This window comes from Mycobacterium sp. PSTR-4-N (genome assembly GCF_022348085.1).
Lineage (GTDB): Bacteria > Actinomycetota > Actinomycetes > Mycobacteriales > Mycobacteriaceae > Mycobacterium.
The window spans coordinates 112,658-156,947 of record NZ_JAKRFN010000012.1; the positions used below are offsets into that span (position 1 = coordinate 112,658).

General features: G+C 67.1%; 50 protein-coding genes (1 of these 50 only partly in view). 29 read left to right on the forward strand and 21 right to left on the reverse strand.

The window, feature by feature from the left end:
• A protein-coding gene (locus MHN84_RS17285; RefSeq protein ID WP_241205734.1) for an ATP-binding protein crosses the window boundary here: on the reverse strand, nucleotides 1-171 show its beginning. Its footprint begins 1,392 nt before the window's first position; the window shows 171 of its 1,563 coding nt (coding positions 1-171); it begins with the start codon at nucleotides 169-171; its stop codon lies off the left edge, out of view.
• 138 nt (nucleotides 172-309) lie between these two features.
• On the opposite strand from MHN84_RS17285, the gene MHN84_RS17290 reads away from it, so the two are divergent.
• The 4 genes from MHN84_RS17290 to MHN84_RS17305 all read left to right on the forward strand — a co-directional run bounded on the left by MHN84_RS17290 (nucleotide 310) and on the right by MHN84_RS17305 (nucleotide 5,572).
• Complete coding sequence (locus MHN84_RS17290) at nucleotides 310-1,236, forward strand: tyrosine-type recombinase/integrase (protein WP_241205735.1); 927 nt, start codon at nucleotides 310-312, stop codon at nucleotides 1,234-1,236.
• Nucleotides 1,237-1,967: 731 nt separating this feature from the next.
• Entirely contained in the window at nucleotides 1,968-2,312 is a 345-nt protein-coding gene (locus MHN84_RS17295; protein ID WP_241205736.1) for a hypothetical protein, read from the forward strand.
• A gap of 1,067 nt (nucleotides 2,313-3,379) precedes the next feature.
• The gene (locus MHN84_RS17300) at nucleotides 3,380-3,946 is read left to right on the forward strand and encodes a hypothetical protein (RefSeq protein ID WP_241205737.1); all 567 of its coding nucleotides are present in this window, start codon (nucleotides 3,380-3,382) and stop codon (nucleotides 3,944-3,946) included.
• Between the two features lie 309 nt (nucleotides 3,947-4,255).
• Nucleotides 4,256-5,572, forward strand: a complete 1,317-nt coding sequence (locus MHN84_RS17305; protein ID WP_241205738.1) for a phage major capsid protein — start codon at nucleotides 4,256-4,258, stop codon at nucleotides 5,570-5,572.
• Nucleotides 5,573-5,629: 57 nt separating this feature from the next.
• Here the strand turns inward: MHN84_RS17305 and MHN84_RS17310 are convergent, their stop codons facing one another.
• From MHN84_RS17310 to MHN84_RS17325, 4 genes are all read right to left on the reverse strand, one after another.
• The gene (locus tag MHN84_RS17310; RefSeq protein WP_308192957.1) at nucleotides 5,630-6,565 is read right to left on the reverse strand and encodes a DUF429 domain-containing protein; all 936 of its coding nucleotides are present in this window, start codon (nucleotides 6,563-6,565) and stop codon (nucleotides 5,630-5,632) included.
• Between the two features lie 219 nt (nucleotides 6,566-6,784).
• The gene (locus MHN84_RS17315; RefSeq protein ID WP_241205739.1) at nucleotides 6,785-6,931 is read right to left on the reverse strand and encodes a hypothetical protein; all 147 of its coding nucleotides are present in this window, start codon (nucleotides 6,929-6,931) and stop codon (nucleotides 6,785-6,787) included.
• Between the two features lie 425 nt (nucleotides 6,932-7,356).
• A complete protein-coding gene (locus MHN84_RS17320; RefSeq protein WP_241205740.1) occupies nucleotides 7,357-7,503 on the reverse strand; it encodes a hypothetical protein in 147 nt (48 codons plus the stop codon).
• Complete coding sequence (locus MHN84_RS17325) at nucleotides 7,503-7,844, reverse strand: hypothetical protein (protein WP_241205741.1); 342 nt, start codon at nucleotides 7,842-7,844, stop codon at nucleotides 7,503-7,505. The genes MHN84_RS17320 and MHN84_RS17325 overlap by 1 nt, the downstream gene beginning before the upstream one ends.
• Nucleotides 7,845-8,222: 378 nt before the next feature.
• Here MHN84_RS17325 and MHN84_RS17330 point away from each other — a divergent pair, with 378 nt between their 5' ends.
• Nucleotides 8,223-8,573, forward strand: a complete 351-nt coding sequence (locus tag MHN84_RS17330; protein WP_241205742.1) for a hypothetical protein — start codon at nucleotides 8,223-8,225, stop codon at nucleotides 8,571-8,573.
• Here MHN84_RS17330 and MHN84_RS17335 read toward each other — a convergent pair.
• Together MHN84_RS17335 and MHN84_RS17340 are read right to left on the reverse strand one after the other, a co-directional pair.
• Nucleotides 8,555-8,845 (reverse strand): hypothetical protein, encoded by a 291-nt coding sequence (locus MHN84_RS17335; protein WP_241205743.1) that lies wholly within the window; start codon nucleotides 8,843-8,845, stop codon nucleotides 8,555-8,557. The two genes, MHN84_RS17330 and MHN84_RS17335, sit on opposite strands and share 19 nt — an antisense overlap.
• Complete coding sequence (locus MHN84_RS17340; RefSeq protein WP_241205744.1) at nucleotides 8,838-9,494, reverse strand: hypothetical protein; 657 nt, start codon at nucleotides 9,492-9,494, stop codon at nucleotides 8,838-8,840. Before MHN84_RS17340 ends, MHN84_RS17335 begins: the two co-directional genes overlap by 8 nt.
• A gap of 212 nt (nucleotides 9,495-9,706) precedes the next feature.
• Between MHN84_RS17340 and MHN84_RS17345 the strand changes: the two genes are divergently transcribed.
• The 3 genes from MHN84_RS17345 (at nucleotide 9,707) to MHN84_RS17355 (ending at nucleotide 12,461) form a co-directional block, all read left to right on the forward strand.
• Nucleotides 9,707-10,396 (forward strand): hypothetical protein, encoded by a 690-nt coding sequence (locus MHN84_RS17345; RefSeq protein ID WP_241205745.1) that lies wholly within the window; start codon nucleotides 9,707-9,709, stop codon nucleotides 10,394-10,396.
• Complete coding sequence (locus tag MHN84_RS17350; protein WP_241205746.1) at nucleotides 10,393-10,896, forward strand: hypothetical protein; 504 nt, start codon at nucleotides 10,393-10,395, stop codon at nucleotides 10,894-10,896. The genes MHN84_RS17345 and MHN84_RS17350 overlap by 4 nt, the downstream gene beginning before the upstream one ends.
• A gap of 182 nt (nucleotides 10,897-11,078) precedes the next feature.
• The gene (locus tag MHN84_RS17355) at nucleotides 11,079-12,461 is read left to right on the forward strand and encodes a cation:dicarboxylate symporter family transporter (protein ID WP_241205747.1); all 1,383 of its coding nucleotides are present in this window, start codon (nucleotides 11,079-11,081) and stop codon (nucleotides 12,459-12,461) included.
• 133 nt (nucleotides 12,462-12,594) lie between these two features.
• On the opposite strand, the gene MHN84_RS17360 is transcribed toward MHN84_RS17355, so the two are convergent.
• Nucleotides 12,595-13,782, reverse strand: coding sequence for a lipid-transfer protein (locus MHN84_RS17360; RefSeq protein WP_241205748.1), 1,188 nt, complete (start codon nucleotides 13,780-13,782; stop codon nucleotides 12,595-12,597).
• Nucleotides 13,783-13,883: 101 nt separating this feature from the next.
• On the opposite strand from MHN84_RS17360, the gene MHN84_RS17365 reads away from it, so the two are divergent.
• The 3 genes from MHN84_RS17365 to MHN84_RS17375 are packed head-to-tail and all read left to right on the forward strand — an operon-like array spanning nucleotide 13,884 to nucleotide 16,649.
• The gene (locus MHN84_RS17365) at nucleotides 13,884-14,930 is read left to right on the forward strand and encodes a dihydrodipicolinate reductase (protein WP_241205749.1); all 1,047 of its coding nucleotides are present in this window, start codon (nucleotides 13,884-13,886) and stop codon (nucleotides 14,928-14,930) included.
• Nucleotides 14,931-15,782 (forward strand): class II glutamine amidotransferase, encoded by an 852-nt coding sequence (locus tag MHN84_RS17370; protein ID WP_241205750.1) that lies wholly within the window; start codon nucleotides 14,931-14,933, stop codon nucleotides 15,780-15,782.
• 9 nt (nucleotides 15,783-15,791) lie between these two features.
• Nucleotides 15,792-16,649, forward strand: a complete 858-nt coding sequence (locus MHN84_RS17375) for a patatin-like phospholipase family protein (protein WP_241205751.1) — start codon at nucleotides 15,792-15,794, stop codon at nucleotides 16,647-16,649.
• Here the strand turns inward: MHN84_RS17375 and MHN84_RS17380 are convergent.
• Nucleotides 16,638-17,609, reverse strand: a complete 972-nt coding sequence (locus tag MHN84_RS17380; protein ID WP_241205752.1) for a patatin-like phospholipase family protein — start codon at nucleotides 17,607-17,609, stop codon at nucleotides 16,638-16,640. The genes MHN84_RS17375 and MHN84_RS17380 overlap by 12 nt on opposite strands.
• A gap of 51 nt (nucleotides 17,610-17,660) precedes the next feature.
• On the opposite strand from MHN84_RS17380, the gene MHN84_RS17385 reads away from it, so the two are divergent.
• On the forward strand, nucleotides 17,661-18,026 hold the full coding sequence (locus MHN84_RS17385) for a VOC family protein (protein WP_241205753.1): 366 nt from the start codon (nucleotides 17,661-17,663) through the stop codon (nucleotides 18,024-18,026).
• A gap of 4 nt (nucleotides 18,027-18,030) precedes the next feature.
• Here the strand turns inward: MHN84_RS17385 and MHN84_RS17390 are convergent, their stop codons facing one another.
• Nucleotides 18,031-18,474: a lipoprotein LpqV gene (locus MHN84_RS17390; RefSeq protein WP_241205754.1), complete on the reverse strand. Its 444-nt coding sequence runs from the start codon at nucleotides 18,472-18,474 to the stop codon at nucleotides 18,031-18,033.
• Nucleotides 18,475-18,650: 176 nt separating this feature from the next.
• Between MHN84_RS17390 and MHN84_RS17395 the strand changes: the two genes are divergently transcribed.
• Together MHN84_RS17395 and MHN84_RS17400 are read left to right on the forward strand one after the other, a co-directional pair.
• Entirely contained in the window at nucleotides 18,651-19,169 is a 519-nt protein-coding gene (locus MHN84_RS17395; RefSeq protein WP_241205755.1) for a cysteine dioxygenase family protein, read from the forward strand.
• Nucleotides 19,170-19,171: 2 nt separating this feature from the next.
• Nucleotides 19,172-19,543, forward strand: coding sequence for a rhodanese-like domain-containing protein (locus tag MHN84_RS17400; RefSeq protein ID WP_241205756.1), 372 nt, complete (start codon nucleotides 19,172-19,174; stop codon nucleotides 19,541-19,543).
• Here the strand turns inward: MHN84_RS17400 and MHN84_RS17405 are convergent, their stop codons facing one another.
• Genes MHN84_RS17405 through MHN84_RS17415 form a run of 3 tightly spaced genes read right to left on the reverse strand, consistent with a single transcriptional unit; the run spans nucleotide 19,544 to nucleotide 23,077 of the window.
• A complete protein-coding gene (locus MHN84_RS17405) occupies nucleotides 19,544-21,235 on the reverse strand; it encodes an alpha/beta-hydrolase family protein (RefSeq protein ID WP_241205757.1) in 1,692 nt (563 codons plus the stop codon).
• Nucleotides 21,236-21,257: 22 nt separating this feature from the next.
• Nucleotides 21,258-22,034: an enoyl-CoA hydratase gene (locus MHN84_RS17410; protein ID WP_241205758.1), complete on the reverse strand. Its 777-nt coding sequence runs from the start codon at nucleotides 22,032-22,034 to the stop codon at nucleotides 21,258-21,260.
• Nucleotides 22,031-23,077: an enoyl-CoA hydratase/isomerase family protein gene (locus tag MHN84_RS17415; protein ID WP_241205759.1), complete on the reverse strand. Its 1,047-nt coding sequence runs from the start codon at nucleotides 23,075-23,077 to the stop codon at nucleotides 22,031-22,033. Before MHN84_RS17415 ends, MHN84_RS17410 begins: the two co-directional genes overlap by 4 nt.
• A 160-nt stretch (nucleotides 23,078-23,237) precedes the next feature.
• Here MHN84_RS17415 and MHN84_RS17420 point away from each other — a divergent pair, with 160 nt between their 5' ends.
• Complete coding sequence (locus tag MHN84_RS17420; RefSeq protein ID WP_241205760.1) at nucleotides 23,238-24,092, forward strand: Bax inhibitor-1/YccA family protein; 855 nt, start codon at nucleotides 23,238-23,240, stop codon at nucleotides 24,090-24,092.
• Between the two features lie 171 nt (nucleotides 24,093-24,263).
• Complete coding sequence (locus MHN84_RS17425; protein ID WP_241205761.1) at nucleotides 24,264-25,136, forward strand: hypothetical protein; 873 nt, start codon at nucleotides 24,264-24,266, stop codon at nucleotides 25,134-25,136.
• Between the two features lie 32 nt (nucleotides 25,137-25,168).
• Here MHN84_RS17425 and MHN84_RS17430 read toward each other — a convergent pair whose 3' ends face one another.
• On the reverse strand, nucleotides 25,169-26,386 hold the full coding sequence (locus tag MHN84_RS17430) for an acetyl-CoA C-acetyltransferase (protein ID WP_241205762.1): 1,218 nt from the start codon (nucleotides 26,384-26,386) through the stop codon (nucleotides 25,169-25,171).
• Between the two features lie 38 nt (nucleotides 26,387-26,424).
• Nucleotides 26,425-27,399 (reverse strand): SGNH/GDSL hydrolase family protein, encoded by a 975-nt coding sequence (locus MHN84_RS17435; RefSeq protein WP_241205763.1) that lies wholly within the window; start codon nucleotides 27,397-27,399, stop codon nucleotides 26,425-26,427.
• A 194-nt stretch (nucleotides 27,400-27,593) separates the two neighbouring features.
• Between MHN84_RS17435 and MHN84_RS17440 the strand changes: the two genes are divergently transcribed.
• Both MHN84_RS17440 and MHN84_RS17445 read left to right on the forward strand, forming a co-directional pair.
• Nucleotides 27,594-28,664: an alpha/beta hydrolase fold domain-containing protein gene (locus MHN84_RS17440; RefSeq protein WP_241205764.1), complete on the forward strand. Its 1,071-nt coding sequence runs from the start codon at nucleotides 27,594-27,596 to the stop codon at nucleotides 28,662-28,664.
• A gap of 29 nt (nucleotides 28,665-28,693) precedes the next feature.
• Nucleotides 28,694-30,088, forward strand: a complete 1,395-nt coding sequence (locus MHN84_RS17445) for a cystathionine beta-synthase (protein ID WP_241205765.1) — start codon at nucleotides 28,694-28,696, stop codon at nucleotides 30,086-30,088.
• Nucleotides 30,089-30,330: 242 nt separating this feature from the next.
• On the opposite strand, the gene MHN84_RS29720 is transcribed toward MHN84_RS17445, so the two are convergent.
• Entirely contained in the window at nucleotides 30,331-30,462 is a 132-nt protein-coding gene (locus tag MHN84_RS29720; protein ID WP_255730555.1) for a hypothetical protein, read from the reverse strand.
• A 36-nt stretch (nucleotides 30,463-30,498) separates the two neighbouring features.
• Between MHN84_RS29720 and MHN84_RS17450 the strand changes: the two genes are divergently transcribed.
• Nucleotides 30,499-31,194 carry an RDD family protein gene (locus MHN84_RS17450; protein WP_241205766.1) on the forward strand — a complete coding sequence of 232 codons (696 nt, stop codon included), beginning with the start codon at nucleotides 30,499-30,501 and terminating at the stop codon, nucleotides 31,192-31,194.
• A 109-nt stretch (nucleotides 31,195-31,303) separates the two neighbouring features.
• Nucleotides 31,304-32,497, forward strand: a complete 1,194-nt coding sequence (locus MHN84_RS17455) for a cystathionine gamma-synthase (RefSeq protein ID WP_241205767.1) — start codon at nucleotides 31,304-31,306, stop codon at nucleotides 32,495-32,497.
• Here MHN84_RS17455 and MHN84_RS17460 read toward each other — a convergent pair.
• From MHN84_RS17460 to MHN84_RS17470, 3 genes are all read right to left on the reverse strand, one after another.
• Entirely contained in the window at nucleotides 32,473-33,144 is a 672-nt protein-coding gene (locus MHN84_RS17460; protein ID WP_241205768.1) for a GPP34 family phosphoprotein, read from the reverse strand. The two genes, MHN84_RS17455 and MHN84_RS17460, sit on opposite strands and share 25 nt — an antisense overlap.
• Nucleotides 33,145-33,149: 5 nt before the next feature.
• Nucleotides 33,150-33,644 carry a transcription elongation factor GreA gene (gene greA / locus MHN84_RS17465; protein ID WP_241205769.1) on the reverse strand — a complete coding sequence of 165 codons (495 nt, stop codon included), beginning with the start codon at nucleotides 33,642-33,644 and terminating at the stop codon, nucleotides 33,150-33,152.
• A gap of 271 nt (nucleotides 33,645-33,915) precedes the next feature.
• A complete protein-coding gene (locus MHN84_RS17470) occupies nucleotides 33,916-34,350 on the reverse strand; it encodes a DUF4307 domain-containing protein (protein WP_241205770.1) in 435 nt (144 codons plus the stop codon).
• A 104-nt stretch (nucleotides 34,351-34,454) separates the two neighbouring features.
• On the opposite strand from MHN84_RS17470, the gene mca reads away from it, so the two are divergent.
• Genes mca through MHN84_RS17490 form a run of 4 tightly spaced genes read left to right on the forward strand, consistent with a single transcriptional unit; the run spans nucleotide 34,455 to nucleotide 38,011 of the window.
• Nucleotides 34,455-35,327, forward strand: coding sequence for a mycothiol conjugate amidase Mca (gene mca, locus MHN84_RS17475; protein ID WP_241205771.1), 873 nt, complete (start codon nucleotides 34,455-34,457; stop codon nucleotides 35,325-35,327).
• Between the two features lie 5 nt (nucleotides 35,328-35,332).
• Nucleotides 35,333-35,635 (forward strand): hypothetical protein, encoded by a 303-nt coding sequence (locus tag MHN84_RS17480; protein ID WP_241205772.1) that lies wholly within the window; start codon nucleotides 35,333-35,335, stop codon nucleotides 35,633-35,635.
• Nucleotides 35,562-37,628 carry a thioredoxin domain-containing protein gene (locus MHN84_RS17485; protein ID WP_241205773.1) on the forward strand — a complete coding sequence of 689 codons (2,067 nt, stop codon included), beginning with the start codon at nucleotides 35,562-35,564 and terminating at the stop codon, nucleotides 37,626-37,628. The genes MHN84_RS17480 and MHN84_RS17485 overlap by 74 nt, the downstream gene beginning before the upstream one ends.
• A gap of 11 nt (nucleotides 37,629-37,639) precedes the next feature.
• A complete protein-coding gene (locus MHN84_RS17490) occupies nucleotides 37,640-38,011 on the forward strand; it encodes a nuclear transport factor 2 family protein (protein ID WP_241205774.1) in 372 nt (123 codons plus the stop codon).
• 7 nt (nucleotides 38,012-38,018) lie between these two features.
• Here the strand turns inward: MHN84_RS17490 and MHN84_RS17495 are convergent, their stop codons facing one another.
• The gene (locus MHN84_RS17495; protein WP_241205775.1) at nucleotides 38,019-38,756 is read right to left on the reverse strand and encodes a hemolysin III family protein; all 738 of its coding nucleotides are present in this window, start codon (nucleotides 38,754-38,756) and stop codon (nucleotides 38,019-38,021) included.
• 55 nt (nucleotides 38,757-38,811) lie between these two features.
• Here MHN84_RS17495 and MHN84_RS17500 point away from each other — a divergent pair, with 55 nt between their 5' ends.
• From MHN84_RS17500 to MHN84_RS17515, 4 genes are all read left to right on the forward strand, one after another.
• On the forward strand, nucleotides 38,812-39,603 hold the full coding sequence (locus MHN84_RS17500) for a (2Z,6E)-farnesyl diphosphate synthase (RefSeq protein WP_241205776.1): 792 nt from the start codon (nucleotides 38,812-38,814) through the stop codon (nucleotides 39,601-39,603).
• A gap of 9 nt (nucleotides 39,604-39,612) precedes the next feature.
• Nucleotides 39,613-40,962 carry a hypothetical protein gene (locus tag MHN84_RS17505; protein ID WP_241205777.1) on the forward strand — a complete coding sequence of 450 codons (1,350 nt, stop codon included), beginning with the start codon at nucleotides 39,613-39,615 and terminating at the stop codon, nucleotides 40,960-40,962.
• A 69-nt stretch (nucleotides 40,963-41,031) separates the two neighbouring features.
• Nucleotides 41,032-41,445, forward strand: a complete 414-nt coding sequence (locus MHN84_RS17510; RefSeq protein ID WP_241205778.1) for a hypothetical protein — start codon at nucleotides 41,032-41,034, stop codon at nucleotides 41,443-41,445.
• 90 nt (nucleotides 41,446-41,535) lie between these two features.
• A complete protein-coding gene (locus tag MHN84_RS17515; RefSeq protein WP_241205779.1) occupies nucleotides 41,536-41,952 on the forward strand; it encodes a hypothetical protein in 417 nt (138 codons plus the stop codon).
• Here the strand turns inward: MHN84_RS17515 and coaA are convergent.
• Nucleotides 41,949-42,887 carry a type I pantothenate kinase gene (gene coaA, locus MHN84_RS17520; protein WP_241205780.1) on the reverse strand — a complete coding sequence of 313 codons (939 nt, stop codon included), beginning with the start codon at nucleotides 42,885-42,887 and terminating at the stop codon, nucleotides 41,949-41,951. The two genes, MHN84_RS17515 and coaA, sit on opposite strands and share 4 nt — an antisense overlap.
• Before the next feature lie 30 nt (nucleotides 42,888-42,917).
• Between coaA and MHN84_RS17525 the strand changes: the two genes are divergently transcribed.
• The gene (locus tag MHN84_RS17525; protein WP_241205781.1) at nucleotides 42,918-44,126 is read left to right on the forward strand and encodes a DUF885 domain-containing protein; all 1,209 of its coding nucleotides are present in this window, start codon (nucleotides 42,918-42,920) and stop codon (nucleotides 44,124-44,126) included.
• The last annotated feature ends 164 nt before the right edge of the window (nucleotides 44,127-44,290 follow it).

The window sequence follows — 44,290 nt, forward strand, 5'->3', positions numbered from 1 at the left end:
CGAGGTGGCGATCCCGACGACCTGGTCGCGGGCCGCGGCGTCGCCGTCCTGCCGGGCGTCGATCAGCGCGAGGACGCTGCCCGCAGCGACGATCAGCGCGATCACCAGGATCTGCAGCGCGATCGCCTGGCCGGCCAGCGAGCGCGGCCAGGCCGCCCGGATCCGTCGCATCGTCGCGCACACCCTTCTGAACGAAATGAACTAAAACGTAAAGCGGACGTTAGCAGCTTAAATGGCGGTTTACCAGGAGATTCAAACCCGCTGCGCGTCAGCACATTTGGGTACATGGCTTGCAGGTAACATTGTGGCATGGCCGCCATTAGCCGCATATCTTCGCGCATACCTCCAATAGACCATTCAGTTCTGGTGCCTAGTTGGGAATTGACTCTCCGCGCCGAAAGAAAGGCGAACGCAACAATTGAGCAATACACGACCGCGGTGCGCTTGTATTTCCGTTGGTGCGCGACCAATGCTGAGCCGCTGGCGGTGGATAGAACGCTGGTGAAGCGTTTTATAGCTGACTTGATGGAGGCGGGTAAGGCACCCAGTACTGCCGGTCTTCGGCTGCAGGCCCTCCGGCAGTTCAGCCGGTGGCTCACCGAAGAGGGGGAGCAGGCGGAGGACCCGCTGCTGGGTCTAAAACCGCCAAAGGTGGATGTGGCAGTTGTCCAGTCGCTGACCGAGGATGAACTGCGTGCCCTGTTAAAGGCATGCGCTGGCCGAACTTTTCGGGACCGCCGAGATGAGGCCGCGGTGCGTCTGCTGGCAGAGACCGGCATGCGGTCCGGCGAGCTGCTGGGTCTGACCGTTGACGATGTGGACTTGGTGAAGGGGCTCGTCTTGATCCGGCATGCCAAGAATCACCACGGGCGCATGGTGTCAGTCGGGCCGCAGACCGCTGCAGCGGTAGACCGGTATTTACGCGTCCGGCGGCAACACCGATTGGCCAACACTTCGACGCTGTGGCTGGGTGACAATTCGCGAGGAACGATTTCGTATCACGGCCTTCGTGACGCGATTCTTCGCCGCGCTGAAACGGCTGGTTTGCGCCATTTCCACCTGCACAAATTGCGGCACACCTTCGCGTCAAGGTGGCTGGACAGCGGGGGCTCGGAGGGCGGTCTCATGGCGACAGCGGGATGGCGACGCCGGGAAATGCTCGACCGGTACGTTGCGGCGACGGCGGCGGAGCGGGCGGCTGACGAAGCCCGGCGCTTGAACCTGGGCGACCTCTAATAAGTAGAGCGCTACGCAATAGTGTTGCAGCACAACGCAACACACCGAACAAAATCATGGCACAACCGCGTGACCCGTGGTTTCCTATGTAGGCAAAGAGAACCGCAGCCAGTTCGGGTGCCATCACCCATACGGCCACGGCCGACCCGGCCCCGCAGCGTGGGAGTCCTCGGGACGGAAGACCGCACGGCACGGTAACGCTTCCGATAAGCGTTGCCCGCTTGGCGTTCTCCCGAACGAGGACAGGGAATTGCGAGACAACGACCAAGAAAACCTGCAGCGCGCCTACGGACGGCAGGGCGGCTTCGCGTCCTGGGCGCGAACATCAGACCGTGCGGACCGTCTAGCCCGCACATGGGCAGCTGGACCAACCGGGATGCTCTTCCACGCTCGCACCATATTCGGCCCAGATGTCGACCTAGACAGGCTGGACGGCGAGCAATGGAAACAGGTCGAAGCCGAACGGCGACGCTGGTACGCGCAGCTCAGCGCGCGGTCGCTGAAGGCCCGTAACCGCAGGAAGGCGCAGCGACTTCGTGAGGAGGCCGACCGGCTAGAAGCCGTCGCCAACGAGCCGGACGGTGCCGCGTGACCTACAAACGAAACCGCCGCCCCGGACGTGGGACGGCGGTGACACGGCGAATGCAACCGTCTGTGTTCCTTTTTGGCCGCGCTGCTATCACAGTACCGGCGACCACCGACACCACCGTCGACCGACACGGCGGCAGCTGATGACCTATTGGAACATCGGTGACGAGGAGTGGCGTGACCCCCGAGTCGTTGCCGCAGGCGGCGCATTCGCGATGTATGTCGCTGCTGGTTCATGGTGCATGGGCGAGGTACGGAACCGCGAATTGCCCGAAGTGTGGTTCGTTCCCGATTTTTGGGTCGGGACGTGGCCCGACGGCGAGAAGCCGTCAGTGGGTCGAAAGATGGCAAAAACTCTTTGTACAGTTGGTCTTTGGGAACGTGTTCCTGGCGGCTACCGCTACGCATGGATTCGCGACTGCAACACTCCCGATGCAGTGCGCAAGCTGCGGGATCGTTGGAAAAGGTCGAAGGACGGCGAGTCATGATCCGCGCGCAATTCCTATGCGGAACTGAGCGCGGAATCCGCGTAGGAACTGGCGTGGTAATCCGCTGGCGCTGTATGGGTTACCCATTAACCCATCTCCCATTACCCATGTCTCCCCGCGACGAGCTGACGCCGTCGCACCCAACATGTACCTGCCGCGATTCTCAGCCCACCCTTGCGTTCCTAAAAAGAATTGCGCCGTACGAAGTTCGCTGTCGCGAACTCCGCACGGTCCGAACAGAAACCGTGGTTCCTTGCACGGCCCGCCTACGCAGAGCGGCCAGTTGGTGGGGGACGTCACCAGGAACAGTCCGATGAGCGGGTTTGTTCCGCCCCGTGGTCGTGGTCGGTGTACGTGTGGATGGCACGTCAAGTCGATGGGCCACGCGCCGTCGTGTGCGCGTGCGACATGTCGCCGATGCGGGCGGTTCCCCCGTTGGCCCGGTGACCGCTGGTGCTGCTGGTGTCGTCGTGAACTTGACCGACAGAAGGAAGAATCGAAATGACCGAGTTGGTTTTGGAATTGGCCGCACTGCGGGTCCGTCTAATCGGAGAACGCGACCACGCGCATGACCGAGCGCTGGCGCTTCTAGACCAGGCGAGGGCAGATGGGCGCGACTGTCTCAAACGAGACGCCGACGATGAGTTTCAGCGCTGGACCGCTTTTATGGGCCGTTGCGGCATAGCGGTGCGGGGCCTCGATTTGCTAGTCGGGGCGCTCGATGAACTGGCTGGCGCAGACGGGCAGGCGGACGGGTGAAGCGGTCGCGGCGTGCTTGTCGGTATTGCGGTGTACACGCGGACCAGCGACACCTCCACGGATGTCCGCGCAATCCAAGATGTTCGCGGTGCGGGGAGAAGGCGGCGGTGCCGGGAGGGCTGTGCCCGGTCTGCGAGGCGCGGGTCGCCGCCGTCGAGGAACAGTTGCGCCGTCTGCGCGGCGACCCGTGAACCGCCGAGGCAAGGCGGGTCTCATCTGTCGCAGGGTGCTCAACACACCGCTAATCACCATCTTCCAGTCGAGGGGCGAGGCGGTTGAAGCGCTTCCCGCCAGGTGTGGCCGAGGGTGTGAACACAGCCACGCGCTCGTCGTCAGGGACGGGCGAGGTCGGCTGCGGGTTGCCAGCCACGCGCTCGTCGTCAGGGACGGGCGAGGTCGGCTGCGGGTTGCCGCAGCCGCTTCCGTTGCTACGGGCCGTCCTGGCGGCGCGGGCGCGCGTGAACCGGTGGCGGGTGGTGTGGTGGTGGCTGCCGCGCCGCAGGTGGCCGTACAAGCGGACACAGGCCGAATGTGCCGGTGGCAACACCCAACCCGACTGCAGAAGTGCCAACCCTGCCGCCGACTGTGTGGCCGGGAACATCGAAGGAGAAATGGTGGATAGAACACCCATTCATCGCCGCGCTGACGAGATGCTGCTCAATGCATTGCAAGCATTGCGGACCGCAGAGTTGGAGGCGCAGTTCCAACGTCCACCTGGCGACAGCACGGGGCTGCCGACGTGGCGTCAGGCCAGCCCTGGTGTGCCAGTGGCGGTGCGGCAAGCCGAGCTAGACGTGCTCAGCGATGAGGCACGGATACAGGACACGCAGGCGCTGGCGTACCGCCATGACGACGGCGACGCCTCACACTCGTAGTGGCCCGCCGCCCCGAGAGAAACAGCTTGTGTCGAGCCCTGGTAACGGCGGCGGGCCACCCTCAGGGGTAGGGGCCGGCATTGCCGTGGCCGTGAAACCAATTCATCCGCAACAGCTTCCACCAGACACACGGACAGCGCATTCATCATCTTGTCGGTGCATGCCCGTAGACTGCTTTGCAGCGGATCAACTTCGGCTGGTGGAGACCCCCGGAGGACATGGCCCGGAGCGGCCCGGTCGCGCAACTACATAAAACGCCAGCCCCCATCGAGGCGGCGTATTCAGCGACCACTCCGAAAGTTATCTTCCATGAGCCTTCGTGCAGAACTCGAAACCAAACGCGCCGAACAACTTCGCCGCATTGACACCCTGAAAGCCGAACGCGACACGGCGAAGCAAGCAGTCCGGCGCATCCGCGACCAGTGGACCAATCGGGGCTTTTCCGCCGCCGAATACCGAGAATTGCCGAACCATCGCGCCGCCGCCGACCGGGTCGACGCAATCACCGCCGAGATCGACGAGGTGAAGGCCGACCTCGCGGGCTTGAATGAACACATCGAGGACGTTCAATCCGATGACGCTAGACGCGGTGACGACAACCCGGTGCTGCAACGCGTCCGGGGTGAGGCCCCCGCTACGCCGCTAGACGGTGCCGGACCTGTCAACGCGCGCCGCGCGAATATGGTCGCACCCCTGGCGTTCGAGCAGGAGCAGCTGGAAGAACTTCACCGGGCCGCGATGTCTCGCCAGAGCCGCCGCGTCGAAGCGCGCGCCTTCTCCTCAGTCGACACCCTGCTTCCAAACCAATTGTGGCCAGAAGTAATCGGCCCGGTTCACGACAACCGCGTGTTGTCCAGGCTGCCGGTCTTTCCGACCGAGCTACCCGTCGTGCAATACATCCGGCATGTCAGCACTACCGGTGCGCCGACCATTGTTGCCGAGGGTGCGGTGAAGCCTGAGCTCGTCCTGGTCGGTGACCGCGTACTGGCCACGGCCCAGAAAATCGCTGCGCACGCCGCTGTGAGTCAGGAAATCATTCAGGACTGGAGCACGTGGTTCGACTACGTCCAAAACGAAGTGATGCAACAGGTCATCGACAAAGAGAACGATGAGCTGCTGAACGGCAACGGCACGACCGGCCATCTCACCGGCCTACTCAACACGTCAGGCATCTTGACCCACACCGTGGGCGGCACGGGCACAACACCGAACGGTGAAACAGCGCTGGACGCTATCGAGGTCAGCATCGCGAAGTTGCGCGTGGGCGCAGCGAAGGCGACCGCCGACCTTCTGATTCTGCACCCGGCGACGTGGTCCGCGATTCGCCGGACGAAAGATGGCCAGCAGCGCTATTTGACGCAGCCGGACCCCACAGTCGGTGAGACGAACACAGCGTGGGGTGTGCCGGTCTTGGTGACCACCCAGATAGCTGCAGGCGCAGGTGCATTGCTAGACACCACGAAGTTCGGGCGCGTACATGTCCGAGAAGCGCTGAATTTGCAGGTCGGGCTGACGCAGGACGATTTCATCAGGAACCTCGTCCGCGTCATCGCTGAGGAACGGCTCACGCTGGCTGTGGAGCGTCCCGCTGCAATCCTGGCCATCTCAGGGCTGCCGGCCTCATGACCGTCCAAGTAGAAGGGCGATCCTGACTGACTCGATAGACCGACGTGGAGGTCCGCCTCAAGTGAAGCGCTGCTCAGCAACTTCCGCGTCGATCCCGACCGCTGCCCCGACCTGCTCCCAAGACCCTCCAGCCTGTCGGAAGCGGTCTACAGACTGCTGAAGAGCGGTTTCAGCGGTCTTGAGTTTCGTGGCGGCGATTCGCATTGAATTGAGCAGTCCGGCAGCGTCGGTCGCGGTGGTGGACCGGGGTGACGGTTGCAAATCTGCTGGCTTGGTAGGTGTGAGGATGTAGCCAGTGTGGATGTCTCCGTAGACGGTGACGTCTTCTGGGCGCGCGGTGGCGTAGAGCGCAACGTAGGCGCACACCACAGCATCAACGGGGTCTTCCGCCCGGCGGAGCTCTGCCTTTGTAGTGGCGTTCTCGACTTGTAGGTGGAGACGGCTCCATTCGGCATTCTCTACTAGCAGCATGCCTACATCGGCGTTCACGCGTGACTCGAGAAGTTCAATGAGGCGCATCAACTCGGATTGAAGACTGTCGAAGCTACGGTTCTTTTTGTGCTTGTATTTCAGGGTTCGATCGAGTCGAAACAGGGCGACCGTGGCAGGGTGCGGGTAGACCTCTAGAGCGCGCCGCAGGGACTTCGAGTGTGGGTCGATGTCCAAGCCGAGCGCTTCAGCGATACGGGTTCCGCGCGGAACGCCCCGGAACTCTTCACGTTCCATATTCGCTGGTAGAGCGCCCGCGTCAAAGGCGTAGAAATCTTTGTTGAGTTCTTTTTCGCAAGGACGATTTCCGACAGCGTTCTTGACGATGAGTGGTGCGTCGATGGCAACCAGGCAGGGTCCGTCAACCCATCTGGCGAGTTGCGCGAGAATTGATGGGTCGCCGCCCGCTGAACCGAGGTGGACCAACCTGCCCTCGCTATCGAGTACAGCTACTCCGGTCGTGTTGTTTTCGCCCCACGCCAAGTCCAGGCCTATGAAGTGCACCCATCCACGATGCATAACAGAACCGCGATCTACCAGCCTGAATCAGCGATTGCTGGCAAACCGCGACTTTTCGCGACATGCGGTAGCGGACTGCGTGTAGGTCAGCCCGGAACGGCCCCGCCTCCAGCCACCCTGGAGGCAAGGCCCCCCGACGGGGCCGAAGCCGAGCCGGGGACGGACTTGCTTCTCCCGTCCCCGGCCCGGTAGTGCTAGTCAACGTCATCGGCGCGCCAGCTCGACGGTGCGTAGCTGCGCAGTGTGCCGCCCCAGGTGGAGCAGCTTCGCCACCCGCGCCAGCCTCGCCAGCGCAGCCATCCCAGGAACGAGCGGCAGCAACGACACCGCAATCACGACAGCATCGAACACATGACTCCTGCGTTGGCGACGATGGCAGCGGTCACCGCCCGGTCCATGTGGGGAAGGCCCCCTGTGCGGGGGCCTTCCTTCTCACTCATCGTCGTCATCCTGGGGCTTGACCCATCTCGGGTCAGGCGGCGGCATCCGGCGAGCCTTCTCGCATTCATTCCTCGCAAACCAGTCATGCGGGTTGGCCTCCGCACGTCGACACCACGCCTCGCCCCACGACCACTGGGGGTGCAGAGGCTTGCCTTGCGCGGCGAGTTCGGTCCACCACTCGACCCGCAGGTCCGCTGCAGCGGAATACAGTTCATCCAAATCCATTGCGAGTGCTTGATTCGCGCAGGGAACCGTTCGCAGGCAACGCCACGGATGCGCCGAGTTGGGGCATGCGCCGCGCGGCGTCGGACAGTCCGGGAACGGCTCCGGGGTCGTCACTGCTCCTCCTCGGGATCGTCGTCGAAGTCCACGACCTCAACCCAGCCGTCGAAGCTGCTCTCCCCGCGCTGCAACAACTGCTCCTTGAAGTTCTGTTCGTTCATCCGGCGGCGATGCCGCGCATACCGGCTCTCGCGGCGCATCACTGCACTTCCTCGGCGGCAACGACGACGGCGTCGTGGGCGGTCTCGTACCAGTCGCCCAGCGTGGCGTCCTTCGCGTTGACGCGGTCGGCGAACTTCTGCGCCGCCTCCTCGGTGGTGAAGAATTTGACGACAACACCTTCCTGGTACGCCTTCTTGCCGTCTCGCTGAACATCAACCGCGAACTTCGTACCGGCGGGTGCCTTGCGCGTGGTCGGTTGGCCACTGCGCCCGGTGGCGGTGAACAACTTGGGCGCGGCCTTCTCCTCGGTGGCGTTGTCCACCTCGGGGGTGGCGTCGACCTGCCCGCTGCGGCGAGTCTTGGTGGTGGTCGCGGACATTTGAGCCTCCTTGGGTGATTGCTGGTGTTGCAGCGTGACCAGCTTGTGGGTTCTGTGCGTGTTTGCTGCTGCCATGCCAGGTATAACACCGCGAGGTGGGAATTAATGCCGACCATCACCGTCACTTCCAGCCCAAAACCCCTGTGCCGCAACCACAAAGACCCCGCCACCCGGTAGGGGTAGTTCAAACCACAAGAACTACGCCACCCCACACCAGGTGGTGATGAATCGCTACCCCCGTCACTACACGCCGAATTTCGTCCTTTCCGCTGTTCTCGACTGGAATCCCGGACAATTACGTGTAGTTACGTTCTATTCCTGGGAGTTGTTGTGCCGCGCGCTGATACCGCTGTTCGCATGTCACGAGACGCGTGGGTCATGCGACTGTTCCTGTCCGGCCACTCGTACCGCGACATCGGGCTCCACCCCAAGGTGAAGTTGAGTGCAAAGGGTGTGGGGAATGTGGTTCACCGCTATCTGGCTGAGGCGAACCCGAACCACAACACCCTCGGCCAGCAAGCCAGCGTCGTCTACCTAGAACGACTAGAGCAGATGTTGCGGGCGGTGTGGCCGCAAGCCGTACGAGGTGACCTCAAGGCGGTGTCGGCGGCGCTGCGCATCCTGGCGCAGGAGGCCCGGTTCCACAGCCTTGATGCCAGCGCGCCTGGCGTCAGCGTGCTGGCCGACGCAGGGCCGTTAGACGTCTACCGTCAGCGCGGCGGCTCGTGAGTAGCCATGTAAGTTATCCACGCTTCGAGTCGGTGCACCATTCGCCAATCCTCTTCGACCGCCTCCTGAGCTGCCTCGGCGGTATCGGCCATTCCCGCTCGTGAGCCGAGAGCTACGCCGGGCAGCCCTACGGACCAGTTGCCGAGACGCTCGAACTTCCACGCACCGCGATATGGGAAGACTCGGTAGTCGTACTCACCCGCGCCGATACGGTGCGCGGCGAGCAGACCGTCCCTGGTGTCGGGGTCCTCGAACCAAGCAAGGTCATTCACGGTCGTCTCCTTCATCGCTCGATAGGTAACTGTCCAGTGCGACGACAGTCATCAGCTTGTCGCCACCGGCCAGTTGGCGGTCTCGGGCAGCCTGTTGAAGCCTCTGCGTCTCTGCCTGTTTGCGTTTCTCCGCCCTAATGATTGCTTCCTCAGAGGCCGTCAATTCGGCAATTGCAGCATTGAGGTCACTGCGGGCCTGCGCCCCTTGCCCTGCCTCGACGATTTTGTTCGCGTGTGCTGCTGTCATTCTGGCTCGACGAGCGGAGCGTAGGGCGAAAGCGAACGGTCGGGACGCCTTATCGTCCGACTTCGTCTCATTTGCGACAGGCGGCAGAGCGCGGTGCACTGTGTCCTTCGAGTGGCCGGTCACCTTCGCGATGTCCCGCAGTGACATCTCGCCGTCGTCCCGCATGGCTTTGAAGACGCGTGTGCGTCCCTCGGGGGTAAGCCGGAGGGGCAGTTCCCCGAATTCAGCGAAGAGGTAGTCGCAGCATTTAGCGTGATTGAGTGCGAGCCAGACGCGGCCCTTGACCGCTTGAATCAAAAGCTCTTCTAGCCGCTCAGCACCTAGAAGTGCGGTGGTCCGTATCTCCTCGGTAAGCCGCTTTGCTGACGCTTCTGTTGCGTCATCGGATTGGGGCGTGGTCATGGCAGCACTCATCTCTCGTTGGTCGAGTCGATGAGCGGATGGTTCGAACCGCTCTTGTTCTAATGCCATGACCGCTGCGGCGAGCCGCATGCCGGGAACCGGATCCCACATTACCTACGGCCACGGCAATCGGCCATAATCGCTGGTTCCGATGCGAGTATCTATCAATGGGGGACTCGCTTCGCCGACATTGGCAGCCAATCGCAGGGGTTATGGGGCTGCTCGCGCTTATCTACTTCGCTGGCTTCGGTTTCGGCCAAGGTTGGGGGTCTGACCAGTGGGGGCCGTTCTCTGAGTGGCTAGCTGGCGCGCTAACACTTGGCGCGGTCGTCGTGGCGCTCCGCGAGTCGGCGCGGGGTCAGCGTGCACGGAGAATTGACCATGAACTCGCGCGGCGGCGCGAGTGTCTCCACGCACTGGGCGACCTGTGGGGGGCGCTCACCCAATTCGGCCTGGACTTTGTCATGTTCAAGACGTTCTTCGACGACCTACCGGCGCGGTTCAATGCGAATCTACCCAGGCAAGACGTTCGACAACCCCCTGAATTCAGTAAGCCGCTTGCGGACGAAATCTCGAACCAGTTCGCCGACTTCTGGAACAAGTGGGTGAAGACTGTCGAGCCGCCGTTGTTCGTCGCACGCGCACTTCTGCATGACACGCCGCTAGACGAAGCGGTGAACGCAATAAGTAAAGACGTGCGTAACTTGAACAACACCATCATGCCCGCGCTGATGACTTCGGTAGCCGAAGAGGGGCGGCGTCCTGATACGAAACCATTGGACGCCGCCTGGAAGCAGTTGATGACTCGACGTCAGGTGCACCTCGATTTAGCGCAAGAGCATTTCAGTCTCACGCTCGCCAAAGTCGAGCGGGCGGCGTTGCGCCAACGGCGGCAATCGTGAGTCTCACACAACCAATCGCGACGTTGATCGCATCGGGATTCACGCTTGCCGGGGCGGGAATTGCCTTCTGGGCAGTTAATCGACAAATTAAAGCAGCTGCGCAACAGCAAGAGAAAAATCGACAGGCAGAGTGGGCGCGTACACGGCGCAGCGAAATGTTGGACGTCTTGATGGAGGCGGCGAGGATTGCACGCCACACTTCTGGCATCGCGACGAACTTCGAACTCCGCGTCGAAGAACCCCAGATGTTCGCTAATGACGCCCAACCGCTGCAGCAACAGCTCGACGAGCTGAAGAACGACTTCTACGCGCTGGAGGCGGGTCTTCTCGTGGCCAAACTCGACCTTCTTGGGCTAGAAGGTGTGTCCAGCGCGCTGAACGCTCTCGAGGAGGAAGCGTCAGACGTGGTCCTCCGAATTGAGGCAAAGGACTGGACCGTCTACGAGAAAGAGGAAGCAGTCCTTGCTGCGATCAAGAACGCGCTGAGGCAACCCGGCTGAGCGCCGAACTGCACCACCCCCCACGTAAACATATTGCGGCCTACATGGCTGCGCCCCTACCTGCGAAGTCCCAGGTGGGGTACATGGCTGCCTTGTACTAAATGAACTAAAACGTGACCTGGCTCACGCGCTGACTGACCATCTTTTCAGACCACATCGTCACCCGAGTTCGGAGGAAGCACATGACCACCACCGTCGACCGGCCCCCCACACCGGACGCGCCGAAGCGGCGCGACCGCACCCACTGGCTCTACATCGCGGTCATCGTCGCGGTGATCGCCGGTGTCGGCGTCGGGATCGTCACCCCCGAGGTGGGCAAGAGCCTCGGCGTGCTCGGCACGATGTTCGTCGCGCTGATCAAGATGATGATCGCGCCGGTCATCTTCTGCACGATCGTGCTGGGCATCGGATCGGTGCGCAGGGCCGCGACCGTCGGCAAGGTCGGCGGGCTCGCATTCGTGTACTTCCTGGCGATGTCGACGTTCGCGTTGGCGATCGGTCTGGTCGTCGGCAACCTGCTGCACCCCGGCGCCGGCCTGAACGTCAGCTCGACCACGGCGGCCAAGGGCGCCGAACTCGCCGACAAGGCGCACGAGGCCGGCGGACTGATGGACTTCGTGCAGGGCATCATCCCCACGTCGATGTTCTCGGCGCTCACCGAAGGCAGCGTGCTGCAGGCGCTGTTCATCGCGCTGCTCGTCGGATTCGCGCTGCAGGCGCTGGGCAGCACGGGTGAGCCCATCCTGCGTGGTGTCGAGCATCTGCAGAAGCTGGTGTTCAAGGTCCTGAGCATGATCCTGTGGCTGGCACCGATCGGTGCGTTCGGCGCGATCGCCAACGTCGTCGGCCAGACCGGCTGGTCCGCGGTGGGGCAGCTGCTGACCCTGATGCTGGGCTTCTACATCACCTGCGCGATCTTCGTCTTCGGCATCCTCGGCTCCCTGCTGCGCGTGGTCTCCGGGATCTCGATCTTCAAGCTGGTGCGCTACCTCGCCCGCGAGTACCTGCTGATCGTGTCGACCTCATCGTCGGAGTCGGCCCTGCCCCGCCTCATCGCCAAGATGGAGCACATCGGCGTGGACCGCTCGACCGTCGGCGTGGTCGTGCCCACCGGCTACTCGTTCAATCTCGACGGCACAGCGATCTACCTGACCATGGCGTCGCTGTTCATCGCCGGGGCGCTGGGCGACCCGCTGTCGATCCCCGAGCAGATCGGCCTGCTGGTGTTCATGATCGTCGCCTCCAAGGGTGCGGCCGGTGTGACCGGCGCGGGGCTCGCGACGCTGGCCGGCGGCCTGCAGGCCCACCGCCCCGACCTGCTGGACGGCGTCGGCCTGATCGTCGGCATCGACCGGTTCATGTCCGAGGCGCGTGCGCTGACGAACTTCTCGGGCAACGCAGTGGCCACGCTGCTGGTCGGGTCGTGGACCCACACGATCGACAGGGCCAAGGTCGACGACGTGCTCGCCGGGCGCGATCCGTTCGACGAGCTGACAATGGTCGACGACGGACACGGCTCACGCGTTCAGGAGCCGCAACAGGAGAAGGTCCCTGCCGCGGTGTAGGACGCGAGAGGAAAGACCCGGTCGGTGCTTCCCGGCCGGGTCTTTTCGTTGCGCTCTTTGCGCGAGAAGACGCGAACTCGAGCATGTCGCGCGGCGTGTCACTCGAGTTCGCGTCTGGTCGCCGGAAGCAACCTCAGCGGTCGGCGCGCTGATACGCCGTCACGACCGCCGCGCCGCCCAACCCGATGTTGTGCTGCAACGCCGCGGTCACGCCATCGACCTGTCGCTTGTCGGCGTCACCGCGCAGTTGCCACGTCAACTCGCTGCACTGAGCCAGCCCGGTGGCGCCCAAGGGGTGGCCCTTGGAGATCAGACCGCCCGACGGGTTGACCACCCAGCGCCCGCCGTAGGTGGTGTCCTCGTCGTCGATCAGCTTCGGCGCCTCTCCCGGTCCGCACAGGCCCAGGGCTTCGTAGAGCAGCAGCTCGTTGGCCGAGAAACAGTCGTGCAGCTCGATCACCTGGAAGTCCTGCGGGCCGAGCCCGGACTGGTCGTACACCTTCTGCGCAGCCTGCACGTTCATGTCGTAGCCGATGATGTTGGCCGCGCTGCCGTCGAAGGTGGAGGCGAAGTCGGTGGTCATCGACTGCCCGACGATCTCCACCGCCCGGCCCGACAGGCCGTGGCGATCCACGAACTCCTCACTGGCCAGCACGACGGCCGCCGACCCGTCCGAGGTCGGTGAGCACTGCAGCTTGGTCAGCGGATCGGAGATCATCTTCGCGGCCAGGATGTCGTCCAGGCTGTACTCGTCCTGGAACTGCGCATACGGATTGTTCACCGAGTGCTTGTGGTTCTTGAAGCCGATCTTGGCGAAGTGCTCGGCGGTGGTCCCGTACTTCTGCATGTGTTCGCGACCCGCAGCCCCGAACATCCACGGCGCCACCGGGAACTGCATCGCGTCGATGTCGTTGAGCGCGAGGATGTGACGCTTCATCGGCGACTCCCGATCGTCGGCGCCGCCGCCGAGTGAGCCCGGCTGCATCTTCTCGAAGCCCAGCGCCAGCACGCAGTCGGCCAGTCCGCCGCGGATCGCCTGAGCGCCCAGGTACAGCGCTGTCGACCCGGTCGAGCAGTTGTTGTTGACGTTGACGATCGGGATGCCCGTCATCCCCAGTTCGTAGAGCGCCCGCTGGCCCGACGTCGAGTCGCCCGAGCAGTATCCGACGTAGCCCTGCTCGACCTCGGAGTAGTCGATGCCGGCGTCCTCGAGCGCCTTGGTGCCCGACTCGCGCGCCATGTCCGGGTAGTCCCAGCCCTCTCTACGGCCGGGCTTTTCGAACTTCGTCATCCCCACCCCGACCACGAACACTCGCTTCATGAGCTGATCCCTTCGCCATTCGCGACCGGCCTGCCGGGCGCTGGTGTACATCTGAGTAGAACACGTTCCAGTTCTATGTCGGCATAGTTGGAGGAGGCGGGATGGCGCTGCGCGTCGTGCAATGGGCGACCGGCGGGGTCGGCGTCGCCGCGATCAAAGGCGTACTCGAGCACCCCGAGCTGGAACTGGCCGGCTGCTGGGTTCACTCGACCGCCAAGGCCGGGCGCGACGTCGGCGACCTCATCGGCGCGGCCCCGCTGGGCGTCACGGCCACCGACAGCATCGACGAGATCCTCGCGCTCGACGCCGACGCCGTCATCTACGCCCCGCTGATAGCCAACCCCGACGAGGTGATCGCGCTGCTGCGCTCGGGCAAGAACGTCGTCACCCCGGTCGGCTGGCTGTATCCCAGCGAGCGCAGCGGCGCCTCGGTGCGCGAGGCCGCGCTGGCCGGGAACGCGACCCTGCACGGCACCGGCATCGCACCCGGCGGCATCAGCGAGAAGTTCCCGCTGATGCTCTCGGCGATGTCGACCGGCGTGACCTTCGTGCGTGCCGAGGAATTCTCCGATCTGCGCACCTACGACGCCCCCGATGTGTTGCGCCACGTGATGGGTTTCGGGGAGACCCCGGACAAAGCGCTCACCGGACCCATGCAGAAGATGCTCGACGCCGGCTTCATCCAAGCCGTACGAATGTGTGTGGACCAGTTGGGCTTTCACGCCGATCCGCGGGTGCGCGCCACGCAGGAGATCGCCGTGGCGACCGCGACCATCGACTCGCCGATGGGGCCGATCGAACCCGGGCAGGTGGCAGGGCGCAAATTCCACTGGGAAGCCCTGGTCGACGGGGAACCCGTGGTTCGCGTGACGGTGAACTGGCTGATGGGGGAGGAGCACCTCGACCCCGCCTGGTCCTTCGGGCCGGCCGGGCAGCGCTACGAGATGGAAGTGCGCGGCAACCCCGACTTCACCGTGTCGGTGACGGGGTTCCAGTCCGAGGTCGGCGGGCAGGGCCCTGAATACGGGGTCGTCGGCACCGCCGCGCACTGTGTCAACTCGGTGCCCGCGGTCTGCGCCGCGCCACCCGGTATCGCGACCTACCTGGACCTGCCGCTGATCAGCGGTAAGGCCGCACCGCACCTGTAGATGTGCCGCCTGTTCGGAATGCACGCCGGCGCGCCCGCTCCGGTGACCTTCTGGCTGCTCGACGCCCCCGACAGCCTGGCCGAGCAGAGCCGCCGCAACCCCGACGGCACCGGACTGGGTTACTACGACGCCGCCGGCCAACCGGTGGTGGACAAACAACCCCTGGCCGCATGGCGGGACGCGGCCTTCGCCCGGGAGGCCCGGGACATCGTCGCGACGACGGTGCTGGCCCACGTGCGCTACGCCTCCACCGGGGAGCCCGGCCCCACCAACACCCATCCCTTCGTCCAGGACGGACGCTTGTTCGCCCACAACGGCGTCGTCACCGGTCTCGACGCGCTGGATGCCCGACTCGCCGAACTCGGAACCGCTGACCTCGTTGTGGGACAGACGGATTCGGAACGCGTGTTCGCACTCATCACCGGAGTGGTCAGGGCCCGCCACGGAGACGTCACCGCAGGAATCATCGACGCCGTGCGCTGGCTCGGCGCTCACGTGGGCGTGTACGCGATCAACATCCTGCTGTGCACCGCGACAGAGATGTGGGCGCTGCGCTATCCGGACACCCATGACCTGTACGTGCTCGACCGTCGCACACCCGCCGACCATTCCCGCTTCGAGATGCGGAGCAGCAGGATCAACGCCCGCACCGTCGGCGGACCGTCGGTGGTGTTCGCCACCGAACGGATGGACGACGATCCCGCCTGGCGACCTCTCGGCGACGGTGAACTGCTGCACATCGGACCCGGGTTGGCGCTCACGTCGCTCACCGATGTGCTCGAGCCGCCGTCGAACCTCTTGAGCGTCTCCGATCTGAACCCCGTGGCGGCGGCGAGTCAGACCGTCCGGTAGAACAGGAGGGTGACGATGCGCCGTGCCCTCGTGCTCGCCGGCGGCGGACTGGCCGGAATAGCTTGGGAGACAGGCATTCTGCTCGGTATCGGCGAGGAGGCGCCCGCCGCCGCGGCGGCGCTACTCGCCTCCGACGTGCTGCTGGGGACGTCGGCGGGGTCGACGGTCGCCGCGCAGCTGTCCAGCGACATGTCGCTCCAGGAGTTGTTCGCCCGGCAGCTGTCGGATACCTCGCACGAGATCCATCCGGGAGTCTCCGTCGACGGCATCACCGCACTGTTCCTGGACGCCGTGATGACCCCGGGCGCCACCAAGGAGCAGAAGCTGCAGAAGATCGGCGCCGTCGCCGCGGCCACCGAGACCGTCGACGAAGCGGTGCGCCGCGACGTGATCGCCCACCGGCTGCCGTCGCACAACTGGCCCTCGCGCGACCTGCGGATCACCGGAATCGACATCGCCACAGGCGAACTCGAGGTCTTCGACCGCGCCTCGGGGGTGGAGCTGGTCGACGCGGTCGCGGCCAGCTGCGCCGTTCCCGGCGCGTGGCCGACGGTCAGCATCGCCGGACGGCGCTACATGGACGGCGGCGTCGGCAGCTCGGTGAACATGTCCGCCGTCAACGACTGTGACACCGCCGTCGTCCTCGTCCCGTCCGCGCCCGATGCGCCGTCGCCGTGGGGGACCGGCACGGCCCAGGAGATCGCCGACTTCGCCGGCAGCACGGTGGCCGTCTTCGCTGACGCCGACGCACTGGAGGCGTTCGGCCCCAACCCGCTCGACCCGGCCTGCCGGGCTCCCTCGGCGCAGGCCGGCCGCGCCCAGGGCCGTCGTGAGGCGGCCCGCATCGCTGCGTTCCTAGGCGTCTGACGCCGGTACGGCGGCTTCGAGCGTGTCGAGTGCGGCACTGGCCAGCTCCTGGCCGATGTCGATCACCTCGTTGGCGCGGTGGAAGTCCAGGCTTCGGCACACCGTGCGCGGCACCTCGATCAACAGGTCCGGCGGATAGGCCGCCAGGGTGTGCCGGGCCAGCGCCGCCTGCGCGATGTCGATGACACGGTTCATCACCTCGAAGCCGCCCAGCCGTGGCACGACGGGCCCGGCCGGAGCGTCCACGGGCTCGTCGTCGCCCACGACGAACCGGCCCAGCACCGCGCGCCCCGTCGGTGTGTCCAACAGCGAGCGCGCGGCCTTGGAGTCGAGCAGCGACGACGAACTGCGCCACATCCGGTTGAGCCAGTCCCCGGTGGCCTGCCTGGGTTCCCGGTCGTGGCGGTGCGCTTCGGGATCGTCACCGGACAGACTCACCGCGATCGTCACATCGGCGGCGACGGCGGCGATCGGAGCCATCGGCAGCGGATCGAGGATGCCGCCGTCGGCCAGCAGCCGCCCGTCGAGCACGTGCGGCGTGATGACACCGGGAATCGCGATCGAGGCGCGGATCGCGTCGTCGACCGGACCGCGCTGCATCCACACCGACTTGCCGGTGATCAGATCGGTGGCCACCGAGGTGTAGGGGATCGGCAGGGTCTCGATCGTCACCTCGCCGAGGATCTCCCGGACCGCGTCGAGGATCTTCTCGGCCCGCAGCACGCCGGCCGACGTGATCGACGGATCGAGCAGGCGCAACACCGCACGCTGGGTCAGCGACCCGGCCCAGGTCGTGTACTGGTCGAGCCGGCCTGCCGCCTCCAGCCCGCCCACCAGGGCACCCATCGACGACCCCGCGATGCCGACGATCTGGTGACCGCGCTCATGGAGTTCGTTGATGACGCCGATGTGGGCGTACCCGCGGGCGCCTCCGCTGCCCAACGCCAATGCGACCCGCATCCGCCCATTCTCGCTTGCATGAGCCGGCCGCGACGGGCAACCCTGTCCCTCATGATCGGAACACTGCGTTCAGTCGTCGTCGATTGCCCCGACCCGCTCCACCTGGCGCGTTTCTGGGCCGAGGTTCTCGGCGGCGACATCACCCAAGAGGACCCGGACTGGGTGGTGGTCACCGGCCCCGACGGCCGCCGGCTGGCATTCCAGCTGTCGCCCGAACATCAGCCGCCGCAGTTCCCGGACCCCCGAGCCTCCCAGCAGATCCACTTCGACGTCATGATCGCAGAAGATCAGGTCGAGGCCGCCCAGACGGAAATCGTCGGGCTGGGTGCGACATGGGTGCAGAACGCCGACGAAGACCAGTTCCGGGTGTATCGCGACCCCGCCGGTCACACCTTCTGCCTGGTCTGGAACGACTGAATCGCTAGCCGCACAGCGCGTCCGCCGCGGATTCGACCGCGACGATCACGGCGGACTGCTGGCCCGCCGACAGCTGCGCCCAGCTCTTGTCGAACTCGCCCGACCCCACCGTCGGAGCGTTCTGCAGCATCTTCAGATACGGCTCGATCTGCGCCTTCGGGTCACCGCCGTGGGTGTCCATGTAGGTGCGTGCCGCACGGCAGTTCTGGAAATAGTCGTCCTCGGTGGATTCCGCGGGTGCGCCCACCTTGGTCGTCACCCCACCCGGTGACACCGAGACGGCATCGGGGGCCAGCGATTCGGTGGTCGTCGGGGTCGCACTCGCCTGGGTCGACGGAGACGAGGTTTCGGTCGTGGGCTCGGACTGGGTGGGCGACGACGAGCAGCCTGTCAGCGCCAGCAGCCCCGTCGCTGCGAGCAGAGCGACCCGGACGGCGAAGGGGACCATCCCGCCAATGTAGCCGTGACGTGCGCAGTCTCAGATTCACGGTGAGATTAACGTCCGGCCCTGGCGCAGCGCACGGTCTCGTGCCACAGTGGGAGCGTGCGCAACGGAATGTCTCGGGAGTGTTGTCGGGCCTGACGCCCGACCCCCCATTCGTCCGTTCCCTCTGGAGTCTTCCCATGCTTCTCGCGCCTACCCGCCTGCGTCCAGCCGATTTGCTGCACGCCACCGACCGCTACGCTGCCGACGTCCTCGGCGGCCGTTTCGACGACGTCCTGCCAGTCGGCGGACCGCCCACGACCGAGCGCTGGTACACCCGGCTGCACGGAGACGACGAGCTCGACGTCTGGCTGATCAGCTGGGTGCCCGACCACGCCACCGAGCTGCACGATCACGGTGGCTCCCTCGGAGCGCTCACGGTGCTGTCCGGTGCGCTGCGCGAAACACGTTGGGACGGGCGGCAACTGCGACATCGCCGGCTCGAGGCCGGTGACCAGGCGGCGTTCCCGCTCGGCTGGGTGCACGATGTGGTGTGGGCGCGCGAGAGTGTCAGCCTTGCCACGCCGAGCATCACCCCGACGTTGAGCGTGCACGCGTACTCGCCGCCGCTCACTGCGATGTCCTACTACGACGTGTCCGAACGGAACACCCTGCGCCGCAAGCGGACCGAACTGACCCATCAGCCGGAAGGTGAATGATCATGGGCAGCCGCATCGACGTCGTGCTGGAGAACGCCCGCACGAAAATCAACCGCCTGACCGCCGACGACCTGCCCGCCGCGCTGCGACGCGGAGCCATCCTGGTCGACATCCGGCCTGCCGCCCAGCGGGCCGTCGAGGGCGAGGTGCCCACCGCGCTGATCATCGAGCGCAACGTGCTCGAGTGGCGGCTGGACCCCACCAGCGACGCCCGGATTCCGCAGGCCGTCGACGACGACGTCGAATGGGTGGTGCTGTGCTCGGAGGGCTACACCTCCAGCCTGGCCGCGGCGGCCCTGCAGGACATCGGTCTGCACCGCGCCACCGACGTGATCGGCGGCTACCACGCACTCAAGGGCGTGCTGGTCTACTGACTAGCTGTTCTCGTCGCTGCGCAGCAGCGGTCGCAACTTCTGCGTCTTCGCCGCAGACCAGCCGGGCGGCAACAGGATCGACGCCCACGCGTCGGCGACGTTGCGCACGTACACGTGCCCGTGCCCGTCGGGGACGTCGACCGCCACCGCCATGTCGGCCGACACCTGCAGGAACGTCACGACCGGAATCCACTCCATGTCGGGGGAGACGTCGTACCCGCGCGGCTCCCGAAGCCAATCCGGTTTGGCGAACAGCAGATCCGGGTTCCACCACGCGATCGGGTCCGAGGCGTGCTGTAGATAGACGACGCGCGGCTGCCCCCACGGGTCGTGCGGCCGTTGGAGATCGCGCGGCTCCGCGACGAAGCGCACGTTCTCACCCTTGTCGTAGATCGGAAGCCATTGCGGGGAGCCGGGATCGCGATTGGTGGTCAGGTCGGTCCAGATCGTGTTGTTGAACGTCGGACCGCTGAACAGTGCGCCGTCGGTGCGGGCGATCAGATTGTTCAACGCCAGGAACGGCGCCTCCCCGCCGAAGGAGCCGAGGCTCTCGCCGAATACCACGAGCTTGGGTCGCTGCGCCTCGGGCCTCGCGCGGACCAGCTCGTCGACAGCCTCGAACAGCGCCTGCCCCGCCTGTCGTGCGTTCTCCTTGTCGACGAGGAACGACAACCAGCTCGGCAGGAAGGAATACTGCATCGACACGATCGCGGAGTCGCCGTTGTACATGTACTCCAGGGCAGTGGCCTCGGCCTCGTTGATCCAGCCCGTGCCCGTCGTCGTGGCCACCGCCACCACCGCCCGGTCGAGGCCGCCGGTGCGCTGCAATTCGCGCGCGGCTAGCGCGGCCGTGGCCTTGATGCCGTCCGCCGAGTTCAAGCCGGCATAGGCGCGGATCGGTTCGACCGCCGGCCGGGCGTTGAACGCGCTCAGCTCGTCCACCGACGGCCCGCCACCGACGAACATCCGGCCTTGGTGGCCGAGCGACTCCCAGCTGACCAGCGACCCGGGACCGCCCGAGCGCAGCGGCGTCTCGGGAGCCGGGTTGTCGGGGTCGGTCTCGTCGTTGACCGCGGCGAACGTGCTGTTGATCGTGCTCATCGCGAACCGCACGACGATGCCGTTGAGCAGCGCGATCGTCAGCGCCAGCAGCAACGTCACCACGATGACGGCCGAAACCCGGGGCGGCGCAACACGATCGAGCTGGCGCACCAGAAAACGCACCAGCCGGCGGATCAGCTGCCCGATCTCGACGAACGCGAACAGCGTGACCACCGAGATGGCGGCGGCCAGAGGGTAGTCCCCGAACGTCAGCCGCGGCACGCCCATCAGATCGCGGACGTTGTCCTGCCATTCGTGGAACCAGATGATCGCCAGGACCATGCCGATCGCACCCACCGCGACGAGAATCAACCAGGCGCGGCGCGGTGCCGGCGGGCTGGAATCCTTGGACCGCATGTAGCGCACGAGCCACACAGAGAACACGCCGATCGCATATCCGAAGGCGCCGGCGCCCCCGCTGACCAGGCCCTGGAACAGCGGGCCGCGAGGCAGCAGCGACGGCGTCAGCGACAACCACAGGAACACGAGGCCGACCGCCGTTCCGGTGAACGTGTAGTGGCGCACCCACCACGCTTTCCGGGCTGCCCGGGCGGGCGGCTCGGCCGTCGGCGGCGCGGCGGTGGCGGTCACGAAGGCATGTTAGCGACGACTGTCAGCGGTGGGAGAAGTTCGGCGAACGCTTCTCGGTGAATGCGGCCATGCCCTCGGTCTGGTCGTCGGTGGCGAACGCCGAGTGGAACAGTCGGCGTTCGTAGAGCAGACCCTCGGCCAACGTGGACTCGAAGGCCCGGTTCACCGCCTCCTTGGCCATCCGCGCGGCGGAGCGCGACATACCGGCGATCGTCGCAGCGGTGGCGGCGGCTTCCTCGAGCAGGGCATCGGCCGGGACCACGCGCGACACGAGTCCGGCGCGTTCGGCTTCCTCGACGTCCATGGTGCGCCCGGTCAGGATCAGATCCATCGCCTTGGCCTTCCCGATGGCACGGGTCAACCGCTGCGAACCACCCATGCCCGGCAGAACGCCCAGTTTGATCTCGGGCTGGCCGAACTTCGCGGTGTCCGCGGCGATGAGGACGTCGCACATCATCGCCAGTTCGCAGCCGCCGCCGAGCGCGTATCCGGCGACGGCGGCGATCGTCGGCGTGCGCGTGGCCGCGAACTTGCCCCACGCGGCGAAGAAGTCCGACGAAAACACCTCGGCGAACGTCAGATTCGCCATCTCTTTGATGTCCGCACCGGCGGCGAACGCCTTCTCGTTGCCGGTGAGCACGATCGCGCCGATGCCGGGATCTGCGTCCAATTCGGCTGCGGCAGCGGTCACGTCGTTCATCACCTGACTGTTGAGCGCGTTCAGCGCCTTCGGCCGGTTCAGCGTGATCGTGGCGACGCGGCCCTCACGGGTGACGAGGATGGTCTCGTAGTCGGTCATGGCTGCTCCTGGAAGGTCAGGTCGGGATCTGCGGGCTGGAAGTAGGCGTCGACGTCGGCGGCGGTGACGGCCGCCAGCGTCGGTGGGCTCCACTGGGGGTTGCGGTCCTTGTCGATGATCTGCGCTCTGATTCCCTCGACGAGATCTGCCGACCGCAGCGCTGCGCAGGACGTCCGGAACTCCAGGCGCAGAACGTCTTCCAGGGTCGCCAGTGGTTGCGCGCGGCGCACGGCCTCGAGGGCCACCGACACCGCGATGGGCGAGCGGGAGCTGATCAGCTCGGCGGCCTCGGTGGCTGCGGGGTGTCCTTCCGTGCGCAGGGCGTCGACGATGTCGGCGACCGACCGGCCCGCATAGCAGCGATCGATCCACTCCCGCTGCGCCATCAGCTCACTGGGTGGCGGTTCCTGGGCGAAGGCGCTCACCGCGTGGTCCACGCCGTCGGTCTCGATCGCCTGGACGAACTGCGCGAGATCCGCGTGCGGGACGTAGTGGTCGGCGAAACCCATCGCGATCGCGTCGGCCCCGCCGAACGGGGCGCCGGTCAGCGCGGCGTGCAGGCCGAGCAAGCCGGGCGCGTGGGCGAGGATCCGGGTGCCTCCGACGTCGGGCACGAAGCCGATGCCTACCTCCGGCATGGCCATCTTCGTGGTCTCGGTGACCACGCGGACGTCGCCGTGCGCGCTGATGCCCACGCCGCCGCCCATCGTGATGCCGTTCATCAGCGCGACATACGGTTTCGGGTAGCGACCGATGTAGGCATTGAGCAGGTATTCGTCGTGCCAGAACTGGCGGGCCTCGGCGCCGCCGGCCTTCGCGCTGTGGTAGATCGCGACGATGTCGCCGCCCGCGCACAGACCGCGGTCGCCGGCGCCGGCGACGACGACAGCGCGGACGTCGTCGTCGTGTTCCCATGCCGTCAGGGCGGCTGCGATCTCGGTGACCATCGGGTGGGTCAGCGAGTTGATCGCCTTGGGGCGGTTGAGGGTGAGGTGCCCCACGTGCCTGTGCACAGTTACTAGGAGATCCTCGTTTTCGTCCACGCCAGCAATCTAGATCATCGCCCCTGTTCGGGGAGCGCCGGGTAAGGTTCCTGTGAGAAGGCTGGGAACAGATCCGATCGTCGGGAACCGTCCCGACGTGTCGATCGTTGAACCGATGTTCGGCAGAGGCCGAATAACGACATCAGGAAAGGAACCGACGGTGCGCGAAAGCAGCAACCCGGTATTTCGCACGCTGCCCAAGGGGCAGCAGGGCGGATACGCGCAATTCGGTACCGGAGCCACCGGCTACGGTGCGCAAGCAGTACACGCCGATCCCTATGCCGCCTATCCCGATCAGCGTCAGACGGGTGTTTCCCGTCCGCTGACCATCGACGACGTCGTCACCAAGACCGGCATGACGCTGGCAGTGCTGTCGGCGGTCGCGGTGGTGTCGTACTTCCTGGTGGCCCAGAACGTCGCGCTGGCGATGCCGTTCACCCTGGTCGGCGCACTCGGCGGCCTCGTCCTCGTGCTGATCGCGACCTTCGGTCGCAAGCAAGACAATCCCGCCATCGTGCTGACGTATGCGGCGCTGGAGGGCCTGTTCCTCGGTGCGTTCTCGTTCGTCGTCGCCAACCTGATGGTCTCCGGCGTCAGCGCCGGCGCCCTGATCAGCCAGGCGGTGCTCGGCACCCTCGGCGTGTTCGCCGGAATGCTGGTCGTCTACAAGACCGGCGCCATCCGCGTGACGCCGAAGTTCACCCGCTTCATCGTGGCCGGCCTCTTCGGTGTGCTGGCACTGATGCTCGGCAACTTCGTGCTCGCGCTGTTCGGTGTGGGCGGCGGCGAGGGCCTCGGCCTGCGCAGCGGTGGCCCGATCGCGATCATCTTCTCGCTCATCTGCATCGGTCTGGCGGCGTTCAGCTTCCTGATCGACTTCGACGCGGCTGACCAGATGATCCGCGCCGGCGCACCGGAGAAGGCGGCCTGGGGTATCGCGCTGGGCCTGACCGTGACGCTGGTGTGGCTCTACATCGAGATCCTGCGCCTGCTCAGCTACTTCAACAGCGACTAGTACCTGCCCGAGAAAGGGCGCTCACCGTCGGGTGGGCGCCCTTTTTCTGTGCTGTGGGAGGTGCGTGCCTCCGTGCGCCGAGACTGCTCACAGATCGCGCTTGATCCACAGATCGCGATCTCCGCGCAGTCTCAGCGTTGATTGCGCGACCGAACGTGTGACGGTGTCGCTATGTCGTCACCGAGCTGGCCATTTCTGGGGAGCGAAGCGATCGCCGATGGTCGCGTCAAGAAGCATCACCTGCGCTCGACCTATCGAGCCTTGTTTCCCGATGTGTACGTCCCGATCGATGCGGAGGCCAGTCTTGAGCACCGGGCCAGAGCAGCGTGGCTGTGGTCGCATCGCGAAGGAGTGATCGCGGGATTGACCGCGGCTGGCCTGCACGGCGCGAAGTGGATCGATGCCACGCTCCCGATCGAACTCGTCTGGTCGAACGCGCGACGCCCGCCGGGCCTGCGCACGATGGACGCCCGTCTGCTTCCCGACGAGTTCACTGTCCACCACGGTATGCGACTGACGACGATCGCGAGGACCGCGTACGACCTCGCGCGTCGCGGCCGGCTCGGCGACGCGGTCGCGCGGGTGGACGCTCTGGGGCATGCGACCGGCCTTCGTGCTGACGAGGTCCTCGCTCGCGCTCGCCAGCACCGTGGCGCCCGAGGTTTGCGGCAACTGGAAAAGGTGATGGACCTCTACGACGCGGGATCGGCGTCACCGAAGGAGACGTGGTTGCGCCTCCTGATCATCAGCGCCGGGTATCCGCGGCCGCACACGCAGATCCCGGTCCGCAGCCCGGACGGCCGACGAAAGTACTACCTCGACATGGGTTGGCCCGACGTGACGATCGCCGTCGAGTACGACGGTGAACAACATCGCGTCGACGACTCCCAATACGCCAGGGACATCCGCCGTTCCGAGGACTTGCGCGAGCTCGACTGGCTGGTCATCCGCGTCATCAAGAGCGACCGGGAATTCGACATTCGGGCCCGGATCGCCCGCGCATGGGCCGCGAGACTGCGGGGAGATCGCAATATCAGCTGTTGACGCGATCTCCCCGCAGTCTCGACGCGAAGAAATTAGGAGAGGCGCTCCACGACCATCGCCATGCCCTGCCCGCCGCCCACACACATCGTCTCGATGCCGAAGGTCTTGTCATGGGTGGCGAGGTTGTTCAGCAGCGTGGCCGTGATTCGTGCACCCGTCATGCCGAACGGATGCCCGAGCGCGATCGCGCCACCGGAGACGTTGAGCTTGTCCTCGTCCATGCCGAGCTCGCGGGCCGAACCCAGCACCTGCACCGCGAACGCCTCGTTGATCTCGTACAGGTCGATGTCGGAGATCGACATCTTCGCGTTGCCCAGCGCCTTGCGCACGGCCTCGATCGGACCCAGGCCCATGATCTCCGGCGACAGCCCCGACACCCCGGTCGACACGATGCGCGCCAGCGGCGTCAGCCCCAGCTCCTTGGCCTTCGTGTCGCTCATGATCACCACCGCGGCCGCGCCGTCGTTCAGCGGGCACGCATTACCCGCGGTGATCGTGCCGTTGGGGCGGAACACCGGCTTGAGCTGGCTCACGGCCTCATAGGTGGTGCCGGCGCGGGGGCCGTCGTCGGTGGTGACGACGGTGCCGTCGGGCAGCGTGACGGGCGAGATCTCGCGCTCGAAGAAGCCACTCTTGATGGCTTCTTCGGCGCGGTTCTGCGACCGCACGCCCCAGTGGTCCTGGTCCTCGCGGCTGATTTCGGTGTGCAGCACGACGTTCTCCGCCGTCTGGCCCATCGCGATGTACACGTCGGGCAGCAAGCCGTCCTCGCGCGGATCGTGCCATTCGGTGGCGCCGGCGGCGGCTTGATCGGTGCGGGCCATCGCGTCGGCGTACAGCTCGTTCTTCGAGTCCGGCCAGCCGTCGGAGGTGCCCTTGAGGAAGCGCGACACCGTCTCCACGCCGGCGGAGATGAACGCGTCACCCTCGCCGGCCTTGATCGCGTGGAACGCCATCCGCGTGGTCTGCAACGACGACGAGCAGTACCGGTTGACCGTGGTGCCCGGCAGGAAGTCGTAACCCAGCTGCACCGCCACGGCGCGGCCGATGTTGAAACCCGCTTCACCGCCGGGCTGGCCGCAGCCCATCATCAGGTCGTCGATGTCGCGGGGGTCCAGTGCCGGCACCTTGTCGAGCACCGCCTTGACCATCTGCGCGGCGAGGTCGTCCGGCCGCATGGACACCAGCGAGCCCTTGTTGGCCCGACCGATGGGGGAGCGGGCGGTGGCGACGATGACGGCTTCGGGCATGACGACTCCTCGGTAGACAGCGAGAACTATCTGTGAACCTAGCCCGCAGCCACGACGATGGGCGCGGGCACCCCGGTGGAGCGGCGCCACAGCCGGCCCAAATTGCCGATCCGCGACAGCAGCGATCCCTCACCCGAACGCGATTCCAGTGCGGCTTCGGCCGGTTCGGTGCCCACGAACTCACCGAGCGCGGCACACAGCGCAGGCAGTAACTGCTGGGCGGCCAACGCGTAACCGGCCGCCGACGGATGGAACATGTCCGGCGAGAACAGCTCATCCGGCGCCTTATAGAAGTGCGGTGCCAGCAGATCGGAGAACGGCACGGGCACGCCGCCGGCGGAGCGCACCTCACCGGCCTGCGCCCGCGCCAGCCGCAGACCGCGGCTGCGCGCCACCCAGCGCAGAGGTTGCGGAATCGCCTTGACCACCCCGAAGTCCGGGCAGGTGCCGACGACGACGACCGCGCCGCTGCTGCGCAGACGCTGCACGGCGCGGCCGAGCCGCCGCGCCGAGGGCCCCACTCCGTTGGGCGCGGTGATGTCGTTGGCGCCGATCATGATCACCGCCGCGTCCGGTGGCGGACCGGCGACGAACATCGCGTCGATCTGGCCCGAGAGCCCCTTGGAGGTGGCGCCGACGATCGCCTTGGTGCTGAGCCGAATGCGCTTGCCCGACTCCTTGGCCAGGCCGCGGGCCAGCAGCACGCCGGGCACCTCGTCGGCGGTCCGGCAGCCGTAGCCGGTGGCCGTCGAGTCGCCGAAGATCATCAGGTGCAGGTCGAAGGGCACGCCGCGGTACCAGCGCGTGACGGGTCCCCCTTCGGGCAGGTAGACGCCGTCGGCGCGCGGCGGGATGTCCCACGATTTCGGGATGACGCGGCGGGCCTGGTCGGCCTGACCGGTCAGCAGATTGCGGGCCCCGACGTAGAACGACCCGGTGGATGCGAGCGTCGCGACTGCCGCCAGCGCGACGGTCGACCGGCGGACGTGAGGAGCACGGTGGCTGGAGCCCACGGATGCGAGTTTAGGTGGGCCTTCGCCGGATAACCGAGTGGCATACGGAATCCGCGGTCACAGTGCGGTATCAACTCCGGTATCAATCGCGTTTAAACGATTGTGATAATGGTTACAAGTGCCAAGCTAAGTAACGAGGTTGTCTGAGTATCTTGGCTTATCCCGGTACTACAACGGCGTAGGAAGTGGTGGCGATGACGGCACCGAGCAAGGTCCCCAGTACTGCCCACCTGGGTGTCAGGCCAGGTCGGGGCCACAAACCGCGCCGTTTCCCGGTCAGTGACGGGGCACCGGTAGAGGTCGTCGAGGACGGCCCGAGTATCGCCGGGCGTCTCATGGGCCTGGCTGCGATGGCCACGATCAAGCCGTTCCTGTCCGTTGGCAGCTACGCCCCCAAGCTGCCGTGGCCCTGGGGTCTGGTGGACTTCGCGGCCCGCGTCATCCGCCCGGTTCCCGGAACCGTGCGCGCGACGATCGCGCTGCCTCACTGCACGGCCCAGCTGGTGCGCGCCGCAGGCGTCCTGCCCGCCGACGGCAAGCGCAGCGTCATCCTCTACATGCACGGCGGTGCCTTCCTCACCTGCGGCGTGCACACCCATGGCCGCCTGGTGACCGCGCTGTCCCGGTACGCCGATGCGCCGGTCCTCGTGGTCAATTACCGGATGATCCCGAAGCACTCGGTGGGCACCGCTCTCGACGACTGCTTCGACGCCTACCGCTGGCTGCGGGAGACCGGTTACGAGCCGGATCAGATCGTGCTCGCCGGGGACTCCGCCGGCGGCTACCTGGCACTCTCCCTGGCCGAGCGGCTGCAGATCGAAGGCGCCGAGGGCTACGGCTCCGAGACGCCCGCGGCCATCGTCACGATGTCGCCGCTGTTCGAGATCGACAACGAGGGACGCGCCGAACATCCCAACATCCGCAGCGATGCGATGTTCCCGCCCAAGGCATTTCATGCGCTGATCGAGTTGATCGAGAAGGCCGGTGAGAAGCGGATCGTCAACGGCGAACCCGAGGCGATCTTCGAACCTCTCGACCACATCGAACCCGGCCTTCCGCGCACGTTGATCCACGTCTCCGGCTCCGAGGTCCTGCTCAGCGACGCCCGGAAGGCAGCGCGTCTGCTCGCCGCCTCGGGCGTGCCCGTGGAGGTGCGCATCTGGCCCGGTCAGATGCACGTCTTCCAGCTCGGTGCGCCCGCGGTGCCCGAGGCGAGCCGGTCGATCAAGCAGATCGGCGAGTACATCCGTGAGGCCACCTGGTAGTCGCCTGACGGGCCTGAGACGATGGACGCATGCGCATCGCCCGGCACGTCAGTGAGCTCATCGGCAACACCCCTCTGGTGCAGCTGAACTCGGTGGTGCCGCCGGGTTCGGGCACGGTGGCGGCGAAGATCGAGTACCTCAATCCGGGCGGCAGTTCCAAGGACCGCATCGCGGTCAAGATGATCGACGCCGCCGAGGCCAGTGGGCAGCTCAAGCCGGGCGGCACCATCGTGGAGCCGACGTCGGGTAACACCGGCGTTGGCTTGGCGTTGGTGGCCCAGCAGCGCGGCTACAAATGCATCTTCGTCTGCCCCGACAAGGTCAGCGAGGACAAGCAGAACGTGCTGCGGGCCTACGGCGCCGAGGTCGTGGTGTGCCCGACCGCTGTCGCGCCCGACGATCCCGACAGCTACTACAGCGTCTCCAACCGTCTGGTGACCGAGATCGAGGGCGCATGGAAGCCCGACCAGTACTCCAATCCGATGGGACCCGAGAGCCACTACGAGTCGACCGGCCCGGAGATCTGGGCCGACACCGACGGAAAGATCACCCACTTCGTGGCCGGCGTGGGCACCGGCGGCACGATCACCGGCGCGGGTCGCTACCTCAAAGAGGTCTCCGAGGGTCGGGTCAAGGTCGTCGGCGTCGATCCGGAAGGCTCGGTGTACTCGGGCGGCACCGGGCGGCCGTACCTGGTCGAGGGTGTCGGCGAGGACTTCTGGCCGTCGGCCTACGACCCGGCGGTGCCCGACGAGATCATCGCCGTGTCCGACGCCGACTCGTTCGACATGACGCGACGACTGGCGCGCGAGGAGGCGTTGCTGGTCGGCGGGTCCTGCGGGATGGCCGCCCATGCGGCCATCCAGGTGGCCGAACGCGAAGGTCCCGACGCCCTCGTGGTGGTCCTGCTGCCCGACGGCGGCCGCGGCTACCTGTCGAAGATCTTCGACGACGGCTGGATGTCCTCCTACGGTTTCCTGCGCAGCAGGCTCGACGGCACCGTCGCCGAATCCACCGTCGGTGACGTGCTGCGCGGCAAGTCGGGCGCGCTGCCCGACCTGGTGCACACCCATCCCGCCGAGACCGTCCGCGACGCCATCGGGATCCTGCGGGAGTACGGCGTGTCCCAGATGCCGGTGGTCGGCGCCGAGCCCCCGGTGATGGCGGGCGAGGTGGCCGGCAGCGTCTCCGAACGCGAACTGCTGTCGGCGGTGTTCGAGGGGCGCGCCAAGCTCGCCGATGCCGTCAGCCAGCACATGAGCCCCGCGCTACCGCTGATCGGTGCCGGCGAACTGGTGAGCACCGCGGCCAAGACGCTGCGCGAATGCGATGCGGTGATGGTGGTCGAAGAGGGCAAGCCGGTCGGTGTGCTGACCCGGCACGACCTCTTGGGCTACCTGTCCGACTCGAGCTCGCGCCGCTGATCGCACACCAGGTAAAACCGCTGCTCCCAGCCGTCTCTCAGGTATGGTGATCTCGCTTGCTACCAGCTAAGAAACAGACTGGAAGGCATTATGAGCGATCAACCGCCGGGGTCGCGGCTGTCCCCGCCGAGGGTCGGCGATCTGTCCGCGCCGCCGAGTGCGGGATCGATTGCGGCGCTCCGGAAGTCGCCCCCGCTCGGCACCCCTGAGACGACCGGCGTCGGGGTTCGACCCGAGCTCGCTCAGTTCCGGGCCGGCGAGCCGCCCGGCGCCCGTCGGCCGAACGAGCAGTCCGGCTGCGGGATTCGGCATGCCGGTGAGTCGAGAAGCGCCAGACCCTCGTCGGCAACACCCACGAACCTGTACTCAACCATGTCGCACCACCCAATCGACCCGAGGAGGAAATCTCGATGACCGACAACCCCGGCGGTTACCCGCCCCCTGGTGGATATCCGCCCCCTGGCGGCCAGCCCGACCCCCAGGGTGGCTACCCACCGCCGCCACCGCCCGGCGGCTATCCTCCGCCGCCGCAGGGCAATTACCCGCCCGGCGGGTTCCCGCCGCAGCAGCAGGCCACGTACCCGCAGGCGGCGCCCGCGCTGCCCAAGGAGGCCTACACGTCATGGCTGACGCGTGTTGCCGCGTGGTTCATCGACTACATCCCGGTGTTCATCATCGCGGGCCTCGGGCAGGGCATCGCGATCCTCACCGGTGACAACAACTGCGAGGACATCAACGGTGGGTTCGCCTGCACCTCAGAGCCTTCCGCGCTCGGGACGACGGTGAGCATCCTGGCCTCGGTGCTGTCGATCGCCTTCGTGGTGTGGAACTACGGGTACCGGCAGGGCACGACGGGCTCGAGCATCGGCAAGTCGGTGATGAAGTTCAAGGTGGTCAGCGAAAAGACTTTCCAGCCAATCGGTTTCGGGTTGTCTGTGGTCCGTCAGATCGCACACATCGTGGACGCGATCATCTGCTACATCGGCTACCTGTTCCCGCTGTGGGACGCCAAACGGCAAACCCTCGCCGACAAGATCATGACCACCGTCTGTGTCCCGCTGACGCCGCAGGGTCAGCACGGGCAGCAGCCGACGCACCACTACTGAGCACGCAGATCGGCGTCGGCGCCGGCGTGTGTACGCCGGCGCCGGCGCCGATCATGTCCTCCAGGTGCCGGGTCGACGACGCGGCGGTGCGCAGCGCTACCGTGGCAGCATGAGCGAGCAGCGCAGCGCATCCGAGCACTTCCGGGCTTTGGGACCGGCCACCAAGGCCATTCACGCCGGCTTCCGGCCCGACCCCGCGACCGGGGTGGTCAACACGCCCATCTACGCCAGCTCGACGTTCGCCCAGGACGGGGTCGGCGGTCTGCGCGGCGGGTACGAGTACGCGCGGACCGGCAACCCCACCCGCGCGGCCCTGGAGTCCGCGCTGGCCGCGGTCGAGTCCGCGACATTTGCGCGCGCGTTCAGTTCCGGCATGGCCGCGACCGACTGCGCGCTGCGCGCCGTTCTGCGGCCGGGGGATCACCTCGTGATCCCCGACGACGCCTACGGCGGCACCTTCCGGCTGATCGACAAGGTGTTCACGCAGTGGGGGATCAGCTACACCGCGGTGGCCCTCGGTGACCTCGACGCCGTGCGGGCTGCCCTGACCGATCGCACCAAGCTGATCTGGGTGGAGACGCCGACCAATCCGCTGCTGTCGATCGCCGACATCGCCGGCATCGCGTCGCTGGCCGCTGAGCGTGACGCGAAGGTGTTGGTGGACAACACCTTCGCCTCGCCGGCACTGCAGCAGCCGATGCTGCTCGGCGCCGACATCGTGTTGCACTCGACGACCAAGTACATCGGCGGGCATTCCGACGTCGTCGGCGGCGCGCTGGTCACCGACGACGAGGCCCTCGACGAGGCGTTCGCGTTCCTACAGAACGGTGCCGGCGCCGTGCCGGGCCCGTTCGACGCGTACCTGACCATCCGCGGCCTCAAGACCCTGCCGCTGCGCATGCAGCGGCACAGCGAGAACGCCGCCGCCATCGCCGAATTCCTCGCCGAGCATCCCGCCGTGTCGACCGTGCTCTACCCGGGACTGCCCGACCACGCCCACCACGACGTCGCAGCGCGGCAGATGAGCGGGTTCGGCGGCATGGTGTCGGTGCGCCTGAAGGGCGGACCGCAGGCCGCGCGTGACTTCTGCGCGCGTACCGACATCTTCATCCTGGCCGAGTCGCTCGGCGGGGTGGAGTCGCTGATCGAGTACCCGGGAGCGATGACGCATGCCTCGACCGCGGGATCTCAGCTCGAAGTGCCCGACGATCTGGTGCGCCTGTCGGTCGGCATCGAGGACATGGCCGACCTGCTCGGCGACGTCGAGCAGGCGCTTGCTCAGGTCAGCTCCGCCAGCGCCTGACGCACGGCCGACGCGGTGACGGCCAGGTTGACCTCGGCCAGCCCCGTCGGCGATTCGTCCAGCCAACTGCCGCCGGCGATCTCGCCGGCGCGCGCGTGCACCCAGCGCCACCCGCGGTCGTTGAGACTGAGAAGCGCCCCGAGTCCGTCGGCGGCGTGCAGCACCGTGATGATCGCTGCGGTCGCCGCGGTCGGCGGTCTGCGCTCGAACAGCGCAGCCAGCAGCGCGTCGCGCGCAGGCCCGACCCGACGGCGATCGGTCGGCGGCGTGTGCGTACGACGTCTCAGGGCGCCGGAGCGCACCGTGACACGCCGGATCTGGCCCGTTCGTTCGAGGTGCTCGACCAGCTCGCGTTCCACCGACCGGCTCAGCACGTTGATCGCCTGGCCGGGACGCCGCGGGGCTTTGCGCAGATAGTCCAGCGCAGACACCGTCAGCGGATCGACCGGGCCGGTCGCGTCGAGCGCGACCAGGCGCCCCGGCGCCACCGGCTCACCGTCGACGGCGGGCCGCACCCGGCAGCTGTACGCCATGTCGAGCAGGGTGGCCGCCGCGAGCGCGTGACCACGACGAGTGTCGTCCAGACCGGGTTCGCCGGATGCGTTGTCGACCAGCAGCAGAAACAGCTCTTCAGCGATCTGCGCCACGCCGGTCAGCCGTGGTAGGGCTCCGCGGAGACGAGTGTGACCTTCACCGTGTTGCCGTTGGGCACCGTGTAGGTCCGCGTCTCGCCCACCTTGGCGTCGAGCAGAGCGCCGCCCAGCGGTGAGTTCGGCGAGTACACCTCGAGCTTGCCGTCGGTGACGCCCTCCTGACGGGTGGCGATCAGGAACGTCTCGGTGTCGCTCTCGTCGTCGTCGTAGTAGACCTTGACCACCGAACCGGGCAGCGCGACACCGGATTGCTTCGGTGCCTCGCCCACCTTGGCGCTGTTGAGGAGCTCCTGCAGCTGGCGGATCCGGGCCTCCTGCTGGCCCTGCTCCTCGCGAGCGGCGTGGTAGCCGCCGTTCTCTCGCAGGTCGCCCTCTTCGCGGCGGTCGTTGATCTCGGCCGCGATGACGGGGCGGTTGGCGATCAGCTGGTCGAGTTCGGCCTTCAGTCGGTCGAACGCCTCTTCGGTCAGCCAGGTGACCTGGGTGTCAGTCATGTCGGCGCGCTCCTGTCGTCGTCGCTTTCAGCGCTTCTCGCGTGAAAAGTTCTCAGGCACGGTGCCGGGGCGGTGCTGAGGTCGCAAGCGTTTATCAGCGTGTATTGCCGCATCCACCGTCGTCGTAACGGCGCTCAAATGCAGCAATACACGGCCCCAGCAGGAACCGTGTACTCGACGAGCATAGCACCGGGCGGCAATCCGCTTTTCACGTTTTCGCAGTCCGCGGTTGGTTGCGCAGTGCCCGACGAACGCCTCGACAGGCGCCGGCCTACCCGCTGACCAGGTACGGCGGCACGTCGGTGCCGCACCCGTAGACGTCGCCGACCACCGCCGGCCGAGACGTCGTCACCGTCGTCCTGACTTGCACGGTCTCCGCGTTCGACGGTGCCACCAGCAGCTCCCGGCGACCCACTTCGTCACCGTCATAGGACCGGGCCCGCACGATGCACACCACCGGCGCAGACGGGTCGTCGCGGGTGATGCTGGCCGTCACCTCGACCGTGTGGTCGTCGACGACGCGGTAACCGCCCAGTTCGCCCTTGACCTCGGGCGAGCCCAGCCGATTGAAGGCCACCGCGGCGATCGCGACGCCGAGCACGACTACCGCGACGAACAGGCCGATGACGAGCCGGCGACGGGTACGCCGACTGCGCTGCGGGGCGCCGTAGCGCTGCGCGGGGCGGTCGATCATCTCGTTTTGCATGCCCGTCGTTCGGATACGTGTACTGGACTGGAACTATAGGACGTGTCGGTGTTGTTGAACCCGACCGTGAGTGTCCATGCAGGTGAGCAGCTAAGAGGAATCCGTTGAGCGAACTGCGGTTGATGGCCGTGCACGCGCACCCCGACGACGAGTCGAGCAAGGGCGCCGCGACGATGGCCCGCTACGTCGACGAGGGCGTGCGGGTGATGGTGGTGACGCTGACCGGTGGTGAGCGCGGCGACATCCTGAACCCGGCGATGGATCGGCCTGAGGTGCACGGCCGGATGGCTGAGATACGCCGCGAAGAGATGGCCAAGGCGGCCGCGATCCTCGGCGTCGAGCATCACTGGCTGGGCTTCACCGACTCCGGCCTGCCCGAGGGTGACCCCCTGCCCCCGCTGCCCGAAGGCTGCTTCGCGCTGGAACCGCTCGAAGTGCCCACCGAGGCGCTCGTGCGGGTGATCCGCGACTTCAAGCCGCACGTCATGACCACCTACGACGAGAACGGGGGCTACCCGCACCCCGACCACATCATGTGCCACAAGGTGTCCGTGGCGGCCTACGAGGCGGCCGCCGACCACCTCCTCTATCCCGACGCCGGCGAGCCGTGGGCGACGCACAAGCTCTACTACAACCACAATTTCCTCCGGCAGCGCATGCAGGTGCTGCAGGACGAGTTCGCCGAGAACGGCCAGGAGGGTCCGTTCGCGAAGTGGCTGGAGAGCTGGGATCCGGACGAGGACCTGCTGGCCAAACGCGTCACCACGCGCATCGAATGCGCGAAGTACTTCGCCCAGCGCGACGAGGCGCTGCTCGCGCACGCCACCCAGATCGACCCGAAGAGCTTCTTCTTCACCACCCCGATGGAGTGGCAGCAGCGGCTGTGGCCGACCGAGGAATTCGAGCTGGCCCGCTCCCGCGTCCCGGTGTCGCTGCCCGAGACCGACCTGTTCACCGGTATCGAGGAGCGGAGCTGAATGTCATGGTGACCGCCCTGGCCGTCGACATCCTGGCCCAGAACCCCCCGCAGCAGAGCGGACCCGACTTCGGGAAAGCGAGCCCGTTCGGACTCATCGTGATCGTGCTGCTGCTGATCGCCGTGTTCGGACTCGTGTGGTCGATGAATCGGCACCTGAAGAAGGTGCCGGCCTCGTTCGACACCGATACCACCACGGCCGCCGACGGCACAGGCACGGGCACCGGCGCGCCCGATGCCGATCCCGACCTGGCGGCGGGCAACCCGGCGGATCCCGCGGCGCGTCGTGAGCCCGACGCCGGGACGTAACACCCTCGGGGCCGCGCTGAGCCCCTATCTGCGCCAGCACGCCGACAACCCGGTGCACTGGCAACAGTGGGGTGCGGAGGCGCTTGCCGAGGCCGCGGCCCGCGATGTGCCCATCCTGCTGTCCATCGGATACGCCGCGTGCCACTGGTGCCACGTGATGGCCCACGAATCGTTCGCCGATCCCGACGTGGCCGCGGTGGCCAACGCCGGTTTCGTCTGCATCAAGGTGGACCGCGAGGAGCGCCCCGACCTCGACGCGGTCTACATGGCCGCCACGGTCGCGCTGACCGGGCAGGGTGGCTGGCCGATGACCTGCTTCCTCACCCCCGGCGGCCGGCCGTTCTTCTGCGGCACCTACTACCCGAAAGCGACGTTCCTGCAACTGCTCTCGGCAGTCGAGGAGACCTGGCGGACCCGCCGCGCCGAGGTGGAGCAGGCGTCGGAGCACATCGCCGGCGAACTGCAGTCGATGTCCGAGGGCCTGCCGGGAGGTGGCCCGGTGACGGCTGCGTCGTGCGACAGTGCGGTCGAGGCGGTGCTGGCCGACGAGGATACGGTGTACGGCGGATTCGGCGCAGCCCCGAAGTTCCCGCCGTCGGCCCTGCTGGAAGGGTTGCTGCGCCATCACGAACGCACTGGCGCGAGCTCGGCGTTGGCGGCAGTGGTCCGAACATGCGAGGCGATGGCACGCGGCGGCCTCGTCGATCAGCTGACCGGTGGGTTCGCCCGCTACAGCGTCGACGAGGCGTGGGTGGTGCCGCATTTCGAGAAGATGCTCCACGACAACGCCCTCCTGCTGCGGGTCTATGCGCACTGGGCGCGGCTGTCCGGTGACCCCTTGGCGCGCAGAGTGACTCGCCAGACCGCCAGGTTCTTGCTCGACGACCTGCGCGACCATCAGCTGTTCGTCTCCTCGCTGGACGCCGACGCCGCGGGACGCGAGGGATCGACCTATGTGTGGACCCCCGCGCAGTTGCGCGACGCGCTGGGTGACGACGCTGATTGGGCCGCAACGGTTTTCGGAGTGACCGAGGCCGGCACCTTCGAGGGCGGCGCATCGGTGCTGCAGCTGCGCGCCGACCCCTCGGACGCGGCGCGGCTCGATGCCGTGCGGGCGACGCTGCGCGCCGTGCGCGCGGCGCGTCCGCAACCGGAACGCGACGACAAGGTCGTCACCGCGTGGAACGGCCTGGCGATCACGGCACTGTGCGAGGCCGGCGTTGCGCTGGCCGACCCCGAGTTCGTCGACGCGGCGGCTGCGTGCGCGGCGACGCTGCTGGATTTGCACCTACGCGATGGGCGGCTGCGCCGCACCAGCCTCGGCGGCGTCGTAGGGGCCGGCGCGGCGATCCTCGAGGACCACGCTGCGGTGGCCACCGGTCTGCTCACACTGCACCAGGTGCGCGGCGAGCGGCGCTGGCTCGACACTGCCATCGAGCTGCTCGACCTCGCGCTGGAGCACTTCGCCGATCCCGACCGTCCGGGCCGCTTCTACGACGTCGCCGACGATGCCGAGCCGCTGCTGATGCGCCCCGCCGACCCGTTCGACGGAGCCACGCCGTCGGGAGCCGCCTCCATGGCGGAGGCGCTCATGCTGGCGGCCCACCTCGCCCCGACGGATTGGGCGAGCCGCTACGCAGAGGCCTTCGCGGCCACGCTCTCGGCCGCCGCCCCGCTGTTGGTGCGTGCGCCCCGTTCGGCCGGGCACTGGCTGGCGGTCGCCGAAGCCGCGGTGCGCGGCCCGATCCAGATCGCGGTGGCGTGCGACGATCCGGCGACCTCGGATCTGCTGAGCGCCGCGCGCGGCTTGGCCCCCGGCGGGGCGATCGTCGTCGGCGGGCCCACCGGTGCGTCGGAACTGCTACGCGACCGGCCGCGGGTGGATGGCATCGACGGCCCCGAGGACGCGGCCTACGTGTGCCGCGGACGGGTGTGTGATCTGCCCGTCCGTACAGCGGACGATCTCGCTGCCGCGCTGAGGCCGCCCGTGTAGCGTTGCCGCTCATGAGCTTCGAGCCCGAGGTCTTGCAAGGTTTCGTTCAGCGCTACCTCGACACGGTCGGCGCAGGCAACGCTGAGAACGTCGCCGCGCTCTACGCCGAGGACGCGACGCTGGAAGATCCGGTGGGCGGCGGCGAGGTGCACATCGGACGGCGGGCGATCGCCGGGTTCTACAAGGGCATGGAAGGCGACCACGACATCACCACGGAGCTGTTGATGTTCCGGGCGGGCGGGCACGAGGCCGCATTCGTGTTCGCGATCAACGTCGGCGGGGCGATGCGCATCGAGCCGATCGAGGTGATGACGTTCGACGGCGACGGATTGATCACCTCGATGAAGGCCTACTGGGGCCAGGAGAACATCACCGCGCTGTAGGGGTGTGTCAGCCGGAGAAGACGGCGAACCACATCGCGATGTAGTGGCAGATCGCCGCGACCGCCGTGCAGGCGTGGAAGAACTCGTGATGGCCGAACGTCGTCGGCCACGGGTTCGGCCATTTCAGCGCATACAGCACGCCACCGATGCTGTAGAGCGCGCCGCCGACGATCAGCAGCACCACCGCAGCCACCCCGGCGCCCTGCAGGATCGGCCCGATGAACCACGCCGCCACCCAGCCCAACAGGATGTACAGCGGGGTGCCCACCCACCGCGGCGCCGACGGCCAGAACATCTTGAGCAGCACCCCGGCGAGCGCACCGCCCCAGACGATCCACAGGAGCACCCGGCCGCTGTCGGTGGGCAGCGCGAGCACCGCGAACGGCGTGTAGCTGCCGGCGATGAACACGAAGATCATCGAATGGTCGGCACGCTTCATCCAGGTTCGCGCGGTCTTCGAGGTCCAGTTCACGCGGTGGTAGGTCCCGCTGACGGTGAACATCGCGACGATCGTCAGCGTGTAGACCAGCGTCGCCAGGCCGGCCTGTGTCGACTGCACTGACCACGACACCGCCACCAGCGTGGCGCCGCAGATGACGGCGATCACCGCCGAGTAGACGTGAATCCATCCCCGGAGCCGCGGCTTGCCCAGGAACTGGGCGACGCCTCCTGCGACGGCCTCCGGCAGATCCTCGGGCTCTCCCGGGGTGTCGGCGGTGTACCAAGGCTCCAGAGATGTCGGCATTTCACCTCCGCTGACTGACGTGGACAATCCACCGGCCACAGTAGTCTGGACCATCGTGGACCTCATTCCGCGGCGGCTCAAGGAACCGGCCTACCGGCTCTACGAGATGCGGCTGCGCCAAGGGTTGTCCCGGCAGAAATCCGAGCTCCCGCGCCACATCGCGGTGCTGTGCGACGGGAACCGCCGCTGGGCCCGTGAACTCGGTCACGACGACGTCGCCTACGGCTACCGCGCCGGTGCCGAGCGGATCGCGGAGATGTTGCGCTGGTGCGCCGACGCGGGCATCGAGATGGCCACGGTCTATCTGCTGTCCACCGAGAACCTGCAGCGCGACGCCGACGAACTGGCCGCGCTGATCGACATCATCACCGACGTCGTCGAAGAGATCTGCGCGCCCGCCAATCAGTGGAGTGTGCGCACCGTCGGCGATCTCGAGCTGATCGGCCAGGAACCCGCCCGCCGGTTGCGTGAAGCGGTGCAGTCGACCGACGGCAACAGCGGCAGATTCCATGTCAACGTCGCCGTCGGCTACGGCGGCCGGCAGGAGATCGTCGACGCGGTGCGCGCGCTGCTGAGCAAGGAGCTGGCCAACGGCGCCACCGGGGACCGCCTGATCGAGGCCGTGACCGCCGAAGCGATCTCCGAGAACCTGTACACCTCAGGCCAACCCGACCCCGATCTGGTGATCCGGACCTCGGGGGAGCAACGGCTCTCGGGGTTTCTGCTGTGGCAGAGCGCCTATTCGGAGATGTGGTTCACCGAGGCGTATTGGCCGGAGTTCCGCCGTGTCGACTTCCTGCGGGCGCTGCGCGACTACAGCGCCCGGCACCGACGCTACGGCCGCTAGGAGCGCGTGATGCTCGGCCTGTCCGCTGCGGTGTTCGCGCTGAGCTGGTGGCTGGGCCTCTACCTGCTGGCCCGCGATCCCCGCAAACCCATGCTGGTGCTCGCCGCGGTCGGTCTGACCGGTTTCGCCGCCGTGGTCGCACTCGACGCGGTGCGCACAGGCGCGGGCGTCGACGCCCTCGGCCGGATCGAGGTGTATCTAGTCGCGGTGCCCGGGGTGGCCTGGTTCGCTGTGCTGCTGGAGATGTCGCGGCCACGGGACTGCACCCGCGGCCGGGGCCGCGAGGCCGCGCTGGTCGCCGCTGCCGCCGTGGTCGCCGTCACCGGTGCGGCGATGGCCGGTGACGTCGAGGGGCCGCTGCGATCCGGTCACTGGGTGCTGTTCGCCGCGGTCTCCGTCCCGGCTCTCGGCGCGCTGCTGGCCGCGATCCTGCGCCGTCACCAACCGCGGCCCGTGGTCGGCTTCGTCGTCGTCGCCACGCTGTTCTTCGCGCTCGGCAACGCGATCCTGGTCATCCCGCTCGGTCTCGTCCCGAGCTGGCTCGCGCTCGCCTCGACCGGTTGCGACGTCGCCCTGCTCGGGATCGCCGTCGCGGTCGGTGACGCCTTCGACGAGGGCCAGGCACTGCGCAAGGACATGCTGCGCTCGGCGTTGGGCACCGCGGCGGTCGCGGTGCTGTTCGGCGGCCAGGTACTGCTCGGCGTACTCGTCTCGGGCCCCGGCGCCACGCTGGTCGTGTTGCTGTTCACCAGCCTCGCGATCGCGATCACCGTCAACGTGCTGGCCGACCCGCTGGCCGGTCTGCTGGACCGGCTGGCATTCGCCCAGACGCCGGCGTTGAGCGAAGAACGCGCCGCGCTGCGCAGCACCGAGGCGGCTTTGCCCCGACGTGCGGCCGGCCCGCTCGACGACATGGACGACGAGACGTTCGTGCGGGTCACCCGTCGCGCGCTGGGGCACTACGCCGACCTGTCCAAGCTCGTCGCCAGCCCGCTCACCGCCCTGCCGATCATCGACGAGCGGCTCGCCCGGCGCGGAGCACCCGATCGGCCGCTGGAGCGCGCCAACGAACTGCGCGCTCTGCTCGCCGAACGCATCGCCGGGCTCAAGCCCCGCGACGGCGACGATTTCGGCACCACCGAGGCGTGGCGGCACTACAACGCGCTGTACTTCCCCTACGTCGTCGGCGTCCGCGCCTACGCCCAGAACGCGACTGCCGCCGGCCTGGACCCGGTCGCGCGCCGCGCGTGGCAGTGGCTGGCCACCGAGGTACCGCAGCGTTCGCTGCACAACTGGCAGAACGCCGCCGCGCGCGTCATCGCCGCCGACCTCAAGAGCAGCCTGGTCGACGTGCGCTGACCTGCGGCTGGCAGTAGTTGGCAGCGTTCGGTGTCGATCTGGCACCGACATCTGCGCACCGTGGGTGCCATGACCGCCATCAGTCACCGCGTCACCCGGCCCACCCGCCGCGACGACCAGCTGCTGCGCGTCGCTCTACGCGCCGACGCCACGCTGTGCGGCGGGTTCGGTCTGTTCGTCGCGATGGCCGCCGATCCGCTGGGCCGGCTGGCCGGGGTGAGCGCGACGGTCGGATGGCTCGCCGGCGCCGCGCTGGTCGCCTACGGCGCTCTGCTCTACAGCGCGGCACGGCTGGCGAGCATCCGGCGAGTGGGCATGGCGGTCTTGACGGGCAACGCGCTGTTCGTGGCCGCGGTGATCGCCGCTGTGGTGACCGGCGCGCCGGCGCTGACGGGCACCGGGACCGCGCTCGTGCTGACGTTCACCGCCGCCACGATCGGTCTGTCGTGGCTGCAGTACCTCGGGGTGCGCCACCTGGCGTGACCCTCTCATGGCTGGGACCGGAGCCGCCGTCGGAAGAGGTTACGGCGTCGGCTCCGGTACCGGTCGACCACCGGAGAAAGGAAACACACCATGACCGCAACCATCTCGTCCCGACTGGGCACGTCCAGCGACTCGCTGCTGCGCTTCGCGATGCGCGCCGACGCCGTCTGCAGCGGCCTCACCGGAGTCGCGCTGCTGGCGCTCGCTCCCACAGTCGCCCGGATATCCGGTACGACACCCACGATCGAGTACGTGACGGGTGCGTCGTTCGTCGTGTTCGCTCTCGCGGTGCTGGTGTTCGCATCACGGCCGCGCATTCGTACCGCCGGTGTGGTCCTGGCCGTCGGCAACCTGCTGTTCAGCGTGGCCACCGTGATCGTCGTGCTGGCCGGGGTGTGGCCGCTGACCACCACCGGGGTGGCGCTGGTCCTCGGGACGGGTGTCTACACGCTGGTGATGGCCGAACTGCAGTTCCAGGGCGTGCGCCGGATCTCCGCTCGCCGTTAGAGCTTGCGCAGGCGCAGACGGTTGATGGAGTGGTCGGAGTCCTTGCGCAACACCAGCGTGGCGCGCGGCCGGGTCGGCAGGATGTTGTCGATCAGGTTGGGCCGGTTGATCGAATGCCAGATGTCGCGGGCGGCGAACACGGCCTGCTCGTCGGTCAGCGTGGAGTAGTGGTGGAAGTGCGAGGCCGGGTCGGCGAATGCGCCGGCCCGCATCGACAGGAATCGCGAGATGTACCACTCCTCGATGTCCTCGATGCGGGCGTCGACGTAGACCGAGAAGTCGAAGAGGTCCGACACCATCAGGGCGGGTCCGGTCTGCAGGACGTTGAGACCCTCCAGGATGAGGATGTCCGGGTGCGCGATGATCTGCTTCTCGCTCGGCACGATGTCGTAGAGCAGATGCGAGTACACCGGGGCGCAGGCCGCGTCGGCGCCCGATTTGACCGCGGTGACGAACCGCATCAGCGCCCGCCGGTCGTAGGACTCGGGAAAACCTTTGCGATGCATCAGGTTTCGGCGGGAGAGCTCGGCGTTGGGGTAGAGGAAGCCGTCGGTGGTGACCAGGTCCACCCGCGGGTGATGTTCCCAGCGGGCGAGTAGCGCCTGCAGCACGCGCGCGGTGGTCGACTTGCCCACCGCCACGCTGCCGGCCACCCCGATGACGAACGGCACCGGCCGGTCCGGATTCTGCTGCGGTTCCCCGAGGAAGTCGGCGGTGGTGGCGAACAGCGCTTGGCGCGCCGCCACCTGCAGGTGGATCAACCGGGCCAGCGGGAGGTAGACCTCTTCGACCTCCAGCAGGTCGATCTTCTCGCCGATGCCCCGCAACCTGACCAGTTCGTCCTCGGTCAGCTTCAGCGGTGTCGACATCCGCAGTGCCCGCCACTGACGTCGGTCGAACTCCACGTAGGGGCTGGGTTCGCTCAGCCGAGCCATGGGCACAGTCTTGCAGTTAGCGTGGTGGCCATGGACGCCGGTACTGGTTCTGAGTCCCTGGTACGCGACTACCTGTTGTTGGGGCTGCGCTTCGACCGCATCGAAGACGGCTATGTCGACTCGTTCACCGGCGACCCCGCGTTGCGCCGCGCGGTGGCCGGCGAGCCGGCACCCGATCCCGCCGACCTCGCCCGCGATGCGCGGCGGTTGCTGGGCGAACTGCCCGCAGGTCTCGACGACGATCGTGCCGCGTTCGTCGGTGCGCATCTGCGCGCCCTCGAGTGCGCGGCCCGCACCTTCGCGGGGGAGAAGGTGGGGTTCGTCGACGAGGTCGAGGCGTACTTCGACGTGCGCATCGGCAAGGGAGATCCGGAGCGCTACCGCGAGGCGCACGCCAAGCTCGACGACGCACTCGGCGGCACCGGTCCGCTGGCCGACCGGATCGCCGCCCACCGTGCGGCCGAGGAGATTCCGCCCGCGCGCCTCGAGGAGGCCATCCACGCGTTCTCCAGCGCCCTGCGTGACCGCGTGCGTGCGACGTTTCCGCTGCCGGAGCGCGAGACCATCACCTACGAGGTGGTGACCGACAAGCCGTGGTCGGGCTTCAACTACTACCTCGGCGACTACCGCTCCACCGTCGCCGTCAACGCCGACCTCAAGCAGCAGATGGCCAACCTGCCGCGCCTGGTCGCCCACGAGTCGTATCCGGGCCACCACACCGAGCACTGCCGCAAAGAGGCCGGGCTGGTCGCGGGCAAGGGTCAGGCGGAGCAGACGATCTTCCTGGTCAACACGCCGCAGTGCCTGATGGCTGAGGGTCTCGCCGACCTCGCGCTGTACGCGGCCGTCGGGCCGGGCTGGGGGAGTTGGGCCGCCGAGATCTACGCCGATCTGGGTCTGCGGTTCGACGGCACGCGGGCCGAGACGATCTCCGAGGCGACGGCCGCGCTGGCCGACGTCCGCCAGGACGCCGCGCTGATGCTGCACGACGAGCACCGCGACGTCGACGACGTCGTGGCGTTCCTGAAGCGCTGGCTTATGGTCGACGACGAGCGTGCCCGCCAGATGCTGCGGTTCCTGTCGTCTCCGCTGTGGCGGGCCTACACGTCGACCTATGTCGAGGGGTACCGCCTGCTACGGGGATGGCTCGACGACCGGCCCGACGGTGTCACGCTGACCCAGCGGTTCACCACGCTGCTCGACGAGCCACTGATCCCGTCGTCGCTGCGAGCCGCCTGACCAGTCGCCGGGTGTGCGGTGTCATCCGCGACACGCCGGGCGGATTCAAGCGATCGATGCAACACCCCGTGTGATTGAGGAGTGTTGCGATGGGTCGAGTCCCGTTGTGGTCGCGGATGCCGACGTTCTGGGAGCATGTCCGGGCGGGTCTGAGTCCGGCTGAG

Bases quoted from the DNA above. Each gene is read 5' to 3' on its own strand.
- MHN84_RS17290 (WP_241205735.1), top strand. From the start codon at position 310: ATGGCCGCCATTAGCCGCATATCTTCGCGCATACCTCCAATAGACCAT.
- MHN84_RS17295 (WP_241205736.1), top strand. From the start codon at position 1,968: ATGACCTATTGGAACATCGGTGACGAGGAGTGGCGTGACCCCCGAGTC.
- MHN84_RS17305 (WP_241205738.1), top strand. From the start codon at position 4,256: ATGAGCCTTCGTGCAGAACTCGAAACCAAACGCGCCGAACAACTTCGC.
- MHN84_RS17320 (WP_241205740.1), bottom strand. From the start codon at position 7,503: ATGCGCCGCGAGAGCCGGTATGCGCGGCATCGCCGCCGGATGAACGAA.
- MHN84_RS17325 (WP_241205741.1), bottom strand. From the start codon at position 7,844: ATGTCCGCGACCACCACCAAGACTCGCCGCAGCGGGCAGGTCGACGCC.
- MHN84_RS17330 (WP_241205742.1), top strand. From the start codon at position 8,223: ATGCGACTGTTCCTGTCCGGCCACTCGTACCGCGACATCGGGCTCCAC.
- MHN84_RS17340 (WP_241205744.1), bottom strand. From the start codon at position 9,494: ATGACCACGCCCCAATCCGATGACGCAACAGAAGCGTCAGCAAAGCGG.
- MHN84_RS17345 (WP_241205745.1), top strand. From the start codon at position 9,707: ATGGGGCTGCTCGCGCTTATCTACTTCGCTGGCTTCGGTTTCGGCCAA.
- MHN84_RS17355 (WP_241205747.1), top strand. From the start codon at position 11,079: ATGACCACCACCGTCGACCGGCCCCCCACACCGGACGCGCCGAAGCGG.
- MHN84_RS17360 (WP_241205748.1), bottom strand. From the start codon at position 13,782: ATGAAGCGAGTGTTCGTGGTCGGGGTGGGGATGACGAAGTTCGAAAAG.
- MHN84_RS17365 (WP_241205749.1), top strand. From the start codon at position 13,884: ATGGCGCTGCGCGTCGTGCAATGGGCGACCGGCGGGGTCGGCGTCGCC.
- MHN84_RS17370 (WP_241205750.1), top strand. From the start codon at position 14,931: ATGTGCCGCCTGTTCGGAATGCACGCCGGCGCGCCCGCTCCGGTGACC.
- MHN84_RS17380 (WP_241205752.1), bottom strand. From the start codon at position 17,609: ATGCGGGTCGCATTGGCGTTGGGCAGCGGAGGCGCCCGCGGGTACGCC.
- MHN84_RS17385 (WP_241205753.1), top strand. From the start codon at position 17,661: ATGATCGGAACACTGCGTTCAGTCGTCGTCGATTGCCCCGACCCGCTC.
- MHN84_RS17390 (WP_241205754.1), bottom strand. From the start codon at position 18,474: ATGGTCCCCTTCGCCGTCCGGGTCGCTCTGCTCGCAGCGACGGGGCTG.
- MHN84_RS17395 (WP_241205755.1), top strand. From the start codon at position 18,651: ATGCTTCTCGCGCCTACCCGCCTGCGTCCAGCCGATTTGCTGCACGCC.
- MHN84_RS17400 (WP_241205756.1), top strand. From the start codon at position 19,172: ATGGGCAGCCGCATCGACGTCGTGCTGGAGAACGCCCGCACGAAAATC.
- MHN84_RS17410 (WP_241205758.1), bottom strand. From the start codon at position 22,034: ATGACCGACTACGAGACCATCCTCGTCACCCGTGAGGGCCGCGTCGCC.
- MHN84_RS17425 (WP_241205761.1), top strand. From the start codon at position 24,264: ATGTCGTCACCGAGCTGGCCATTTCTGGGGAGCGAAGCGATCGCCGAT.
- MHN84_RS17430 (WP_241205762.1), bottom strand. From the start codon at position 26,386: ATGCCCGAAGCCGTCATCGTCGCCACCGCCCGCTCCCCCATCGGTCGG.
- MHN84_RS17440 (WP_241205764.1), top strand. From the start codon at position 27,594: ATGACGGCACCGAGCAAGGTCCCCAGTACTGCCCACCTGGGTGTCAGG.
- MHN84_RS17445 (WP_241205765.1), top strand. From the start codon at position 28,694: ATGCGCATCGCCCGGCACGTCAGTGAGCTCATCGGCAACACCCCTCTG.
- MHN84_RS29720 (WP_255730555.1), bottom strand. From the start codon at position 30,462: ATGGTTGAGTACAGGTTCGTGGGTGTTGCCGACGAGGGTCTGGCGCTT.
- MHN84_RS17450 (WP_241205766.1), top strand. From the start codon at position 30,499: ATGACCGACAACCCCGGCGGTTACCCGCCCCCTGGTGGATATCCGCCC.
- MHN84_RS17455 (WP_241205767.1), top strand. From the start codon at position 31,304: ATGAGCGAGCAGCGCAGCGCATCCGAGCACTTCCGGGCTTTGGGACCG.
- greA (WP_241205769.1), bottom strand. From the start codon at position 33,644: ATGACTGACACCCAGGTCACCTGGCTGACCGAAGAGGCGTTCGACCGA.
- MHN84_RS17470 (WP_241205770.1), bottom strand. From the start codon at position 34,350: ATGCAAAACGAGATGATCGACCGCCCCGCGCAGCGCTACGGCGCCCCG.
- MHN84_RS17480 (WP_241205772.1), top strand. From the start codon at position 35,333: ATGGTGACCGCCCTGGCCGTCGACATCCTGGCCCAGAACCCCCCGCAG.
- MHN84_RS17485 (WP_241205773.1), top strand. From the start codon at position 35,562: ATGCCGATCCCGACCTGGCGGCGGGCAACCCGGCGGATCCCGCGGCGC.
- MHN84_RS17490 (WP_241205774.1), top strand. From the start codon at position 37,640: ATGAGCTTCGAGCCCGAGGTCTTGCAAGGTTTCGTTCAGCGCTACCTC.
- MHN84_RS17495 (WP_241205775.1), bottom strand. From the start codon at position 38,756: ATGCCGACATCTCTGGAGCCTTGGTACACCGCCGACACCCCGGGAGAG.
- MHN84_RS17505 (WP_241205777.1), top strand. From the start codon at position 39,613: ATGCTCGGCCTGTCCGCTGCGGTGTTCGCGCTGAGCTGGTGGCTGGGC.
- MHN84_RS17510 (WP_241205778.1), top strand. From the start codon at position 41,032: ATGACCGCCATCAGTCACCGCGTCACCCGGCCCACCCGCCGCGACGAC.
- MHN84_RS17515 (WP_241205779.1), top strand. From the start codon at position 41,536: ATGACCGCAACCATCTCGTCCCGACTGGGCACGTCCAGCGACTCGCTG.
- coaA (WP_241205780.1), bottom strand. From the start codon at position 42,887: ATGGCTCGGCTGAGCGAACCCAGCCCCTACGTGGAGTTCGACCGACGT.
- MHN84_RS17525 (WP_241205781.1), top strand. From the start codon at position 42,918: ATGGACGCCGGTACTGGTTCTGAGTCCCTGGTACGCGACTACCTGTTG.